Below are 55,999 nucleotides of genomic sequence, written 5' to 3' on the forward strand. Positions count from 1 at the left end.
CAACGCCCTCAACCAGCCGGTGACGGTCGCAGCCTCGATGCTCGACCAGCCCGCCCACCACGACCAGTTGCCCTACTTCTTCACCGACCAGTACGACCTGGGGATGGAGTACGTCGGCTACGTCGATCCCGGCGGCTATGACCAGGTGGTATTCCGCGGTGACGTGGCCAGCCGGGAGTTCATCGCCTTCTGGGTCCGGGACGGGCACGTGCTGGCGGGGATGAACGTCAACATCTGGGACGTCGTCGACGACATCAAGGGACTCATCCGCTCGCAGGCCCGCATCCCGGCCGATCGGCTGGCCGACCCCGGCACGCCGCTGGCCGAGCTGGCCGGCGTTGCGGCCGATGCCACGGGCTGACCGTGGACCGGCCGGCCAGGGCGTGACCCGTCCTAGGGGGCGACCAGCAGCGCCTGCGGCGCGGCGACCTTGATCCGGGTCTGTAGCCAGGTCAGCTGCCGGGAGGTTTCGCCCATGCAGGTCTGGGCGATCTCGATCAGCTCCTGGTCCCGGGTGCCCTGGGCGGCCTGCAGCACCACCGTCCAGCAACTGTGCACCAGGGTGGCGAGCAGGTACAGGTCCTGCAGGTCGCGCAGCAGGCCCACCGGGCCCGCCCGGACTTCCGCGACGCCGGCGGCGTGCAACCGCTCCGGTTCCTCGACGTCCTCGCCGCGGCGCTGCTCGCCGTACCGGGCGACGACCGGAGCGAGCTGTTTCTCGTGCTCCAGGCTCATCCGCGCCAGTGACTCGCAGGTGTGATAGACGTCGACCTCTGCCTGGTGGCCGTGCCCCACGGTGACGAAGGAGTCCGTCAGCGTCTGCTCGGCGTGGTGCAGCAGGCCGAGGTAGGTGGCCAGCTGTGGCATCACTTCCTCCCTGCGACGGTGCTGGTGGGGGCCGGCGAGTCGGTTCCCAAGGACGGGTCGTTGGGGTAGCCCGGGGTCGGCGTCACGATCCGGGTGACGGTCGGCTGGCCACCCGCGGTGGCTGGCGCCGGGCGCCCTTGCGGTGGCGCGGACGCGGCGGTGCTGGGCGCCGGGGCCGGGCCCGTGGCATCGCCGATCTTGGTGACCCGGCAGGCGGCCGTCTTGAACAGCGGCTGCTTGGAGACCGGGTCCCAGACGGTCATCGTCAGCTCGTTGGCATCCCGAGCGGGGCCACCGTCCGGGCCGGCGGCGTCGAGATCCCAGTAGCCGTAGTGGAACGGGGCGAAGACGGCGCCGGGACGGACCCGCCCGATCCGGGCCCGCACCTCGATCCGTCCGCGGGGTGACTCGACGGCGACCTGGTCGCCCTCGGTGATGCCCAGCGCGGCGGCGTCGGTCTCCGACAGCTCCACCCACGCGTCCGGAGCGGCCTGCTGCAGCGCCGCCGACCGGGCGGTCTTGGTGCGGGTGTGGAAGTGGTAGACGGTGCGGCCGGTGGAGTACAGCAGCGGGTACTCGGCGCTCACCGGCTCGTGCGCCGGCTGGTACGGCGCGCCTTTGAGGAACGCCCGCCCGGCAGGCCGCATCGCCAGGTGCTCCTGCCGGGTGACCGTGCCGCCGGTGAGCAGGTCGTGGCCGTAGTTCTCACACTGGTCGGTGTCGGAGGGAAAGACCGGGTCGGTGTAGAGCCGGTCGGTGCCGTCCGGGGCCTGGTCGTTGCACGGCCAGGCGATCCCGGTCGGGCCGCGCAGCTTGTCATAGCTCAGCCCGGTGTAGTCGACCGGACGGCCGCGGCTGCACTCCTGCCAGGCGGCGAACGCCTCCTCCGGCGTGCGCCAGCGCACCAGCGGCGCCCCGTCGGAGTCGGTGAAACCCATCCGCTCGGCGTAGAGCAGGAAGATGTCGAGGTCGCTCTTGGCTTCGCCCGGCGGGTCGACGGCCTTGTCCGACAGGTGCACGGTGCGGCTGACGTTGGTGAACGTGCCGGTCTTCTCGCCCCATCCCGCGGCCGGCAGCACCACGTCGGCCAGCCGCGCGGTCTCGGTGAGGAACAGGTCCTGCACCACCACGAAGCACTGCTGGCCGCCGAGGATGCGGCGGATCCGCGCGCTGTCGGGCATCGACACCGCCGGGTTGGTCGCCGAGATCCACAGGAAGGAGATGCTGCCCTGCTCGGCGTAGCGCATCATCTGCATCGCATGGGTGGGCGGCGCCCAGTGCGGGATGACCAGCGGGTCGACGTTCCACAGCCGGGCCAGCTCGCTGACGTGTTTGTCGTTGTCCCAGTTGCGGAAACCCGGCAGGTCACCGTCCGCTCCGCATTCCCGGTTGTTCTGCGCGGTGGGCTGGCCGTTCATCTGCAGGATGCCGGCGCCCGGCCGGCCGAGCATGCCGCGCAGCAGGTGCAGGTTGTTGACCGCCACCGAGGCGGCGGTGGCCTGGTGGGACTGGTAGAAGCCCTGCAGCACCGTGCTGAGCACCCGCTCCGAGGTGCCGAAGATCGCCGCCGCGCGGCGCAGGTCGGCCGGGTCGATGCCGCAGATCTGCCCGACCTGCTCGGGGGTGTAGGGCTCCACGGTGGCGGCGAGGTCGTCGAAGCCGACGGTGCGCTCGGACACCCAGGCCGCATCGTGCCAGCCGTTGGCGATCAGTTCCCGGGTCAGCCCGTTCATCAGCGCCTGGTTGGTGCCCGGTCGCGGCGCCAGGTGCACCCCGCCGCTGGCCGCGGCGGCCTCGGCGACCTGGGTGCGGCGCGGGTCGACGCACACGATCGCCGGCGGCTGGCCGCCGGCCAGCCGGTCCAGGATCCGCGCCCAGAGCACGGTCTGGGTCTCGGGCATGTTGTGCCCGAACAGGAAGATCGCGTCGCAGGAGTCGATGTCGGTGTAGCTGCCCGGTTGCCCGTCGCAGCCGAAGGATTCCTTCATCGACGCCGCGGCGGTGGCGGTGCACAGCCGGGTGTTGCCGTCCATGTGCGGGGTGCCGATGCCGGCCTTGCCGATCACCGCCAGGGTGTAGTACTCCTCGGCGAACAGCTGTCCGCTGGTGTAGAAGCCGTGCGACAGTGGGCCCTTCTCGCGCAACAGCCGCTGCGAGACCTCGACCACCCGTCCCATCGCGCTCTCCCACGAGGCGGGGACGAGCTGGCCGCCGTCGCGCACCAGCGGACGGGTCAGCCGGTCGGCGGACGAGGCGAACGGAGTGCTGCCATAGAGGCCCTTGGGCCCCAGCCGGCCGTGGTTGATGACGTCGGTGGCGCGGCCCCGGATGCCCACCATCCGGCCGTCCTTGACGGCGATCTCGCAGCCGCAGCCGTTGCTGCACAGCAGGCAGGCCGAGACCACCCACCGGTCGACCTCGGCTTCGGGAATCCCGTCGGTGAGATGGCTGTCCACCCGGGCCGGCCATACCGTGCCCCGGTCGTGCGGTGTGCGTTGTCCCCAGATATCAGCGATGCGGTCCATGGCGGTGTCCGCCTCCAGCATGCAATGCCCGGCCGGATGCATCGGCTTCGGCAGCACGGCCGCTCCGCAGGGCAGCTTAGCCGGTGGTCCGATCGGGAGCTCAGCCGCTGGACAGAGCGATCCGCTTCGCCACCCGCAGGCCGGGTTCGCGGGACTCCGAGCGGGTCTTGGCCAGCTCCACCACGGCCAGCCGGCCGGCCGCGGAAAAGGTCATCAGCTCGTTGCCGAAGTACGGCCCGGCCTCCCGGGTCCAGCTCACCCGGGTGCGCGGCACCTTGGTCAGCACGCCCAGCAGGGTGCGGGTGGTGCGCTCGGCCAGCTTGCTCCAGGCCAACCGGAACGCCACCTTCATCGCGGTGGGAACGTAGTTGTGCAGCGGCGAGCAGGTCAGCTGGTAGACGGCTGAGTCCACCGGCTCGCCGAAGTCGACCCGGGCCACGTAGGCGTGGTGGACGTCGCCGGACAGCACGCACACCGTCGCCGGTGCCCGGCTGCCGCGCTTGCCCCGGGCGACCTCGCCGATCAGGTCGGTGAGGTCTTCGAAGGAGCGGTGGAAGGCGGCCCAGTGCTCGAGGTCGGCGGCCCGGCGCAGCGACTCCGACCAGCGCGCCAGCCGGGCGCCGCGCGCCCCGTCGGCCAGCGCCTCGTTCCAGGACTCGATGTCGTGCAGCGCCCGGGCCAGCAGCCAGGGCAGCGAGGTGCCGATCAGCAGATGGTCGTAGTCGCCGTCGGCCTGCTCGCTGATCCAGGCCAGCTCGCCGGTGCCGAGCATGCTGCGCTCGCCGTCGAGGATCCGCCCGCACCGGGAGTCGATCATCAGCAGCCGGATCGGACCGAAGTCGCGCCGGTAGGACCACCGGGTGCCCTTCGCGCCGTCGGCCTCGGCGTCGGCGTGCTCGGCGAACGCGCGCAGCAGCTGCTCGACGTCGCCGGAGTGGCCGCGGACCTGCTGGTAGAGCTCGTCGGCGGCCAGGTCCGCGGGGCCCAGGTTGCCCAGGTGCTGGTAGACCCAGTACGAGGCCAGCCCGCCGATCACCCGCTCGGCCCACCAGTCGGTGGCCTGCATGTCCTCCCGCCAGGCGCGCGAGGTGTTCCAGTCGTCGCAGATGTCGTGGTCGTCGAAGATCATCGAGCTGGGCAGCACCGACATCAGCCACCGCACGTCCGGATCGTTCCAGGACTCGGCGTAGAGCCAGGTGTACTCCTCGTAGTCGGCCACCTGCTCGCGCGAACCGGTGGTGATGTCGCGCCGTTGCCGGATCCGCTGCTGGGTCGCCTCGGTGGTCTCGTCGGCGTAGACCTGGTCACCGAGCATCAGCAGCGCGTCCGGCCAGTTCGCCTCGTCCTGCCCGGCCAGTTCACGGGCCAGCACCATCAGGGCGTCCGGCTCGAAGTTCTGGTCGTCGGTCACCGCCGAGGAGCGGGCGTAGCGGCAGGAGCCGAACGCGACCCGGACCGGCCCGCCGTCGCCGAGGGTGCGGATGCGCGGCTGCGGTCGCGGGTCGTCGGGCAGCGGCCAGACCGGCTGGCCGTCCAGCCGGACGTCGTAGCGGGTGCTCTGCCCGGCCGGCAGTCCGCTCAGCACCAGCAGGGCGTAGTGGTGGCCGGCCATGCACCAGGTCCGCTCCCGGTGGCCGAGGATCTCCACCTCGCAGGCCCGGTCGGTCTCGACCCAGACGGTGGCGTCGTCCCGGCCGACGTGGCGCAGCGCCGGGCCAAGCAGCAGCCGGGGAGCGCCGGACGGCTGGCTCGTGTCGTTCATGCTGGCCCCCTGCCGCGGTCCGGCCGGCGGTGCAGGCCTGCCAGCCATGCTACCGACGCGGGAAGGACGCGTTCCGAGGTGCGTCCCGCACGGCAGGCGCTACAGGATCGCTGGCCGGGGGCGGCTGGGCTCGGCGAGGGCGATCTCGTACTGCTGGGCGGTCTCCTCCTCATGCAGCTGATCTATCGCGTCTTCGAGGGCGTCGGGGCTGATCTCGCGGAGCCTGTCGACCTGCTTGGCCACTTCTCTGCGGGACTTGGGCCGTTGCGATGTGATGGTGGTGGTCGATTTCTCGAGCGGTTTGACCCCTTGCTCGATTGCGGTTCTCAGCGACCGCCACGCGTACCAAGCCAGTAAAGCCGTTCCGAGAAAGCCCAACCAGAGCACGATCGTGTTGGTCTTGATGCCGGCGAACGTACCCAGATCCAACTGGTGTCCGACCTGGAACAGGACGAGCACCTGGCCGCCGGTGCCGGCCAGGGTCAGCAGCGCTCCGGCCAGCAGGCCGGGGACGGTAACCTGCCCTTCCTTGTTCTTGAGCGCGCCGAGGACCAGTGGTCCGGCGGTGACGAAGGCAAGGGCGAGTGCCGCGGATACGCCGACCAGGGTGGTGAGATCCGCATCGTCCTTGCCGAGCAACTTCTTGAGGACGTCGGTGGAACCGAAGAGGCCGGCGAACGCGGTGGAGATGAGGGTCGCCGTGGTTGCCCAGCTCTTGGACAGGTCGTAGTCCTTGCCGAGGCCCTGAAGACTCTTCCCCGCAAGGCCTTTCCGGCCTGCCCAGACGAGCACGCCGACGCAGATCACGAGGGCACCCACGAGCGCGAAGAAGAACGACCTGCTCATGATCGACCACCTGGGTGACGGTTGTGCGTCGACCGTGGCCTGGATCGTGATGGCATTGCCGGTGCCGGGTGTGACCTTGACGTCGACGGCACTGCCCGCGTGCAGGCCGCATCCGGTGACCGTGACAGCTGTGTCGTGCTGGATCGCGGCGGGGATCAGCTCCTGGGTGGGGCTGATGCGGCAACCCGCTGGGTTCTCGATCGCCAGTTGGATCGTGACCGGTGCGTCCGTGAGGTTCGTGGTGGTCAGCGTTCCGGTGCCCTTGCCAGGGTCGGCAACGGTGAGCGTGATCGGCGAGGTCTGCACGGTGATGGCTGCCGGTTGTGCGGCCGCTGGTAAGGCACCGAGCCACAGCAGGGTGACTACGACGGCTCCGGCCCGAAACATGCGCACCATGGAAATCTCCCCCGAGTCGTTTCCCAGCAGGTCGAGAATGCCCTGCCGGACGGCATCTTGTCTCGGATGTCGGAAGATTCCTCGACGCACGCCGGAGAACCGAAACGGCCCGCAACCCGGGTGGGTTGCGGGCCGTTCCCGCCTGGAGGGTGGCGGTAAGGGGCTGTCAGATGATCGGCGAGAAGGCCTCGGTGCCCGGCACCAGCGCGACACCGGACATGCCGTGGCTGTTGGCGTAGGCCAGTTCCTTGGCCAGGTCGCCGACGCCGTTGGAGCCGGCCAGCGGGGCCAGCGCCACCGTGGACAGCACGCCGAGGGCATGGCCGGAGGCGTCCATGAAGCCCGAGCCTGAGTCACCCGGGATGCCGGGGGTCACGGTGTAGACGGTGTGCGTCCAGCCGCCGGCGTCGTCACCGAGGCTGACGCCGCGCTTGGGCGAGAGCAGTTCGATGCCGCCGCGCAGCAGCGAGTTGCCGTAGCTGTAGACCGAGGCGCCCAGCGTGGTGCCCTGGGTGGTCGGCGCCAGCGGGCCGCCCCAGAACGGCACCGACGGGTTCACGCTGCCGACGTAGGCCGAATCCACCTTCACCAGGGCCAGGTCGTTGTAGGCGCAGGTGTCGGCATTGGTCTCGCCGGCCTGCTGCATGGCCAGCCACGAGGAGTAGGCCAGCGTGCCGGTGCCGACCTGGGTGCCCTCGCTGACCAGGTTGGCACCGGTGTTGAAGGTGACCGGGGTGCCGAGCGGCAGCGACTGGGTGGTGCAGCCGTTGGTGTCGGTGGCGGCACCGGTGCCCGCGCAGTGCGCGGCGTAGCCGACGTAGGTGGAGACCCCGTCGGAGTAGACGAAGTTGGCGGTGCACTGGGCGCCGTTGGTGAACATCTGGGTGCCCGGGTGGATCGTCGCGGTCGCGGCCGGCGCCCACTGCGGCGTCGCGGCGGTGGCCTTGGCCGACGGCAGTGCGGTGACGGCGACGATTGCGGCTGCGCCGGCTGCTAGGGCCAGGACTCGTCGAAACCTCGGCGTGCTCACTGGGTGACCTCCTCGAAAAGGGGAACGGGGGAAGCAAAGTACTGAAAGCATAGGAAAAGCGGCCTTTGGCCAGGGTCAAGAAACCCGGCCTGTGCTAGAAGGAACGAGGCAGTCCGGACGAAGTTACGGCCGGACCGGCGGCGCGCCGGACGTTCCCGGACGACCGGAGGAGAAGACAGCGCTTTCAGTCCAGCGCGGTACGCACCGAGTAAAGCTCGGGGAAGAAGGTCCGGTCCAGGGCCTTGCGGAGGAAGGTGGCTCCGCTGGAGCCGCCGGTCCCGGTCTTGCCGCCGATCATCCGCTCGACCGTCTTCAGGTGCCGGAACCGCCAGAACTGGAAGGCGTCCTCGAGGTCGACCAGCGCCTCGCAACCCTCGTACAGGTCCCAGTTCTCGGCCGGCGCGTCGTAGATCACCTTGAAGATGTCGACCAGTTCCGGAGTGAAGGTGTGCGCCTCGGTGACGTCGCGCCCGGTGACCGAGGCGGGCAGCGGGTAGCCGTGCCGGGACAGGTAGCCCAGGAACTCGTCGTAGAGCGTGGGGGAGTTGAGCAGGTCGGTCAGCAGCGCGTGCGCGGCGGCGTCCCGGGAGAACATCTGCAGCATCCGGGCGTTCTTGTTGCCGAGGATGAACTCCACGGCCCGGTACTGGAAGGACTGGAAGCCCGAGGAGCTGGCGAGCGAGTCCCGGAAGCTGAGGTACTCGCTCGGGGTCAGGGTCGCCAGGATGGTCCACTGGTCGGTGAGGGTGTGCAGGATGCCCTTGACCCGGGCCAGCCGCTTGAGGGCCAGTCCGATGTCGTCGGTGCGCAGCCCCTCGCGGGCGCCCAGCAGTTCGTGCAGCAGCAGCTTGAGCCACAGCTCGCTGGTCTGGTGCTGGATGATGAACAGCAACTCGTCGTGCGCCACCGGCCGCGACAGCGGATGCTGGGCGCCCAGCAGCTCGCCGAGGTGCAGGTAGTCGCCGTAGGACATCTCCTCGCGGAAGTCCAACCGGATGCCGGCCTCGATCCCGTCCGGGGACGCCCCGGGCGGCCGGGCGCCCTCGGGATCGGCAACCGCCGAGGCGTCGTTCGTCATGCGGGCGCACCACCTTCGTCCATCGGCTGTCGGGTCAGCTTACTGCCGGCCCGGCGCCGGGCGGCGCGGCATCAGGCGGGATCAGCCGTTGGCCGCCCAGGACAGCTCGGTGCCCCGGTGCGCGCGCTGGGCCAGGACCGAGATCGAGTCGTCGACGATGGTGGCCAGGTCATGGACGATGGGCAGGTTGCGGGCGTCGTAGGTGATCCGTTCGGCGACCAGGACCGGCCGGCCGGCAGGCTTGCCGACGGCCGTGGCGATCGCCGCGGGCAGCGCCCGGGCGCGCAGGCTCTCGGTGGCCCGTACGATCGCCAGCCGGCCGTGCTGCTCCAGCGAGCGGTACAGCGAGGCCGCCTCGAAGTCGACATCCAGCAGTGCCTCGCACCAGGGCGCCGGCACCCAGGACACCTGGTGCACCGCGGGCCGGCGGCCGATCCGGCGCAGCCGCTCCAGGCGCAGCGCCGGCTCTCCCCGGAGCCGGTCCAGCGCGGCGGCGACGCCGGCCGGCAGCGCCCGTAGCCGGCAGCCCAGCACCACGGTGGCCAGCTCCACCCCCTGCTGCCGCAGGTCCTCGGCCAGGCTGTTCAGCGAGCGTAGGTCCAGCGTGGGCACCGGGGTGACATAGGTGCCGCGGCCGGGCAGCTGGGCGATCAGGCCGTCGGTCTCCAGCAGGCCCAACGCCTGCCGGAGGGTCATCAGGGTGACGCCGTACTCCCGGCTCAGCAGTGCCTGGGAGGGCAGCGGCGTCCCGGGCTGGAACTCGCCGCGGCCGATCCGGGCGGCCAGGTCCTGCCCGATCTGCCGGTACTTCGCGATTCCCGCCCTCGCCACCGGGCACCTCCTCCGCCTCGTCGGAACAGCTCCGCCGCGAGAGGATCACCTTAGTCGGCGCTCGGCCGGTGCGGCACACTCTCGACGCGGGCGACAACACTTCTAGAAGAGTTTCGGCTAGCTGGTAGGGTGGGTGCCGGCGGCGGCCCCCGACCGCCCGCCCCGGACGTTACGAGACTGCGAAGGACTCCGACCAGCGATGACCTCCTCGCCCGCCCCGTACCCCGGCTCGCCGATCGCGGCCGAGACGACCGGCACGCTGCTGACCACCGGCCCCTCGGCGATGACCGATCCGGGTGCCCTCGGCCGGTTCGGCGACTTCGGCGGCCGCTACGTCCCGGAGGCATTGGTGCCGGCCTGCGAGGAGCTGGAAGCGGCCTACCGCGAGGCCCGCGCGGACCCGAGCTTCCAGCGCACGCTGGCCCAGACGCTGGAGGTCTATGCCGGCCGGCCGACCCCGGTGACCCCGGCGCGGCGGCTGTCCGAGCAGCTGGGCATCACCCTGCTGCTCAAGCGGGAGGACCTCGCCCACACCGGCTCGCACAAGATCAACAACGTGATCGGCCAGGCGCTGCTGGCCCAGCGGATGGGCAAGCAGCGGCTGCTGGCCGAGACCGGCGCCGGCCAGCACGGGGTGGCCACCGCGACCGCCGGCGCGCTGCTCGGCCTGGACGTCACGGTCTACATGGGCGAGGTCGACACCCAGCGCCAGCAGCTGAACGTGTTCCGGATGGAGCTGCTGGGGGCGCGGGTCGTGCCGGTCACCAGCGGCAGCCGCACCCTCAAGGACGCCTGCAGCGAGGCGCTGCGGCAGTGGGTGTCGCAGGTGGACGAGGCCCACTACTGCCTCGGGTCGGTGATGGGCCCGCATCCCTATCCGTGGATGGTCCGGGAGTTCCAGAGCGTCATCGGCACCGAGGCGCGCGGCCAGTGCGCGGGCCTGCTGCGGCGCGGGGTGCCCGACGTGGTGGTGGCCTGCGTCGGCGGCGGGTCGAACGCCGCCGGGACGTTCGCCGGCTTCGTCGACACCTCGGCCCGGATGGTCGGGGTGGAGGCGGCCGGCGGCGCGGCGATGACCGACGGCTCGCCCGGCATCCTGCACGGCTTCTACTCCCAGGTGCTGCAGGACTCCGACGGCCAGGTCACCGAGGCGCACTCCATCTCGGCCGGCCTGGACTACCCCGGAGTCGGGCCCGAGCACGCCAGCCTGGGCAGCTCCGGCCGGGTGGAGTACACCACCGCGACCGACGAGCAGGTGCTCGACGCGGTGGTCACGCTGGCCCGGACGGAGGGCATCCTGGCTGCGCTGGAGTCCGCACACGCGCTCGCCTGGATCCTGCAGGCCGCCCGCTCGGGCGAGCTGGCCGCCGGTTCCACGGTGCTGATGACCCTGTCCGGACGCGGCGACAAGGACGCCGGCCAGCTGATGAGCCTGCTGGCATGACCGGCCCGAGCATGACCGGCCCGAGCACGGCCGATCCGGCCCTGACCGGCCCGAGCATGGCCGATCCGGCCCTGACCGGCCCGAGCATGGCCGATCCGGCTCTGACCGAGCCCGGCCGGCGGGCGCCCGGCCCGGTGGAGCAGGCGCTGCGGCAGCGCCGGGCGTCCGGCGGCAAGTCGCTGGTGCCGTTCGTGACTGCCGGCATCACCGCGGACTGGACGTCCTACGTCCGGGCCTGCGCCGAGCACGGTGCCGACGCGATCGAGATCGGGTTGCCGTTCTCCGACCCGATGCTGGACGGCCCGGTCATCCAGGCCGCCTCCGGGCAGGCGCTGGCGCGCGGGGCGCGGACCGCCGGGCTGCTGGACGAGCTGGCGGCGCTGGACGCCGGGGTGCCGTTGATCGTCATGACCTACAGCAACATCGTGCGCCGCTCCGGCGACGAGGCGTTCTGCCAGCGACTCGCAGCGGCCGGCGTCCGCGGGCTGATCGTGCCCGACACCCCGGTCGACGAGGTGGAGCCGCTGCTGGTCGCCAGCCGGGCTGCCGGGCTCGAGCTGATCCTGCTGGTCGCCCCGTCGACCAGGCCGCACCGGGTCAGCCGGATCGCCGAGCTGAGCAGCGGATTCGTCTACGCGGTCAGCAACATGGGCGTCACCGGCCTGCGCGACGAGGTCTCGGCCACCGTGCAGCGCACGGTGGCCGGCATCCGCAACCACACCAGCCTGCCGGTGCTGGTCGGCTTCGGGATCTCCTCACCCGCCCAGGCGGTCGAGACCAGCCACCAGGCCGACGGCGTGGTGGTGGCCTCGGCGCTGATGCGCGACGTGCTGGCCGGTGCCTCGGCGGCCGAGCTGGGCGCCACCGTGGCCTCCTTCCGGTCCGCGCTGGACGCCGTCGACTGGGCTGCGGCGGTCACGCCGGGCTGAGCACCAGCACCCGGCCGGCCACCCGGCCGTCGGAGATCAGCCGGCCGATGATCTGCTCCTGGTGCCGGGCGGTCTGCCAGCGCGGATCGCTGCCGTGCCGGCGCTCGATCAGCTCGTCCACCCGGTCGGCGGCCGCCTGCCAGTCCGGCCCGGGGGCGGCGAAGTCGGCCAGCTCGGCCTGCTCGAGCACCCCGAGCCGGGCTGCCGACAGCAGGCCGGCGAGCTCGGCGTCGGTGCGGAAGGAATTGCCCTCCGGCTGCTCGGGAAGCCGCCGCACGGTGCGCAGGTAGGCCACCAACCCGATCCGGCCGCCGGGCCGGACCACCCGCCGCAACTCGGCCAGCAGGCCGGCCTGGTCGGGCGCGGTGCACAGCACCCCCAGGCTCCAGACCGCGTCGAACATCCCGTCGGCAAAAGGCAATCGCTCACCGGCAGCGGCCACCACCGGGCGGCCGAACAGCCGGGCCGAGGCCCGGCAGGCGGACAGCATCGGCTCGGCGAGCACCGGCCGCATGCCGAACTCCCGGGCGGCCAGTTCCGCCGGGCCGCCCACGCCGGCACCGCAGTCGAGCAGCCGCGTTCCCGGACCCAGCCCCAACCGGCCGGCCAGCCAGCGCAGCGCGGCCGGGCTGCCGCTGCCCCGGCAGCCCGCCGGTACCGCATGCTCGGGTCCCAGTTCAGCCACCGCGTCGGCGGTCCAGGCGGCCATCGTGTCGAACTCGTCGGCCATCGCCTCGTCATCGGTCACAGCTCAGACCGTATCCGGCGTCCCACCTCGGCCTTGATCTCGGCGGCGTAGTCCTCGCCCCGGTCCGAGGCCAGGCCCGACAGGTTCACCCCGACCACCCCGTCGAGAGCCAGCAGCTGGCGAGCCTCGGCGACCGCGGCCTCGATGCCGGCCGCGACCGGGTCGGGTGCCGCCAGCACCCGGGCCACCGGCTCGGGATCCAGCTCCAGTCCGGGAAAGTTCTGCAGCACCCGGGCCGAACGCTGGTCGGTGTACACCGCGACGCCGGCGATCAGCGGCAGGCTGACCCCGAGGTCCCGGCCGGCCCGGACGAAGGCCGCCAGCCGCGCCGCGCTGCCGACGTGGTTGAGGAACGCCAGCCGGGCGCCGGCCCGCTGCTTGGCCAGCAGCCGGGCCGGCCGCAGCGGGCGGGGCGGGGCGTCGGGTGCCTCGGCCACCGCCGCGGTCACCCCCAGCGAGGCGGCCAGCCCCGCCAGTCGGGTGCCGTCCAGGTCGAACACCTGGGTCACGCCGGGACGCACCCCCTCGGCCCGGCCGTCCCCGGTGACGCACAGCACCCCGTCGGCGCCGGCGATCCGCAGCCCGACCAGCTCCTGCTCCAGGATCAACCGGTTGCGGTCCCGGCAGGTCAGGGTCAGCCAGCCGGTGCCGCCGGCCTGCCGGATCAGCGCCGCCATCAGGGTGGGCGGGAAGTCCGGGCGGTTCTGGTGCTCGCCGACCAGCAGCGCGTCGCAGGAGCCGGCCAGGATGCCGGTGATCCGGGCCACCGCGGCGGCGTCGTAGGGCGGCAGGGTGAGGTCGGTGACCACCACCGGGCCATGGCGGGCCGCGTCCAGCAGGGCGCTGGCCGCCGGCGGCTGAGCAGGTAGCTGGCCAGCCGCGGGTTCGGTCCACTCGGGCACCGCCGGCCGTTCGGTGAACGGGCACCGGTGCGCTGCCATCTCGCACGACAGGTCGGCGCGTACCCCGCCGCACGGGCCGAACACCATGTGCTTGGGGCAGGCCGGCTCCCGGGTCAGCGGCATCGGCGGCCCGAGAACCTGGCGCTGGCGAACCGGTCGCACCCGCCGGGGTCATTCGCGAGGGAATCGCGCCCTGCCCGAACCGTCCGGGACGCACGGGCAATTCCCTGCCCGGAATTCGGCGTCCACGATTCGATCGGCACGCCTGTGATCATGGCACGCCTCGCGGACGCACTGTCTGCAGACAGCAATCGTGAAGGTGCCGGGGCCGGCCGCGGTCGCCAATCATGGGCTGAAGGCAGCCGGCCCGGTGGCGAACCGCCCCGACGCGGGACTTCGGCTGCGACGACTACCGATCCAACCAGTCCGAGGAGGATGCCCATGTCCGGACGGCGCGAAGCAGACCGTGCGGTGGTGCTCGGCGGCAGCGTGGCCGGGCTGCTGGCGGCCCGGGTGCTCGCCGAGACGTTCGCCGAGGTGCTCGTCCTGGACCGCAACACCCTGCTCGGTGGCCCGGCCGCCCGGCATGCCCAGCTGCTGCTGGGGCGGGGCCAGCAGATCGTGGCGGAGCTGTTTCCGGGGCTGGCCGAGGACGCGGTCGCGGCGGGCAGCCCGATCGCGGACCTCGCGGCGGTGCGGCACTACGTCGGCGGCCAGCGGGTGCAGCCGGTCGCCACCGGGGCGTTCTGCGTGGCGTGGGACCGGTCGGCCCTGGACAGCCAGCTGGCGGCTCGGGTGCAGGCGCTGCCGAACGTGCGGTTGCGCGAGCACACCGACGTCCTCGGCCTGGAGGTCACCGCGGACGCCGGCCGGGTGCGCGGCGTGCGGGTACGGTCCCGGCGGCCCGGCAGCGGCGTCGAGGTGCTCGAGGCGGACCTGGTGGTCGATGCCGGCGGCCGCGGCTCGAACACGCCCGACTGGCTGGCCGATCTCGGCTACGGCCGGCCGGCGGAGGAGCGGATTCCGGTCGGCCGCACCTTCACCAGCCGGCACTACCGGCTGCGCGACGAGGCGGTGCTCGACGGCGACCTGGGCATCGAGGTGGCCGCGGATGCCGGACAGCCGGTCGGTGCACTGCTGCTCCACCTCGGCCACGGCCGATGCGTGCTGACCCTGACCGGGCCCGCGGGTGGCCCGGTGCCGTCCACGCCGGCGAGTGCGCTGGCCTGGACGCGCGCGCTGCCGGTCCCCGACGTCTACTCCGCACTGGCCGGCGCCCGGCCGCTCGACGACGTGGTGACCGAGGAGTTCGCGGGCAGCCTGCGGCGGCGCTACGAGCAGCTGGACCGGCTGCCGGAACGGTTGCTGGTGGTGGGCGACGCGGTGGGCAGCATCAACCCGGTTTACCGACAGGGCATGACGGTGGCCGCGCAGCAGGCCCTGCTGCTGCGCGAGCACCTGCAGTACGGCCTGCCACAACCGCTGGTCTTCGCCAAGGACGTCTCCGTCGCCCTCGATGTCCCCTGGAACATGGCCGCCGGGGCCGACCTGGAGCTCGCCGGGATGGCCGGTGCCTGCAGCGAGGACGTCGAGGTGAGTGCGGCGTTCCTGGCCAGGGTGCGGGCGGGCGCGACCCGGGATCCGGTGCTGGCCAAGGCACTGCTCCGGGTGACCGGCCTGCTCGACTCGCCGGAGACGCTGATGACACCCGACATCGTGGCGCGCGCGATGGGTCCGGCGCCGCGGCGGTCCTGACCCCTGTCGGAAGGGCTACTCGTCACCGTCCCCGGTCCAGCAGCCGAGCACGTCCGAGGCGATCTCGTAGGCCAGGTCGGTGCGCCGCTGCTGTTGCGGGCCGAAGACCGCCGGCAGGCCGGTGGTGTCCACCCGCAGCGTCATGTTGTCCTTGAGCACGACGGCGATTCCGGTCTTGGTCGCGTAGGCCTGCTCGCCCAGTCCGAGAAGCGGTTCGGTGCTGCCCAGCTGGCCGCGCAGCCCTTCGAAGTACTCGCGCGCGGCGGGCTTGTCTGCCGATTCCTTGACCGACAGCACCATCCGCCCCATCGGGAGGGTGTAGCTGCAGGTGTAGAGCTTGTCGCGCCAGCTGGACTGCACCGGGGCAGGTGCGTCCAGCTGCAGCACCGTCCGGACCTGGTCGCGGATGTCCTGCGAGCACACCATGGCGGCTGCCTCCGACGGCACATTCGCGGCCGGCGCCATCGTCATGCCGGCCATCGACTGGCCGGGCGCCATCGTCATGCCGGCCATCGATTCCCCGGCTGCCATGGACATGCCGGCCATGGCGGTGCTGTCCGGGGCCGGGCTGCCGGAGTTCCCACCGGAGGCGCAGCCGGTGAGCAGCACCGCCAGCACACCCAGGCCGGTGGCCAGTTGCCTTGTGTTCATCAGCATTTCCTTATCCGTCGGCGGCGCTAGCCGCGCTTGCTGGACACCAGGGTGGCGAAGGCGACAATGTTGTCCTGGTAGTTGTGCGTGCTGAAGTCGAACCTGCCGCCGCAGGTGATCAACCGCAGCTGGGCGTTGTCGGTGTTGCCGTACACCTCGAGGGTGGGGAAGTGGTCCTTGGGATAGGACACCACCCGGTCCACCCGGAACACCGCCGTGCTCCGGTCGGCCCGGGTGACGGTCACCGTGCTCCCCGGGCGCAGCGCGCCGAGCCGGAAGAAGATCCCGGGACCGTACTCGGCCGAGTCGACATGGCCCAGGATCACCGACGGACCCAGCTGGCCGGGAGTGGGGGAGTACTTGTACCAGCCGGCCCGTGAATCGCGGGCCAGCGGCGGAACCTGCACCGTCCGGTCGGGATTGAGGCCGAGCTGGAGCAACTCCGAGCGCACCTTGATCGCCGGGATCTCCAGCGTCACCGGTACCGACCTGGCCAGCAGCTGCCGTCCCGGCGTCGCTGGGGCGGGTCGCGTGGTGCTGCTCGATCCGGTCGGGAACGGCGTTTGCGGTGCGGCAGAATACGGAACGGCGGCTGCCGCCGGTGGTTGCGGTGGCTGCCGCTGGGCGCGCAGGCCGACGACCAGCAGCAGCACCCCGACCGCGACCAGCACGCCCGCCGCGGCGGCTGTCAGCCGGCCACGGCGAGCGTGCGGTGCGATACCAGGCATGGATCCGCTCAGTCCTGTTCGGTCAGCTCTCCGACGCGGTTCGGCGACGCATCGCCAGCGCGCCGGCACCGATGCCGGCCACGAGCAGGGCTCCCCCGAAACCGAGCACTGCCTGGTCTTCGATCCCCGCGGTGCTGCCACCGCCGGTGTCAGCCGCACCACCGGGCATCGACGACATCTGCGAGGCCACCAGGGTTCCGCACAGTGCCGGAGAGGTGGCGGCCAGCGGCAGCGAAGGGACCAGGTCGCTCTTCTCGCCCTGGGCCTGCTTGCTGAGGGTGGCCGGGTCCAGGCCGTGCACGACCACCACCGCGGTTCCGGCGGCGAGCGCGTCCATCGTCTTGGAATCCAGGGAGATGGTGCGCGAGTAGTTGAACGAGGCACCAGACGGCGCGACGGTCAGGGTGGTGCCGGCGGCGGGGCTGGTGTCGCCCGAGGTGGACAGCGTCGTCCCGATGCCGCCGTAGTTGGCCGCACCCTCGGTGGTGCTGATCACGCCGTCGTTGTTGGCATCGGCCGCGGTGGTCGGGCAGTCGCCCTTGGCGCCGATGTGGATGTGCTGCACGTGCGGGTAGGGGTTGCCGCCGAACTTGTCTGCCAGGCCCGAGACGTTCTCGGTGATGGTCGCCTGCGATCCGTTCAACGAGATCATCAGGGTGCCCGAGGCCGACGAGTGGTTCAGCGCCTTCAGCTGGGCCTGATAGGACGTGCTACCGGCGGCCGATGCCGCCCCCGGCATCGCCAGGGCAGCAGCGCCCAGGGCGAGCGCCGGCGCGCACAGGAGCAGGGACTTCTTCATACGATTCCTCCGGGACGTCAGCCGGACGGGATGCCGGCAGCGAGTGAGACGTGTCAGTGGTTCGCCGCGCTCACCGAAATGGATTGGCCAGCCTGCAGATACCCGGCAAGAGCTGCGGCAGTGGCCACTGCCTCCGCGATGGCGGCAAGGCTCTTCTTGAAGAACCACACCGGCTCATACATTGCCGGAAAGGGTCCGAACGCGGGCAGCTGGTAGTAGCGGTAGACGAGCAGGGCGGTCAATCCGCCGCCCGCCATCAGAAGGGCCATGGCATAGGCGGTCCGGTTACCGTGCCGCAGTACCAGCAACAGCGCCGCCAGGACGGCGAGTACTGCTTCGATCCGGAACAGGTTGCCTTGGCCGATGCCGCCCGGCGCGGCCAACTGGTAGTTCGCTGCCAGCTGCAGATGAAGCACCGCATCGACCAGCAGTCCTGCTGCGGTCATCCCGCGCAGTGTGATGTCGGCGAGCCGCCGGCCACCCCCCAGTGGAGATGCCGGGCTCATGTGACGACCAGCACACCATGCATGTTCGAGTGGTAGGTGCAGTGGAACGGGTAAGTTCCCGGCTTCGTCGGTGCCTGGAACCGGGTGCTGGCACCCGCGGTCGCCTTGTCGTCGAAGGCGCCACCGGAGTCGGCCGTGACGGTATGCGCCTCCTCGTCCTGGTTCACCACCGTGATCATGGCGCCGGGACTTACCGATTCTGGAACCGTATAGGCGAACTTGCTGATCGTGATGACCGCCGGCTGAGCGGCCGGCTGCGAAGAGTCGGCAGTCGAGGAGGCCGTAGCCCCTGGGCTCGTGCCGCCGCCCGATGAAGCGGAGACAGTCGAAGATGCCGGAGTAGGCGACTGCGAGGAGGACGAACCGCACGCGGCCAGCGCCGTCACGCTGACGGCGCCAACCACCCCGAGGCAGACTCGGCGCGGCCACGCTCTCGCGATTCGTTGCGTTCTGATGCTGGTCTGGTCCGAGTGGTCGGATCTGGTCACCGGGGCTCCTGCTCGTCGCGACGACGCGGCGCGTCGGATGCTGCCCAGGGATTCGGTTACCAGGCCCATCCGGATGTCCGGACGGGCCGGCTTGGATCATCGAGTGTCTGCAGGAGCGGCACAACTACTGGCAGCTGACGTCGTACCCCAAGGTCGCCCTCGCGTTGCCGAACACCCCGATCTACCCGGGGTTGTACGTGCCGATCGCGATGGTGGGGCGCCAGTTCTTCCGCGGGCTCACACCCACAGGTCGGCGTTCGGCGGCCAGTGCGGCTCGGCTGCTCCGTCCGAGCCGGTGCCGAGCTGCAGCAACGGCACCGGAGCCAGCTGCCGCACCGCCGCGGGCCGGTCCAGCAGCACCTCTTGCGCGGCGTCACCCAGCGACCGGAGCTCGGCGGGCAGCTCGTCGAGGGTCATCAGCTGGTACCGGAGCCGGAGCCGGGCTGCCCCGAGCCGTCCTGCTCGGAGTCCACCGACAGCGGCGTGTCGCTGTCCAGCGCGTCGAAGCTCTCACCGGCACCGGCGACCACCGGCGCCTCGGTGGCCGGCTTGCCGTCGGTGGGCGGCTGGTCGGACAGGTCGTGCTCGGTCATCGAAGGTCCTCTCGGAGGGGATGCGTCACAGCAGGTTGCCCAGGCCGCCGAACGTGCCCAGCAACTCCTGCGGGTTCAGCCCGAACTTGGCCAGCAGGTCGGCATGCTGCTCGGGATCGACCTGGTCCGGCAGCTCCTGCTCGGCCTGGTCGGCCTGCGGGTGGTTCTGCTGGCGCAGCAGCGAGATGATCTGGTCCTTGTCGATGTTCACGGCTGCGAACTCCTCAGCGGATGTGCCGGCGGTCGGCGTGCGCGGTGCGCACAGCACGGCAGGCCTATAGGCAATGGTGGCCCCGAGCCCGGAACGGGCGGGCAGCTGGATGTTCAGCCAGCCGGAGCGCTGTCGGCAACCGGCAATGCTGACGCTAAGCGTTGCACCCCGGTGAGCGCAACCATGCCGGTTGCCCCCGCCGCCTGGACGGCTGGCCGGGCGGGCCGGTAGCTAGGAGCGCGCGCCGGACAGCGACGGGTGCCGTTTGCCGGGCTCGCGGTAGATCCGGTTCCTCAGCAGCTGGGTGGCCCTGCGCCGGCCGGCCCCGAACAGGCCGGCCCGGGCCAGCGCGGCCTTGGCGGCGTTGGACCCCGGCGCCCCGTGCACGCCACCGCCCGGATGGGCGGACGAGCCGCTGAGGAACAGCCGGTCGACGGGGGTGCCGGCGCCGCCGAGGCCGGGCACCGGACGGAACACCAGCTGCTGGTGCAGCTGGGCGGTGCCGCCGTTGACGGCACCGTGCACCAGCGAGGGGTTCTCCCGCTCCAGCTGTCCGGGCGAGGCGACCCGGCGGCCGATCACCAGCTCCCGGAAGCCGGGCGCATGCCGCTCGATGCACGCCTCGATCCGTTCCACGTGCTCGGCGATCACGTCCTCGCCGAGCGGCACCCCGGACGGCAGGTGGGTGTAGGCCCAGGCCGACTCGGTGCCGGCCGGGGACCGGCTGGGGTCGGAGGTGGTCATCTGGCCGAACAGCAGGAACGGCGCCTGCGGCACCTGCCGGGTGGCCAGGTCCGCCGCGTACCGGGTCAGCCCGTCGAGGTCGACGCCCAGGTGCACGGTGCCGGCACCGCGCGCGCCGGGGGCCGTCCACGGCACCTTGGCCCGGACCGCCCAGTCGACCTTGATGGTGGGGGTGTCCCACTGGAAGTTGTCGAGATCGCGGACGAACCGAGCCGGCAGGTGCTGCTCGCCGACCAGTTCCCGGTACAGGGCCGGGGCGGTCACGTCGGCGAGCACCCCGCGCCGGGCGGCGATCCGCTCGCCGGAAGCCAGCCGGACGCCCACCGCGGTGCCGGACCGCACCTCGACCGACTCCACCGGGGAGCTGAACCGGATGCTGCCGCCCCGGGCAGCCAGCCGGTCGGCCAGCGACCGGGTCAGCATGCCGGCGCCGCCCACCGGCACCGGAAAGCCGTAGCTCTGCCCCAGCATGGCCAGCAGCCAGCCGTAGATCCCGCTGCCGGCCCCCTCCGGGGAGAGGTCGGCGTGCAGCGCGTTGCCGGCCAGCAGCATCGGCGCCCCCGCGCCGGTGAAGCGCTCCTCGCCGAGCCGGCGGACCGGCAGCAGGCCCAGCCGCGCCATCCGCAGGGCGCCCGCGGTGCCGAGCCGGGCCAGCAGCCGGGTGGCCGGGCCCAGCGCCGGCAGCGGCGTGAACAGGGCGTCGATGAGCGGCTGCCGGATCTCCTCCCACTCGGCCGCGAGCTGCCGCCAGGCGGCACCGTCGCCGGCAGCGAACTCCTCCACCGAGGCCGCCGTCACCTCCAGGTCGCGGGACAGCACCGCGCACCGGTCGTCGGGAAAGACATGCGCCAGCACGCTGGGCGCGTGCGTCCAGTGCAGGCCGTAGCAGTCCAGCTCCAGCCCACGCAGCACCGGAGAGGCAGCCGACAGCGGGTAGAACGCGCTGTACAGGTCCGACAGGTAACCGGGACTGGTCACCTCCGCGGAGCGGACCGCGCCCCCGAGGTGCTCGGTCGCCTCGCACACCACGACGTCCCAGCCGGCGTCGGCGAGCAGGTTGGCCGCCACCAGCCCGTTGTGGCCGGCGCCGATCACCACCGCGTCCGGCGCGCCGTCGGCACGCACCGTCGCCGAGGGGGAGTACTGGCTGTGGGGCTGCATAAATTCGACCGTACCGCGACGGGCTCCCCGGCAGCTGCCGTGGTTAACTGGCGGTATCCGCTGAGCAGCAGCGGCCATCGTGCCGAACTGGCCAGACGCCGTCTGCAGGCCGAGTCCTTGCCGTGCTCCCGCTCCTGCCGACGAGCAGGGAGACCACCGTGAAAGCTCTTACCTGGCAAGGAAATCTCAAGGTCGAAGTCGTCGACGTGCCGGATCCGCAGATCCTGGAACCGACCGACGCGATCATCCGGGTCACCTCGACCGCCATCTGCGGCTCGGACCTGCACCTGTACGGCGTGCTGGGCCCGTACCTCGAGCCCGGCGATATCCTCGGCCACGAGGCGATGGGCATCGTCGAGGAGGTCGGCTCCGACATCACCCACCTGCAGCCCGGTGACCGGGTGGTGGTGCCGTTCAACATCTCCTGCGGGTTCTGCTGGATGTGCTCGCGGCAACTGTTCTCCCAGTGCGAGACGACCCAGGTCCGCTCCGAGGGCAAGGGCGCGGCGCTGTTCGGCTACACCTCGCTGTACGGCTCGGTGCCCGGCGGGCAGGCCGAGTACCTGCGCGTGCCGCAGGCGCAGTTCGGCCCGATCAAGGTCCCGCAGGGCACCCCGGACGAGCAGTTCCTGTTCCTGTCCGACATCCTGCCCACCGCCTGGCAGGCGGTGGCCTATGCCGACGTGCAGCCGGGCAGCACCGTCGCGGTGCTGGGGCTCGGCCCGGTCGGCCAGTTCTCGGTCCGGATCGCAAAGCACCTGGGTGCCGAGCGGGTGATCGGGGTGGACACCGTGCCCGAGCGGTTGGCGCTGGCCGCCCGCTACGGCGCCGAGCCGCTGGACTTCGAGACGGTCGACGACGTGGCGAGCAGCCTGATCGAGCTGGTCGACGGGCGCGGCCCGGACGCGGTGATCGACGCGGTGGGCATGGAGGCGCACGGCAACCGGCCGGTCGCGCTGGCGCAGAAGATGACCGGGCTGCTGCCCGACCCGATCGCGCAGCGGGTCACCGACAAGTTCGCCGTCGACCGGCTGGACGCGCTGCACGCGGCGGTGAAGGGGGTCCGGCGCGGCGGCACCGTGTCGGTCAGCGGCGTCTACGGCGGCGAGGTCGACCCGATGCCGATGATGGAGATGTTCGACCGGCAGGTGCAGCTGCGGATGGGGCAGGCCAACGTGCGCCGCTGGAGCGACCAGGTTCTGGAACTGGCGATGGACCCGGACGACCCGCTGGGGGTGCTGGACCTGGTGACCCACCGGCTGCCGCTGGCCGAGGCGCCGGCCGGCTACGAGATGTTCCGCAACAAGGAGGACGGCTGCATCAAGGTCGTGCTGCAGCCGTGACCGAGGAGTCGCCGCGGCCGGAGGTGGTGGTCGTCACCGGCGCCTCCAGCGGCATCGGGCTGTCGGCCGCCCGGGCCTTCGCCGGCCGCGGTGCCCACCTGGTGCTCGCCTCGCGCAGCGCCGAGCGGCTGGCCGTGGTGGCCGCGCAGTGCCTGGCCGAGGGTGCGGCGGGCGCCTCGGTGGCGGTGACCGACGTGGCCGACGAGCAGGCGGTCGGCCGGTTGATCTCCGGTGCCGTGGAGCAGCACGGCCGGCTCGACGTGGTGGTGCACGCGGCCACCGTGATGGCCTACGGCAACCTGGAGGAGCTGCCTACCGAGATCTTCACCGCGGTGGTCGACACCGCGGTGAAGGGCACCTTCTTCCTCGCCCGCGCGGCGCTGGCCGCGTTCCGCGCCCAGCACCGCGGTCACCTGGTGGTGGTCAACTCGCTGCTCGGCTCGATCGCCGCGCCGCAGATGGGTGCCTACGTGGTGGCCAAGTGGGGCCAGGCCGGCATGCTGCGGGTGTTGCAGCTCGAAACCCGGGACGAGCCGGCCATCCTGGTCAGCTCGGTGTCGCCCGGCGGCGTCAACACCCCGATCTACTCGCAGGCGGCCAATGTCACCGGCCGTTCGGCGCGGCCGCCGGCGCCGGTGGACTCTCCGGAGAAGGTGGCCCGGGCGATCGTGAGCTGCGTGGACCGGCGCCGGGCCCGGGTGTCGGTGGGACCGGCCAATCCGCTCATCGTGGCCGGCTTCCGGTTGCTGCCCCGGGTCTACGATGCGCTGGTCACGCCGCTGCTGCACCTGGCCTCGCTCACCCGGCAGCCGGGTACCCAACCCTCGACCGGCAACGTGCTCGCCCCGCAGCCGGCCGCCGAGGCCGAGCACGGGCGGTGGCCAGGCCCGCTCGGCCTGCCGCGGCGCGGACACACCACGTCGGGCTAATCCGGCGTATCCGCTCAGTTAGCTGCGTATGGTGACGATGGTTCGCTAACAGCACATCGAGCGGGCCCGGCAGCGCGCCTGCGCTGGCCTCGTTGCGGAAGAGAAGGCATCCGATGGCAGCGGTCTCCGCCCGGCTCTCCGAGCTTGCCGATGACGCCCTGGCGTTGCTGGGGGCGGCGGCCGTGGCGGTGCGGGTGTTCGACCGGGACGGCGACCTGGAGCCGGTGGCGCTGGCCGGCCGCAATGCCGCGGCCCTGGTGGCCGGTCCCGACGAGCCGGTGGCGCCGGCCCGCGGCCGCTGGCGTCGCCGGGAGCACGCCGGCGCCGGTGAGGTGGAGAGCCATCCGATCCTCAGCGGCACCGGCCGGCGGCTGGGCTGGCTGACCTTCGAGCGCGGGGCGTCCGCCGAGCCGTCGTCCCGGCTGGCCGAGACCGCCCTGCGGCTGGTGCTGGCCCAGGCGGCGGCCGTCCTGGAACACCACGAGCTGGCCGCCCGGGTGAGCGCGCAGGACGACCTGTTGCTCGACCGGCTGGACCAGTTGCGCACCTCCGAGCAGGCGTTGCGGGTGGCCTTCGAGGAGTCGGTGGTGGGAATGGCGATGCTCAGCCTGGACGCCGCCGACCCCGGCCGCTGCCTGCGCGCCAACGACGCGCTCTGCCGTCTCACCGGCCGTCCCCGCGAGGAGCTGGTGACCGGTGAGTTCGAACGCTTCACCCATCCGGACGACCGGGGCCCGACCGCCTCGGCGATGCGCCGGGCGATGGCCGGCCGGCGCACCCCGTTCCGCACCGAGAAGCGGTTGCTGCGTGCCGACGGCAGCTCCTGCTGGGTCCGGGTCACCACCACCCCGCTGTTCGACGACGACGACCGGCCGCTGTACGCCCTGGCGCAGGTGGAGGACCTGAGCCAGCGGGCCGAGCGCGAGGTGGAGTTCGCGGCCCGGTTGGACCCGCTGACCGGCACCCTGAACTCGGCCGCCCTGGAGCAGGGCCTGGTCGAGACGGTGCAACGCGCGCACCGGATCGGCACCGGCTGCGCCGTGCTGGTGGCCGAGCTCGCCGGGTGGCAGGAGCTGGCCGGCGGCGACCAGCAGCTGGCCGACCGGCTGCAGGTGGCGCTGGCCCGGCGGTTGCAGACCACCCTGCGCGGCAGCGACGTGATCAGCCGGGTCGGCGACAACCAGTTCGTCATCATCGCCGAGGAGGTCGGGCCCGAGCAGGCCGAGGCGGTGGCCGGCCGGCTGGAGCAGGCGCTGGCCGTGCCGGAGAGCATCGACGGCCGGCAGTTCCCGATGGCGGTCAACCTGGGGCTGTCGGTGCTGTCCGACGGCCCCGGTGACGACGCCGGCCAGAGCGTGACGCTGCTGGCGCAGGCCAGGACCGCGCTGGAGCAGTCCCGGGCCGGCGGCGGGTCGCACGTGCTGTACCTCAGCGACGGGGCCCGGCCCGCGGTCGCCACCTCCCGCACCCTCTACGCCCATCCGGACTGGCTCGGCCGGCCGAACCGGTAGCGCAGCATTTGCCAGATCAGTCCCGGCACCGGTGTTCAGCCGGGCCCGCGGTGGCCGATAGAACATCGGACACCGCACAGTGAGGACGAAGTTCCATGCCGGGAGAATCCGCCCGCTCGCTGCGTGCCGCCACGCTCGGGGTGGCCGCCCTGGGCCTGCTGTTGCTGTCGGTGCCTGCCTCGTTGCTGGCCGGCTCCGGGTCGGTGTTCCCGACCCTGCGCCCGGTTGCCCAGGACCTTCCGGTGGTCGCCTTCGACGCCACCGGCCGGCTGCTGGCCAGCCCCGCCCGGCTGCGGCCCGGGGCCAGTGCCGACCTGGTGGTCTCCGGCTTCGGCGCCGGCGAACCGGTCCGGCTGCGCCGCTCGGCCGATGGCGGCACCGTCTGGACCGGCCGTGCGGATCGGCACGGCCTGGTCCGGTACCGGTTCACCGTCCCGGCGTCGTCGTCGGGGTCGCAGTCGCTGACGGTGCTGGGCAGCATCGGCCACGGCGGCCTGCCGCCACACCGCGCGGTGTTCGCCTACCTGGTCAGTGCCGGCCGGACGGCCCGCTGACCTCGCGCTCGGGGGTGACCGGCCGGGCTACCGGCCGGGCTGATCGATCGGGCTAGTCGGCCGGACTCTCGGTGAAGCAGCAGGTGCCGGTGGCGCCACTGGACATGTTCACGGTGGCGTCCGGGTCCTGGCTGCCGCGCACGTACATCCCGCCGTACCCGCGCGCTGCCAGGAAGGCGCCCCAGGTCAGCGTCCAGGGTTGCGGCGCGCCGTCGGTGGGGAAGTGCTCGGCGACCGGGTGGATGCGCTGCTGCAGCACGTACGGCTGCCCCATCGCCTCGGCTAGCCGGGCCCGCCACTCCGCGGGCTCGGTCAGCCAGCCGGCGACGATGCCCAGCCCGCCGTGCATCAGGGTGGGCTTGAGGATCAACTCCCGCTGCTGGGCCAGCGCGTGCTCGCCCAGCTCCACCCGGGTGCCGGCCACCGTCACCGGCCCGGGACGCACCATCCGGGTCCACGGCAGGATCCGGTCCAGGGCGGCCAGCATGGCGGGCGGGTACAGCGGCCGGCTGGCCTCGTCCGACAGCAGCGCCAGCGCCCCCTTGCTGCCGTAGAGGTCGGCGTCCATCGGGGAGAAGATCGCCACCTCGCCGCGCTCGGCGGCCCGCAGCACCGGTTCGATCAGCGCCGGCCCGTCGGCCGCCAGCAGGTCCTCCAGCAGGAACAGCCGGTACACCACGTCGATCGCCCGGTCGCCGAGCCACACCCGGCCGCGGTCGTAGCGCAACTGCCCGACGTGGCAGGGCAGCGCCTCGATGCCGAACCGGTCATAGGCGGGGACGTTCTTGCGCAACCGCGGCTCCAGGGTGCGGAAGCTCTCCGGCCAGTCGGTCAGCGCCACCACCGGGCGGCTCCCGGCCGGCACCGCGCACTCGGTGAACAGGGTGTGCACCATCTCGGCCATCGGGTCGACGTAGCCCAGCCGGTGCTGCCGGACGAAGTCGCCGACGAACGGCTGCAGCAGCATCTGCTCGTTCAGCACGGCGCTGTCCAGGCCGCCGAGCGCGGCACCCCAGTTGATCTCCAGCAGCCGGAAGCCGGCGGCGTCCCGGTAGAAGTCGGCGCGTCCCATCCGGGACGGGACGCTGGCCCGGCCGCGCAGCAGGATGTCGATCTGGGTCTCGGTGGCTCCGATCGCGCGTGCGAAGGCGGCCATGTCGCCGCCGAACAGCCGGTCGGGCAGGCCGGTCAGGGCCAGGTGCAGCTGTTCGAGGTCGTCGGCCAGCCGGCTGACCGTCGCCCGGTCGAGGAAGACCGGCCGGCTCAGCGAGCGGCCCAGGAAGCCGGTGTCGACGGTGCTGGGCCGCACGCCGTCCAGGATGGCGCCGGCGGACACCCCGCTGGCCGCGAACCCGGCCAGGTAGCGCTCGGTCAGGGTGCAGCCGTCCGGTGCTGCGTCGCTGCCGGCTGCCGCGGCAGCCGGCGCCGGCGTTCCGGCAGGTCCGCCGCGCTGGCCGATCACGTCTCACCCGCTACCGGTGCCAGGTTGGGGACGGTGCCGGCCTGGGCCGCCGGTTGGGTGGTCAGGGCTGGCTGGGCCGGCGGGATCGGCTGGCCGGCCGGCGCCTCCGGGCTGGGGCCTGCCGTGCTCGGCCCGGTCGTGCCTGGCCCGGTCGTGCTCGGGCCGGTCCGGGCTTCCGGCTGGCGCATGCCCGGCAACGCCAGTCCCAGGCCGAGCGCGCTGGCCGCCGCGCACCACAGCCAGACCTGGGAACCGACCGCGTGGTAGACCGCCACCCCGGCCACCGGGCCGATCGCCGCGCCCAGGTTGAACATGGTCTGCATCCCGGCGATGTAGCGGCCGCGCAGCGCCTCGGGCGCGATCCGGCCGGGGTAGGAGAACATCGTGGGCCCGGCGGTGATCTCGGCGACGGTCCAGACCATGGTGCCGGCGAGGAAGACCCACACCCCCCACGGCAGGGCGTACATCAGCTGGCCGAGCGCCAGCAGCCCGAAGCCGACGCTGACGATGAACCGTATCCGCAGCCGCTGGGTGACCTTGGTCAGCAGCAACTCGCAGGAGATCACCATCAGCCCGTTCAACGAGACCGCCGCGCTGTACCAGAACATCGCCAGGCCGGCGTCCTTCATGGCCAGCGGCAGCGTGCTGACGTACTGGATGTAGACGGCGCAGTTGACCAGGGTGGCCAGCAGGAACAGGCAGTAGCGCCGATCGGCCAGCACCGCCCGGTAGCCCTCGGCCCGCCGGGTGGCCCGGTCGGGCCGCGCGCCCCGGGCCGGCCGGCCCGGCAGCGTCAGCAGTGCGATCACGGCGTAGAGCAACGCGGTCGCCGCGTCGCACCAGAACAGCAGCTGGTAGGAGACCGAGATCAGCAGCGTGCCCAGCAGCGGCGCGGCGGTGGTGCCGACGTTGATCGCCAGCCGGTAGATGGCGAAGATCATCACCTGCCGGTGCGGGGGAGTCAGCTCCGACAGCATCGCCGCGGCCGCCGGCCGGAAGAACCGCCCGACCAGTCCGGCCAGGGTGATGACGGTCAGCAGCACCGCGAAGTTGCTGACGTAGAGCACCACGATCAGGAGCCCGGCGAAGCCGGCCATCGAGGCGAAGGCAGCCGCCCGCGGCCCGAGCCGGTCGGAGAACGCGCCGCCGATCAGCACGCCGGCGAAGCAGCCGGCACCGTAGCCGCCCAGCGCGGTGCCGGCCTGCACCGCGCTGAAACCGCGCTCGGTCAGGAACAGCACCAGGAAGGTCTGCAGGAACCCGCCCAGCTGGTTGAGCAGGACGCCGGCCAGCAGCGCCCGGACCGGCACCGAGGACTCGCGCAGGGTGATCCAGACGCCGGCGTCGTCCTTGCCGGCCGTCTTCAGGCCCGTCATCGATCCCACCCGGGCTCGCGGCGATGCCGTCCGGGCTCGCGGCGATGCCGTCCGGCCGGCGGCGGGCCGGACGGTGACGGCTGATCAGACATCGGCAGCAGCCTTCCTGCACTGGAGAAGCGTCCGGGTCGGGGAATGCGGCGGGCCCGCCGCTCGATCGGGGAGCGGAACGCCGCCGCGGACCGGTCCGCGGTTGCTACTGTTCGGCGCACCCGCAGCCGGAGAAGGAGGCAGCGATGGCGGTGACCGCCGAGCAGATCCGCCGGGTCGCGATGAGCCTGCCGCGTACCACCGAGGGCCTGGTGCGCGATCACCTGAAGTTCCGGGTCGGTCGTATCGTCTACGTCTCCCTGTCTCCCGACGAGGCCACCATGGGTTTCGGGTACCCGCGGGAGCAACGGGCCGCCTTGATCGCGTCCGAGCCGGCGAAGTTCATGATGCCTCGTAAGTCCGATCAGAGATATCAGTGGGTGGTGGCCCGCACCGCCGAGATCGATCCGGTGGAGATGGCCGAACTGGTGCTCGACGCCTGGTGCCTGGTGGTCTCGAGGAGAGCAGCCGCTGATTTCCTGGCCACCCTGCCTGCCGATTGGCCTTCGGCCGTTCAGCTGTAACCGCGGTGCCAGCAGTCACCGGTGCTGCTGTAGAACATTGCGAAGTTCGCCTGCTTCTACGTGCAGAAACCCCCGCGCGGGAATGACGGTATATCTCTCGGCGGCGTTCCGTCGAGGGATTGACAACGCTTCTCGGGCGGTCCTAGCATCCCGCGTTACCGACGAGCCGATTGTCGGTTACGGGGCGCCCGGTCCAGGATCGGTATTCGTCCGAGAAACGAGGCCGATGTGCAGAGTGCCGCATCACGATCGAGGCCGTAACACAGTCCTACGCAGTCAACCAGTTGACTGCGCAAGCAATTTCTGAAATCCATCATCGAAATACGTGGTGCGGCGGAGGCGGCGCGCGAGTTCGCGCGGCGAGCGCCTCTTCCGGCCGCTGATTTCGCAGTATTCGGCTCTCCGCCGCTCAAGACTCCGAGAGGAAGATGTCCATGTCCAAAGCCGGCACCCGCTGTTTGAGGTTATCCGCTGCCATGGTCGCCGCCGGCGCCCTCACCCTGGCCGCCCCCGCCGCCGCCTCCACCGTGGTGGGCGCCGAGCACGGCAACGTCGTCATCCCGGCGTCCTGGGGCCACAAGGCGCCGGTCATCGACGTCACCATGACCAACGACGGCTTCGCCCTGCCGGACTCGGTGCACGCCGGCTTCATCACCTTCCGGGTGGGCAGCCCCGACGCCACCTACCACGCGCTGCAGGGCGTGGCGGTGACTCCGGGCCACACCATCGACGAGGTGGTCGCCGACTTCCAGATGGGGCTGTCCGACAGCCGCGCGGAGAACGCCGAGGGGCACCGCAACCTGCTGCGCGACGCCGTGCTGATCGGCGGCGTGGTGACCAGCGACTTCGCTCCGATGTCGTTCACGATCCCGCTGGAGGCGGGCACCTACTACTTCTTCGACCAGAACGAGATCGGTGAGCCGGGCTCGGCACCGCCGCGGATGCACACCCTCAGCGTGCACGGGAACATGAAGTGGGAGGGAATGCCCGAATTCAGCGCGGCCATCGGCATGGGCGGCCACGACGGGATGGCGATGTTCGAAGCGCCGTCCAGCCTGGACGCCGACGGCACGGTGCTGGTCTACAACAACGCCGACCAGATCCACGAGGCGGTCTGGCGGCCGGTGGTGCCGGGCACCACGCAGTCCTACATCGACGACTACTACCGCGCCATCAACCAGAACCTGCCGCGGCTGCCGTCACCGTACGCCGGCCCGACCCGGGGCCTGCAGGCGATGTCCCCGGGACGGTTCGCGGTATTGCAGATGGACATCCCGGCCGGTGAGTACGCGCTGGTCTGCGCGGTTCCCGACGTCGTCACCGGCATCGCCCACACCCGCAACAGCGGCATGTACAAGGTCATGACGCTCACCTGACACCGGCCGGCACCCCGGGTCGGCAGAGAGCCGGGGTAGCAGGCCCGCTCCCTACGGGCGCCGCAGCATCCCGCTGCGGCGCCCGTATGCGTGGCGGGGCCAATTTGCCGGGATTTATTTCCAAAATGTATGTGCGAAATTCGCTGAGCAGTCACTCGGCGTAGAAATACAATGGCAGTACCGGGCTACCGAGAGTCACCGGCCGGCGCGCCGGTTCGGTGGCCGCGCCGGTCGGAAAGCCGTCCGCCGGATTTGCAGACTGTGCAACTATCAAGTCCTATTGACGGGCCTCGTGATCGGTGTATTGTCGCCTTACCGCGGTGAGGCCGCCAGATCAGGGCCCCCCGAGAATCACTCCTTGTATATGAATTCGCGCTGTGCGGCCATGTATTTATGGCCGCCCATTGCCAATCGCGGGCGAAGGGTGGGTTACGGCGTTGGATCACGAACAGGTCGAGCTGCTGGCCATCGGTGCCGGGCCGGCCAACCTGGCCCTGGCGGTGGCTATCGAGGAGATGGCTCCGGCCGACTTCGCGGACAAGACGGTCATTCTCGAGCAGCACGACAACATCGTGTGGCAGCGCGGCATGCTGCTGCCGTGGACGCAGAGCCAGGTGTCGTTCCTCAAGGACCTGGTGACCATGCGTAATCCGTGCAGCCGGTTCTCCTTCGTCAACTTCCTGCACTCCACCGGCACCCTGCACGACTTCATCAACATGGCCAGTTTCCTGCCGTTCCGGCTGGAGATCTCGAACTACCTGGAGTGGGTGGCCCAGTCGCTGTCCCGGGTGGAAGTCCGCTACGGCCGGCGCTGCGAGCGCATCGAGGCGATCCGGTCCGACGACGACGTCATCACCGGCTGGCTGGTGTGGCTGTCCGACGGCTCGGCGATCGCCGCCCGCACCCTGGTGATCGGTGCCGGCCGGGATCCGCACATCCCGGAGGCGTTCGGCGACCTGCCGCGCGAACGGGTCATCCACAGCACCGAGTACTCCGCGCGGATCGGGCAGCTCGATCCCGCCGCCCCGCACCGGATCGCGGTGGTCGGCGCCGCGCAGAGTGCCGCCGAGATGCTGTGGGAGACCCACCAGCGGATGCCGGCAGCCGAGTGCTCCATGATCATGCGGGCGATCGGGCTGGAGTACTACCAGACCAGCAAGTTCACCAACGAGCGGTACTTCCCGTCGTTCACCGACTCCTTCTACTCGGCCCGTCCGGAGAACCGGCAGCGGGTGCTGCAGGAGATGCGGCGTACCAACTACGCCGGTGTCACCCCGGAACTGCTGAACACCATCTACCGCCAGATGTACTTGGAACGGCTCACCGGCACCCAGCGGCTGCGGATGGTCTCGGCCGTCGACGTCGCCAGCGCCCGGATCGAGGGCGACGACGTCGTGCTCGACCTGGTCGACCGGATCGGTGGCCTGAACGACGAGCTGCGCTGCGACGTGGTGCTACTCGGCACCGGCTTCGAACGCTCCCTGCCGGCCCTGGTGCGCAATGTGGCCGCCCTGGTCGGGGTCGAGCGGTTCGTGGTGAGCCGGGCCTACCGGGCGGTGATGCCGCCGGGCGTGACCGCGAACTGCTACTTCCAGGGCACCAACGAGGAAAGCCACGGCATCGCCGACTCGCTGATCAGCATCCTGGCCATCCGGGCCGGTGAGATCGTCAACGACCTGCTGGCCAGCCGGCCCGCGGAGCAGTCGCTGGCCGCGGCCGCCGCGGCCGCCGGCTGAGCGCCCGGCGCCTCGTCCACTCCGCACTGTAAGCACCGGGAGCGTCCATGGAGATCCGAAGCCTCGACCGCCACAACATGTGCGCCGAGTACGGGGTGCTGACCCAGCGGCTGCTGCCGTGGTCGCAGCTCAGCCCGCCGTTCGAGGGCGCCTGGGCGGTCCTGGAGCCGGGCGCGGCCACCACCCCGCACGCCCACCACGAGTGCGAGCTCTTCATCGCCGTGTCGGGGACCGCGACCATCTCCTCCGACGGCCGCACCAGCCCGTTCGTGGCCGGCGACACCGCCTACCTGCCGCCCGGCGAGACCCACCAGATCGTCAACGTCGGAGACCAGGACTTCCGCATGTACAGCGTGTGGTGGGACGCGCAGATGACCGAACGATTCTTCTCCGCCTCCTCTCGATAGTGCCGTTGCGAGGACCTGCCATGAAGCTCCTGGCGATCGAAGCCCAGCAGTTCGCCTCCTACTACCTGCCGCGCTACCAGCAGGTGGAGGAGTACGGCGGCAACCTGCACCTGCTGCACGGCGTCGGCGATCCCGACTTCTGGCCCAGCCCCCGGTACCGGGTGGCGGGCTCGGCGAAGATCGACGACATCATCGCCGCGGCGGCCGACTGGCATGCCGAGCAGCGCTTCGACGGCGTGCTCACCTTCTCCGAATCCTCGGTGATGACCGTCGCGCTGGTCGCCGAGGCGCTCCGGCTGCCGGGGATAGGTCTGGACGCCGCCCGCAACAGCCGCAACAAGCTGCTGATGCGCCAGGCACACGAGCGCGGCGGGGTGCCGCACCCGCGGTTCCGGTTCACTGCCGACCTGTCCAGCGCGCTCGACGCGGCAACCGAGTTCGGCTACCCGGTGGTGCTCAAGCCGACGATGGGAACGGCCAGCAACTTCGTGTTCCGGGTCGACAACCCGCAGGAGCTGGCGATGCGTTTCCGCGACGCCAGCGAGGGGATCGAGCGGATGCTGGCCTACGTGCTGGAGCCCGAGGGAGTGGACCTGGGCCCGCACGGCCTGCTGGTCGAGTCCTTCCTCGACGGCCACGAGCACCTGTTCGAGGCGGTGGTCTGGGACGACGAGGTCTTCATCGGCTCGGCGGTGGACCGGGCCACCGTCGAGGGCAAGAACTTCGACGACGACGTCCACGTGGCACCGACCTCGCTGACCGGTGAACAGCTGGAGGAGATCCGGCAGATCGTCGCCGACGCGGCGGTGGCCCAGGGCCTGCACCGCAGCGTCCTGCACGCCGAGATCCGGTTCCACCAGGGCAAACCCCACCTGGTCGAGATCGCGGCCCGGCCCGGCGGCGGCGGGCTGGACATGGTGGCGCGGGTGACGGCGGGCTACTGCCCGGTCCGGGGCAGCATGGACGTCGCCCGCGGCGTCCGGCCGCAGGTCTCGCACTACCAGCCGACCGGCGTGTACATGATGGGCACCTGCCTGATCTGCGAGCCCGGTGAGCTCGAGTACGTCTCGGTCCCTGCCGAGGTGAGCGAGTCCGACAAGACCCTGCTGGCCAGGATCACCGCTCGGCCCGGCGCGCTGATCCGGCGGCCACCGGACGGCAACAACATCCTGGGGTTCCTGGTGGTCACCGGTGCCAGCGCGGCCGAGGTCAAGCAGACCCTGGAGGACTACGCCGCCAAGATCGAGGTGAAACTGGTCGGCCGGCCGGCCACCATCACCGACACCCCGTGGAGCGAGGCGCGCCGGCTGGCGCTGTGACACCCGGCTCCGCCCATCTGGATTCCTCGCCGCGATAGGTGAAAACACTGCCGCCGCCCGGCGATCCTCACCGAGCGGCGGCAGTGCTCGCGCTCACCGGCCGGCGGGCCGCCCAGTCAGCGCGGTCAGGGCAACCGAGTCGTAGCCGTGGCCGCTGCTCAGTGCTCCGAGCAGGCAGCGCAGGGCCATCGCGGGGTCCAGGTTGGTCAACTGCAGGGACTGCTCGGCCCGTTCCAGCTCGCCAGCGGCCAGCTGGGCCGGCAGGCCGGCGCCGGCGAAGGTGCCGTCCAGCAGCGGCCGGACGTAGCTGGAGAAGGCCCGGAACGACTCGTCGGTGAAGTTGGTCTCGTAACGGTCCGGGCGGTGCCAGGACAGGAACAGCCGCACCAGCTCGGGATCCTCGCTGGCGAGGAACTCGTTTGCCCACAGGGCATGGTTGCGGCTGCTGGAGAACTTCAGGCCTTCCAGCAGGAACAACTCGTTCACGGTGGCGCCGCGCATCTTCGGCTCCGGGATGCCGGCCGCCGCGAACACGGCGGGGTAGAGCACGGCGAAGTAGAAGGCATTGTCGATGCCGTTGAAGTGCCACAGGCCGCTGAACTGCTGCTGCCAGACGGCCACCCAGTCGGCGAGCGAGTCAGCCGACGGGTCGAGCGCGGAAGCCGGCCCGTACAGGTAGCTCAGGCCGAGCTCGGCGGGGAAGTCGATCCGCAGGCCGGACAGCGCGCCGGTGCCTTCGATGCCCCAGTCGGTGGGATAGGCGACCGGATAGTCCGGCAGCGGCACCGTCAGGTACTGGCCGATCACCGACCGCACCCGGGCGGGCAGTTCCGCCTTGGTCCACTCGGCGATCAGTTGCTCGCGATGGTTCTCCAGGCGCAGCACCGGAACGGTGGCCACCATCGGCTGGGGGTCTCCGCCGCACCGGGCGCAGCTGGGCTGGATCAGGGTGCTGGCGGAGGTGAATCCGCCGCACGGCTCACAGGAAAGGCCGTTCGCGCCGCTGCCGCAGTGCGGGCACTTGCCGACCACGTAGGCGTGGTGCAGGGTCCGGCCACAGTCCGCGCACTGGTGCAGCACCATCTCGCGCATCTCCAGGCTGCCGGTGTCCAGCATCTGGTTGAGCATCAGGTTGATCGCCCGCTCGAAGGCCGGTTGCTCGGGATCGAGGAAGGTGTCGTAGCCGATCCGGGCCAGGTCGAAGGCGACCTGGATCTGGCTGCGGTAGTCGGCGACCATCTCGTGCACGTCGACGCCGCGGTTGTCCGCCTTGGCCATCACGAAATTCGGGTGCACATCGACGCCGGCCAGGGTGAATACCCGTTCGCCGCGGCCGCGGGCGGCCCGCGAGGCGATGTCGGCGGCGATGAAGGGCCCGGACAGGTGCCCGACATGCAGCGGACCATTGAGGGTCGGCTGCGGAATCACGATGACGGTCGCGCCGCCGGCAGCTTGGGTCATCGGACCAGGCCCGGTTCCGGCGCACGACGAGCGGGAGCAGGCCCCGACGTTCGAACGGAAGCTTCGCAAGGCATATCTGTCATCCAATCTGACGCGCGCCGACGGTGCGGCGTCCTGGGCAGGGGCTGCGCCAGCTCGTACGAGGCCAGGCTCACGACAAGCACCGGAGGAGGTGCCCGGCTGGTCTGGAGCCCGAGCACCAGCGATCCTTCGACGAACACTGGCCGCGTCGTCGACTGCACACCGAACCATGTGGTTGCACGGTGAGCGTAAACGGTTCGGCCGCTTCCTGTCACGGGAACGATCGCCTTTGCAGAAATGCCAGAATCGTTGTTGCGGCAAATGAAGCAGTCAACCGGTAATGCTCGCGACGGATCGTCCGGCAATTATCACAGCAGGTCACCAATCGCTTCCCCGTAGCGCGGCCAAGACGCCGGATCTCCCGTGTTTCAAAGCGATTCAGTCACTTACGGTAGGGCATTGCGGGTAATGGGAGATTCCGAGTAGCCTTCTGCCACATCCCCACCGGTGAGCACTGAGTCTCCGAAGTGACCGGTATGGCGTGTCGGCTCGGCCTCCCGACATCCTGCCGTGCAATTCGGACGTACTCGCGTCTTTTACAGCGTCGTGACTGCGGCTTGTGCACTTTCGCAACCCCCGGTCCGACGCCGCCGGTCGAGCATTTGGAGGCCTTCGAGTGAGCACAGATTCCCTCTCCCGGGACGCCGCCGCCATTCCGCTGTGGAACGGCGCGTACGAGCCGGCCCGGTTGAACGGGCACGCCAACCTCTGGGGCGACCCGCCGGTGCCCTACGCCGAGACCGCTGCGGCGCTGTTCCGGCAGAACGCGGCGTCGGTGCTGCTCGACCTGCCTTGCGGAGACGGGCGAAACCTGCCACCACTGGCCGGTGGCGCTCCGATCCTGCTGGCCGGCGACACCTCGACCAACGCCATGGCGATCGCCCGCACCGTGACCGTCAAGGCCGGCGTCGCCGACCGGGTGGTCTTCGTCGAGGTGGACGCGTTCGCCACCGGCTTCCTGGACTCCTCCATCGACGGCATCTTCTGCTGGGACCTGCTCGGGCACCTGACCAATCCAGAGGATGCGCTGCGCGAGCTGTACCGGGTCCTCTCACCGGGCGGCAGCCTGATCGCCAACATGTGGACGATGAACGACTGCCAGGTATCGGACCCCAACATCCGCGAGGTCGGCCCGAAGGAGTACATCGACCACTTCGACTTCTACTGCCGGTTCTTCGACGCCGACGACCTGACCGCGCTGCTCGACTCGGTGGGACTGCGCGCCGAGTCGGTCGAGGTGGCCAGCTGGTGGGAGCCGCCGCACGCCGGCTACCGGGACTACGTCCACCAGCACGAGAGCCTGATCTTCCGCATCACCAAGCCAGCCGGCTGACCGGGGATGGACCCGGTACCGGGAAACGGGAATCGATAGCGACAGGAAGGGGTGTGGTCGGTGTCGGCGCCCGTTCAGGAGCTGTCGCAGCCAGCTGATCGACCGTACCGCCCGGAGGCGGGCCCGGACGTCGGGGTCGGTTATGCCCCGGCGCACCACGGTGAACTGCTGCAGGGAATGTTTCGCGACCCGGCCGGCCAGCCGCGCCGGGCACTGGTCACCCTGCCGCAACCCGGACGCGGTACCCGGGCGGCGTTCCATCCCAGCTACAGCCACGGCGGCGTGCTCGGGCCACCGGAGATGACCAAGGTCAGGCGGGCCGCGATGCTCACGCTGCGGGCCTTCGCCAACCATCCGGCGGCGGCCAAGGGCGGCCGGGTCGAGATCAGCAGCAACATCCCGCGCGGGGTGGGCATGGGCTCGTCCACCAGTGACGTCACCGCCACCATCCGGGCGGTGGCCGACTTCCACGGCGTGCAACTGGCCGAGGACGAGGTCGCCCGGCTCGCGGTGCTGGCCGAGTGCGCCTCGGACTCGATCATGATCGACGACCGGGTGGTGCTGTTCGCCCATCGCGACGGCGTGGTGCTGGAGACCTTCGGCCACCGGCTGCCGCCGATGTTCGTGCTCAGCTGCGACACCGAGCCCGCGGCCCGGGTGGACACCCTCCGGCTGCGACCGGCCGACTACGACGAGTCCGAGGTGGCCAACTTCGGGGTGCTGCGAGCGGCGTTGCGGCGCGCGGTGGCGCTCGCCGACACCGCACTGCTCGGCCGGGTGGCGACCGCCAGTGCCCGGATCAACCAGCGTTACCTGCCCAAGCCGCACCTGGAGCTGCTGGTGCGGCTGTGCCTGGACTACGGCGGTTGCGGCATCCAGGTGGCGCACAGCGGCACCGTCGCTGGGCTGCTCTTCGATGCGCTCGTCCCGGATGCCGAGGGCCGGCTGCGCCGGTGTGCCGCGGAGCTGCACGCGGCCGCGGCCGAGCTCGGCATCGCGGTCACCGGGCTGTTCGGGGTGTCGGCGGCGTTCGGCGACGGGTCGGCAGCCGACCTGCAGCAGGTGGAGGTGCTGGCCTGATGACCATCCAGACGGCGTACGCCGAGGCTACCGAGACCTACCAGATCCCCCGGCTGATCAGGCTGGCCCCCAATCTCTACGGCGCCTGCTTCACGCTGATGAAGATGATCCCGGCCCGCTACATCCTGCGGCGCGCGGAGGCCCAGGGCCTGCTCGGCCCGGACACGGTGATCGTCGAGACCACCTCGGGCACCTTCGGCCTGGCGCTGGCCATGCAGGGCGTGCACATGGACCGCCGGGTAGTGCTGGTCAGCGACCCGGTGATCGACGAGCGGCTCTACCGGCGGCTGGTGGACCTGGGCGCGGTGGTGGACCGGGTGCCGGCGGCCGCCGGCGCGGTACCCGGCGGCTACCAGGCCGCCCGGCTCCAGCGGCTCGCCGAGGTCCGTGCCGAGCACGAATCCACCTTCTGGCCCGAGCAGTACTCCAATCCGGACAACCCGCGGTCCTACGCCACGGTGGCCGAGCTGTTCCTGGAATGCCTGGGCCAGGTCGATTGCGTGGTGGGCCCGGTCGGCTCGGGCGGTTCGATGTGCGGCACGGTCACCAGCCTGCGCACGGTGCTGCCGGAATGCCGGGCGATCGCGGTGGACACTCACGCCAGCGTGCTGTTCGGCCACCAGGACGGCCACCGCGAGCTGCGCGGGCTGGGGATGAGCCTGATGCCGGCCAACCTGGACCACAGCGTCTTCGACCAGGTGCACTGGTGCTCGGCCTCGGCCGCCTACGCCGCGACCCGGCAGCTGCACCGGCAGCACGCGCTGTTCATGGGCCCGTCCGGCGGTGCCGCCTACCTGGTCGCCCGGTGGTGGGCGGCGGCCAATCCGGCCGCGCTGACCGTGGTGATGCTGCCCGACGAGGGCTACCGCTACCAGGACACCGTCTATGACGACAGCTGGTTGCGCAGCGCCGGCCACCTCGACGCACCGGCGCCCGTCGAGCCGGTGGTGGTGGCCGACCCGACCCGGCCGTCCGGGTCGTGGACCGCCTACGACTGGAACCGGCGCAGCTTCGCCGAGGTGATGGCCGGGGCGGCGCTCGGTGCCGGATGAGCCGCGCCGGCCGGTGCCGGGGGAGTCGATGACCGGCACCGGACGGCTGGTGGCCGAGGTCTCGGCCCGGACCCGGCAGGTGGTGTACGGCGAGCAGACACCGGCCGAGCTGGCGGCCGAGCTTGCCCTGATGACCCGCGTCGACCGGGCACACCTGGCGATGCTGAGCGCGACCGGCCTGATCGACCCGGCCGCGGCGCGGAGCCTGCTGGGCTGCATCGCGGAACTGTCCGCGCAGGGCTTCGGGCCGCTGTTCGGCCGGCCCGCCCCGCGGGGGCTGTACCTGATGTACGAGGGATACCTGATCGAGCGGCTCGGCCCGGACATCGGCGGCGTGCTGCACACCGGCCGTTCCCGCAACGACCTCAAGGCCTGCATCACCGCGATGCGGCTGCGCGACTGGCTGCTCGACTTCGGCGAGCAGGCCGGCAGGCTGACGGCGGTGCTGCTGGGCCGGGCTCGGGCGTACCGCTCGGTGGTGATGCCGGTCTACACCCACTACCAGGCCGCGATGCCCATCAGCTACGGCTACTACCTGCTCGGGCTCGCCCTGGCGGTGCAGCGCGATCTGGACGCGCTCGCCTCGGCGTCGGCCGAGCTGGCCAACTGCCCGCTCGGCGCGGGTGCGGTGGCCGGCACCGACCTCGCGATCGACCCGGCGCGCACCGCCCGGCTGCTGGGCTTCCGCACCGGCGCTCCGCATGCCCTGGACGCGGTGGCCAGCCGCGACGTCGCGCTCCGGTTGCTCGGGGCGGTCAGCGGCCTGGCCATCACCCTGAGCCGGCTGGCCAGTGACCTGCAGCTGTGGAGCACCGCCGAGTTCGGCTTCGTGGCGTTCCCGGACCGGTTGGTCGGCGGCAGCTCGGCGATGCCGCAGAAGCGCAACGCCTTTCTGCTCGAACACCTCAAGGCCAAAGCCGGGTTGGCGATCGGGGCCTGGACCGCGGCGGCCGGCACCATGTCGGGCACTCCGTTCAGCAACTCCATCGAGGTCGGCACCGAGGCGATGACCGGCATCTGGCAGGGCCTGACCGCCGGCGAGCAGGCGGTGCTGCTCGGCCAGGTGCTCATCGGCGGCGCCCGGCCGGTTCCGGACCGGATGGCCGAGCGGGCCGAGGGCGGTTTCACCGCCGCCACCTCCATCGCGAACCGCCTGGTGCAGCAGGGCATGCCGTTCCGCACCGCGCACCGGCTGGTCGGCGACGCGGTGCGCCGGGCGGTGCAGGCCGGCTCGACGAAACTGGCCGAGTTCGGCCCGCCCGGCTGGCTGGACGGCATCGGCCTGACCGACCTGGACCTCGGCGAGCTGGTCACCGCGCAGCGCTACGGCGGCGGCCCCGGTGACTTCGACGTGCCGTTCGGGCAGGCCTGCGCCAGCTGGCAGCGTCATCGCCGCTGGCTGGCGGGCTGGCGGGAGGAGCTGCGCGAGTCGGCCGGCGAGCTCGACCGGGCGGTCCGGGATGTGCTGGACGATGCCGACGGTCCGTATCCGGACGGCACCGGGTGACCGGCTGGCTGGTGCTGGTGGAGAGCAACACCACCGGCACCGGACGGCTGTTCTGCGCGGCGGCCGGGGAACTGGGCCTGCGGCCGGTGCTGCTGGCCCGGGATCCGGCCCGCTATCCCTATCTGGCCGCGGACTCCGTCGAGCACCGGGTCTGCGACACCGGCAGCGCCGAGGCGGTGCTGGACGCCTGCGGGCAGCTGGACGGTCCGGTGCTGGGGGTGACCAGCAGTTCGGAGTACTGGGTGGCGACGGCCAGCGAGGTGGCCCGGACGCTGGGCCTGCCACATCCGGATCCGGCGGCTGTGCGGGCCTGTCGCGACAAGGCGAACCAGCGCCGCCTGCTGCGGGCCGCCGGCATCGGCTGCCCGGACTTCGCCGCCGCCATCAGCCCCGCCGAGGCGGTGGCGGCCGCCGTCCGGATCGGCTTTCCGGTGGTGGTCAAGCCGACCGCCGGCTCCGGGTCGGTGGGGGTGCGCCGGTGCGCCGACGCCGAGCAGGTCCGCACCGCCGCCGCTGCCGTGCTCGACGCCGAGCCCGGCACGCTCGGCCTGCCGCCGCAGTCGGCGGTGCTGGTCGAGCAGTACCTCGACGGCCCGGAGTTCTCGGTGGAAACCCTGGACGATGAGGTGGTCGGGGTGACCGGCAAGTACCTGGGTCCGGAACCGTACTTCGTCGAGACCGGCCACGACTTCCCGGCCCGGCTCGCCGACGACGACCGGCGCCGGCTGGGCGAGGCGGCGGTCTCGGCGCTGCGTGCCCTGGGCCTGGGCTGGGGCCCGGCGCACACCGAACTGCGCTGGACCCGCCGGGGGATCCGGGTCGTCGAGGTCAATCCGCGGCTGGCCGGCGGAATGATCCCGCGGGTGGTGCAGGCCGCCATCGGAGTGGACCTGATCCGGCATTGCGTTGCCCGGGCGGCCGGTCTGCAGTTGCCGGTGACGCCGAGCCGGTCCGGCGGGGCGGCGATTCGGTTCCTGCTGCCCGCGGCGGCCGGGCGATTGAGCGAGGTGCACGGGCTGGTGGAGGCAGCCCGGCAACCGGGGGTGTGCGAGGTGGTGCTGACCGCCGAACCGGGGCAGGACATCGAGATCCGGCACAGCTTCTCCGACAGGTTTGGCTACCTCATCAGCGTGGGCGAGGATGGCGGGGCCGCCGGCGACAGGGCCGAGCGTGCGCTGGCGTTGATCGAGGCCCGGATCGTCCCCGCCTCGCTTGTCGGAAGAGGTGTCAGCCACCCGTGACAGAGCACACCCACCACACCCATCGGCTGGACTGGGAGGACGTCACCCTGCGGGAATGGGACTGCACCGTCCTGTGGTCCGATCCCGCCGATCCCGAGGCCGGCATCGTGCTGGACCGGTCGGCCTTCTACCCCGGCGGCGGCGGCCAGCCGCCCGACCACGGCGTGCTGCTGTGGGGCAGCGTGCAGACCCGGATCGTCGGCACCCGCAAGGGTGACGACCTGTACCTGCTGCCGGCTCCCGGCGACCCGGTGCCGCCGGCCGGCACGGCAGTACACGGCGCGCTGGACGACGTCCGGCGCAGCACCCTGATGCGCACCCACTCCGGGCTGCACGTGCTGTGCGGAACGGTGTTCCGGGACTTCGGCGCACTGGTGACCGGCGGCAACATGGAGCCTGGCGAGGCCCGGATGGACTTCAACCTGCCCGAGATCCCCGCCGACTTCAAGCAGCGGCTGGAGGATGCGGTCAACGCCGAGATCGTCGCCGACCGGCCCATCGAGGTGCGACTGCTGCCCCGCGAGGAGGCACTGGCCATTCCCGACATCATCCGTACCCAGGCGGTGTTCCCGCCGGAGACGGCGCAGTTGCGGATCGTCGACATCGTCGGCCTGGACGCCCAGGCAGACGGTGGCACGCATGTCGCCTCCACTCGCCAGATCGGGCACCTGCAGATCACCAAGGTGGAGAACAAGGGCCGGCAGAACCGCCGGGTACGCATCCGGTTGAGCAGTTGAACTAGGCCGGAACCGATCGGTCAGGAGGAGGTAGCCGTGCCCGCAGAGATGTCGGTGGCCGTCGTCGGCCTGGGCTCGCGCGGGCTCGGGGTGCTGGAGCGGCTGATCTGCCTGGCCGACCCGGCTCGTCCGCTGCGGGTGGAGGTGATCGACCCGGTGGGAACCGGAGCCGGCGTGCACGCCCTGGGCCAGCCGGACTACCTGCTGCTCAACACCACCTGCGGTCAGGTGTCGATGTTCCCCGACGCCTGCTCGGTCGGCGAGCAGCTGCGCGGCACCGGTCCGTCGCTGTACGAGTGGGCCACCGAGCGCGGCCTGCGGATCGCCGCGGACGGCTTCACGGTCGGCGGCACCGGCCGGCCGGTCAGGCCGACGGACTTCCTGCCACGCCGGGTGCTGGGGGAGTATCTGCAGTGGTTCCTGGGGTATCTGCTGGCCCGGCTGCCCGAGCACGTGTCGGTACGGCTGCACCGGGCGTGCGCGACTGATCTCGGTTCCGACGGCGGGGACGGGCTGGTCGTCACGCTGTCCGATGGCCTGCGGCTGCCGGTGCGGTACGCCTTCCTGACCACCGGCTACACCGGCAACCGGCCACCCGAGGGTGACTGGCCGGGCGCCGAGCGGGTGATCGCGGTGCCGTATCCGTTGCCGGACCGGCTGGCGGAGGTCCGAGCCGGCCAGGTGGTCGCGATCGGTGGTTTCGGGTTGTCGGCGATGGATGTGATGTCCAGCCTGACGGTGGGACGCGGCGGCGAGTTCGTGCCGGACGGCGACCGGTTGCGCTACCTCGCCAGCGGGCGGGAACCGGAGCTGCTGTTCTACTCCCGTTCTGGCCTCCCGTGCCGGGCGCGTCCGAAGGTGGTGGAGTTCGGGCCCGCCTACCAGCCGCTGGTGTTCACCCGGGCCGCCGTCGACGAGCTGCGCCGGCAGCGGCAGGGACCGCTGGACTTCCGACGCGACGTCTGGCCGCTGATCCTGACCGAGGTGCGGATCGCCTACCGGCGGACCCAGGCCCGGTGTGCCGGCCCCGCGGCCGAGGTGGCGCTGGCCGAGGAGCTCGCGGCGGTGACCGCCGCGGCGGGAATCGGTGGGATCGTCGCGGTGCTCGACGCCCTGGACGCCCGGCTGGGTCGCTTCGACCCGGCCGCGGCGCTGGACGGCTCGGCGGGAATGTCGTTGCACAGCAGCGATTCCTACCAGCGCTGGCTGGCGGCGGTGATCAGCGCGGACCTGGCCGAGGCGGTGCACGGCTTTGCCCGCAGCCCGGTCAAGGGCGCGCTGGACGTGCTGCGCGCCCTGCGCGAGCAGTTCCGCTACGTCGTCGACTTCGGCGGGCTGACGCCGGAGTCCGGCGAGGATTTCGCGGCCCGGATCGTGCCGGCCCTGAACCGCGCGGTGGTCGGACCGCAGTACGAGCGGCACCTGGAACTGCTGGCGCTGCTGGAGGCGGGCATCGCCTCGGCCCCGTTCGGGCCGGCGGCCTCGGCGGACTGGCAGCCGGAGTCCGGGCGGTGGCGGCTGGCGTCGTCCCGGCTGCGCGAGCCGTGCAGCCGGGAGGCGGACTGGCTGGTGGCGGCCCGGGTGGACTCGCCAGCGGTGGACGCCTCGACCAGCCCGTTGCTCAATGCCCTGCATGCCAAAGGCTGGATCCGCCGGCATCGGCCGGGCAGCCGGCAGCTGGTGGGGATCGACATCGACGCCGACCAGCACCCGCTCGACGTCGCGGGCCGGCCGGACCGGCGGCTGTGGGTGCTGGGCCCGCTGTGCGAGGGGGCCACCTTCTACAACCACCTGGTGCCGTCCCCGGGTGCCTTCTCCCGGCCGGTGTCGGACGCGCACCGGTGCGTCAGCGCGCTGTTCGCCGCCGAGTGGGCGGCAGCGGCGCGGCAACCGGCGCTGACCGGCAGGTCCAGCGGTGAGGTGGCGGCCGGCGCGGTAACGTGACGGCAACGGCCCGCCGGTGCCAGCAGCGTGCTACCGGTGCGGCGTCGAAGGAGTCCTGCCATGACCGATCCCCACGACCCATCGCTGCCCCGGGCGAGTTCCGACCTCGGCGGGCCGCCCGGCACCGGTCCGCGGGTGACGCCGCCGCCGGCTCCCGGGCTGGCCGGTGCCGGAGTGCCGGCCGAACGCGAGCCGCTGGCGACACCGGCCGGCGCGGCTGCGGCCAGCGGCGGCCCGGTCACCGGCAGCTCGGTCGGCACGCCGGCCCCGGGCTTCGACGATCGGGGCCACGTCCGGTCCACCAAGGCCAGCGGTGTCTGGATCGGGCTGATCGCCACGGCGCTGTTCGTGATCCTGCTGATCATCTTCGTCGCCCAGAACTCCCGGCGGGTCAGCATCCACTTCTTCGGCTGGAACGGGCAGTTCTCGCTGGCGCTGACCATCCTGCTGGCGGCGGTGCTGGGCATGCTGCTGGTGGCCATTCCCGGCAGCCTGCGGATCGCGCAGCTGCGCCGGGCGCTGCGCAAGAACGTCCCCGGCGGCCTGCGCTGATGGCCGACTGGTACTCCGAGTTGCTGGAGCGCTTCGGCCCGGCGGCCCACCCCGAGCGGCCGGTGGCCAAGGAGCGTCCGGCCGGTGCCAGCGACGAGCTGGTGGCAGCGCTCGGCAAGCTCTCCGAGGCGTTGGAGGTGGTGGAGGAGGCCCGCGGGCTGCTCTACACCTTCCACCGCCGCTCCGGCACGGCCGACCGGATCCTGCAGGACGCGGTGCAGGCGTTCCACGACGCGGGCGAGCCCGAGACCGCCCGGCAGGTGGCCGACCTGCTGGTGGGCCGCGACGTGATCCCGGGGTTCTGGACGTTCCAGATCGTCGAGGGGTATGACACCCAGTACTGGCAGCCGTTCCAGGCCGTGGAGGCCGCGGTTCGCGAGCGGCTCGGCGACGGGACGGCGCACATCTACGAGGCGGAGATGAAGCACGGCGAGCAGCAGCCCGGCCAGGGCTGAGGGTCTCCGGCAGACTCAGTCCACGACGATCGGTGCGCTGTCGGCCACCGCGGCCGGTGCGTCGGCTAGCCCGAACCGCGAGCGCAGCCGGGCGTAGAAGTCCGACGGGCCGAGCCGCACCAGGTGGGCCGGCCGGTGCGCGGGCAGCACGCTGACCCAGTCGCCGGGCTCGAGCACGCCGCGCAGCTGGCCGTCGATGCTGACCGCGATCTGGCCGGACCGGTCCAGCACCCGGACGGTGATCGGCTCGTCGGCGGCCACCACCAGGCTGCGGTTGAACACCATGTGGGCGGCCACCGGGGTGAAGATCAGGGCCCGGACCCGCGGCGAGACGATCGGGCCGCCGGCGGCGAAGTTGTAGGCGGTGGAGCCGGTGGGGCTGGCCACGATCAGCGCGTCGGCGGAGTAGCTGGCGAACAGGGTGTCCTCGACGAAGACGCCGAGGCTGGCCTGCCGGTCGCGGGCCAGCTTCTCGAAGACGATGTCGTTGACCGCGGTGACGTCGAGGTCCACCCCGTTCGGGCAGTCGGTGTCGCGCTGCGGGGGCGGGGGCAGCAGCGGGCCGCGGCCGTAGCAGAGCATCGACTGCAGGCCGGGCGGGATGTCCAGCGGGCGGGAGGCCCGCAGGGTGAGCATCAGCCGCTCGTCGAGCTGGGCGCGGCCGGCGACGAAGGCGGCCAGCGCGGACTCCACGTCGTCCGGCTCGACCTCGGTGAGGAAGCCCACCCGGCCGACGTTGACGCCGAGCACCGGCACGCCGTCCTGGGCGGCGACCCGGGCCCCGCGCAGGAAGGTGCCGTCGCCGCCGACGGTGACGATCAGGTCCGGGTGCCCGCTGGCGGCCACCTCGGCGGCGGAGTTGCGGCGGGTGGGAAGGGGGAGGCCGGGCCGGTCGGGTTGGTCCTGCCAGACGTCGACCTCGGTGACCGCGACCCCGTGGGCGGCGGCCCAGGTCCGTACCCGGTCGGCGGCGGCCACGGCGGCCGGCCGGCCGTGGTGGATCACCAGGCCGATGCGGGTGCACGCCGGAGCGGGGGTGCGCTGCACACCGACCACCGTAGTGGCCTGCCTCGTCCGGTTGGGTTCGCAGTCGGCGTGCCCGTGCCCGGGAGGGCGGAACTGCAAGAATGGGTGCCGCGTTGGCCTGCAGGAGGCCAACGAACGCGACCGCTCCGGCGGCGCCGGGACGAGCGGAGCGCGAGTGGCGGGCGAACCGGGGGCAAGCACCAGCCAGCACGAGCCTGCCGCTGCCAGGCAGCCGTACCGCCCGCACCCACCGCGCTGGCTGCGGCCGGTCCGCAACGGGGTGCGCCGGCTGCCCGGGGGCGCCACGGTCTGGCGGGTGCTGATCGGCACCGTCGGCACCATCATCGTGGTGATCGGGCTGCTGCTGATCCCCCTGCCCGGGCCCGGCTGGGCGCTGGTATTCGTGGGCGTGGCGGTGTGGGCGACCGAGTTCGAGTGGGCGTACCGGCTGCTGCAGTTCGGCCGCCGGGTGCTGGCGTCCTGGACGGACTGGGTCAAGCGCCAGTCGCTGATGGTCCGGCTGTTGCTGGGGCTGGTGGGGCTGCTGGTGTTGGCCGGGCTGGCGTACCTGGGCTGGCGGACGTTCTTCTGAGCCTGCTGGCTTGGAGGAGTGGCGGGGCCGTTCGGGCGATGGCTCGAGGCCATGTAAGCTAGCCGACGTTCAGCCGCAGGACGCTGCGGGCGATTAGCTCAGCGGGAGAGCACTGCCTTCACACGGCAGGGGTCACTGGTTCGATCCCAGTATCGCCCACCAGAACACCGTCAGTTGAAAGTTCTGAGGGCTTGAGGATGCTCGCGCCGGATGACGCGGTCGGACACATGCTGCTAGCCAGCTGGGACTACGTCGAGGGAGTCATCGCTCGCCACGGTTTCCTCGACGACTATGTGGTGGGTGATTGGACTGAACGCTTCTACCATCAGGCGCCGGACAAGTGGCGGCTGGAACTGAGTACGGACCTGACCTATATCTCGGACGGCCGAGAGGCAGTGGTGATGGCCGAGGGCCGGGTGTTACACCGTGGCCGGCCTCGTATACCGGTCGGCTTTGTGACCGAGAGCCTGCTCTATCCGGGGCGGGCGCCACTCTGGACCTGGCCAGGCGATGAAGGCTGGTCACTGGTGCTTGCCGACAGCCGCCGTACCGATACCGGCACGACCAGCCCAATTGCCGACCGCGGCGAACCGGCTGGGGAACTCCACGTCGTCCTGCTGAGCGGTCATCTCGACTACTTGAGTCTGGGCGACGAGGTCTCGCGCATCACCGACCTTCGTGAGAGGCCGTCTCATCCTTCTGCCTTCGATGTGGGAAACAGGCAGTAGCGTCGTTAACTTGTTCTGCCACCCCGGACAGATCTGCGGATACTCATCTGAGAGGGAATGCCCGGTGACTGAGTAAGCCGATTGGAGTATGGAGTTGGCCAACACCTCCGGCATGGGATGGTGACCGTGCGCACCCCCCTCGCTCCGCCCGGCTACCGCCTCGACAGTGTGCGGGATAAGAGCTGGGACGAACGGCGCCGCACGAAAGCGGTGGCCGTCACCTTCCGCACCTCAACCGGTGATCCGCTCTTCGTGATCTACCGCCTCGAACCGGAGTGGGTGCTTGAGGACGCCGCCGAGATGAGCAGCATCCACTGCCTCAATCTCCTACAGTTCTACCCCTGGTCTCAGCCAGAATCTCCTCAACCGGCCAGGCTGCAAGCCGACCTGTCGCAGGAAGCTGTAGTACCTAATGCGCTGCGGATCGACGGTCAGCCTGTGAATAGCTACCGCTTCGTCGTCCATGACGTGGTTGTAGACATGGTCTTCCTTCCCGGCATCTCCATCGGCATCGCTCGGCCGGCCAACGCAGCCCTGCCCGATCTCCAGACCGGCCCCTACGAATCCCTGCGCCCCGAACTGCCGGCCACCGACAGCGGCGAGTACCGCGGCTACCTGGAGGAACGGCCCGGTGGCAACTTCCGAAGCTACTGGCCAGGTGGCTGAGGCCCTGTCCTCCGAAGACCGGCCTTCACGCATCGAGGTCCGCGACGAGTAGGGTCGCGGGGTTGACCGCCTGAAGGTGTGGCGTACGAGTCGGGGCATCGCTGCCCGCCGAACCGGCCGGTGTCTCAGCCGACCGAGGCCCGACACCTGTGTTGCGATAGCCCCCATTGGCAATGGATCATCACGCCTCGGCCGAGGGGACCGGGAGAAAGATCTAGCGTGGGCACCGAACGCCATCGCTAGAACATTTCAATCGTATGGTTTACCTGCATTCTCGCCCTCCGCGCAATTGGTCACTGGTACTAGTCCTAGTGCTAGGAGTGCCAGCGTCGACGCTCCGCACGCCTGTTCCTGGGCTTCGGAAGGTGCTCGCTAGCCGGCCGCCGGCTGATCTCCGCCCGAGAAGCCGTTCGCACCCCGGATTGGTGCTAATCCCATCGTCGTATTGAGCAGCGCCCATTCGGTAGGGGAGAACGGTAGGCATGAATCGGTTGTCCCGAACGCTGCTGACCGGCGTGGTCGTCACCGCGATCACCGTGTGCGTCATCGCCATCTCGCTGTCCGTCGCGGCCGCGGGCCGATCCGAACCGACGGGCACGGTGTCCTCCGGTGCGGTGACCAGCAATCGCAACGAGAGCGCCGCGGTCGCAGCGCGGCTCGCGGTCCAGCGCAAGCAGGCCGCCGAGCTGCGCTCGAAGATCGCGAAGGCGCGGGCCGCGCTCGCCGCCAAGCAGGCGCGGGCCGCGGCTGCCGCCCGCCGGGTGGCGGCGGCGCCGGCTCCTGTCGGCTCCAACCGCGCTCAGGCACCGGCGCGGCAGGCCAGCCTCGCCCACGCTGCCGGTGACGATCACGGCTCCCACGACGGCAGGGACGACGACCGGGACGACGACAGCCGGCACTCCGGATCCTCCGGCAGCGGTGACGATTCCAGCGGCCGCGACGACGACTCCAGCGGGCACGGCGGCGGAAGCGACGACAGCGGTTCCTCCGGATCCTCCGGCAGCGACGACGACCACAGCGGGCACGGCGGCGGGGGCGACGATGACTGAGCGCGCCCGCTCCCGGCCGAGCACGGTCGCAGCCGTGGTCGCGCCGGGCGCGGCCGCCCTGCTGTCCGCGGCAACTGCCTTTGCGCTGCACCACAATCCGGCCCCCAAGGCCCAGCCGGTGCAGGCAGCGGTGCCCGGCACCCGGACCGACGACGTTGCCGCGGCTCGGCTGCGCCAGCAGGCCAAGACCGCCGACGCCGAACTCACCCGGTTACGTGCGCAGCTGGCGAAGTTGAACTCCGAACTCGCGAAGGCGGACGCAGCGCCCGTCGCACCTCCGCGCGGAGAATCCGCCGCGCCGCCGGAGGATGTCGTACCCGCAGCGCTCGAGCAGGTCGCCCCGCCCGCATCCGCACCCGCGCCGCCGGTGGACGCCTCGACGGGGGCGTCGTGACCGCGCTGCTGGCCCGGCCGCTGGTCCGGCGGTTCGCCACCATGGGGACGACCGCCCGGGTGCGCGTCGAACGCCCCGGACCCGGCGCGGAGCGTGCCGTCGACGCGGTCGAGGAACTGTTCGGTGCGGTCGACGCGCAGTGCACCCGGTTCGACCCGGCGAGCCCGCTCATGCGGGCCAACGCCGCCGGCGGCTGGCACCAGGTGCCGCAATGGTGTTACGCCGCGCTCGAGGAGGCGGCGGCGGCCCACGTGCGCACCCGCCGGCTGTTCGATCCGCGGGTCCTGACCGAGCTCGTCGAGCTCGGCTACGACACCAGCCTGCCGTTCGCCACCGGTCCGGTCTCGCTGCCGTCGCGGCAGTCGCGGCCGGTGCGCACCGTCCGGGTGCTGCCGTGGCAGCCGCGCTTCGACGCTGCCGCCCAGGCCGTCGCGGTCGGCCCGGCTGCTGTCGACCTCGGCGGCATCGCGAAGGGGCTCGCGGTGCGCTGGGCGGTGGACCTGCTGCGCGACAGCGCCGACACGTTCTTCGTGGACGCCGGTGGCGACGGGTACTTCGCCGGCGCCGGCCCGACCGGTCGCGGCTGGTCGGTCGGGGTCGAGGACCCGCTCGGCGGCACCGACCCGGTCGCGGTGCTGGCAGTGCGGGACCAGGCGTGCGCGACGTCCTCGACCCGACTGCGGCAGTGGCGGGTCGGCGACCGCCCGGCTCATCACCTGATCGATCCCCGGACCGGCGGCCCGAGCGCCGGCGGGCTGGCATCGGTGACCGTGGTGGGGCCGGATCCCGCCGCGGCCGAGGTCTGGAGCAAGACGCTGTTCCTGCACGGGGCCGACCGGATCTCCTCGGTTGCTGCGACTGAGGGGATCACGGCGCTGTGGGTACGCGACGACGGCGCGCTCGGTATCACCGGTGACATCAAGCCGATGCTCGTCTGGAGCCGGTCGTGAACCGGGTGGTGTCCACGGTCGCGACGATCGCGGGCGGCGCGGTCGTCGGCGTGTTCGGCGGGCAGGTCGCGACCGCGGTGAGTGGCAACCGGATGGCCCCGTGGATCGTCGGCCGGGCGACCGGCCTGGCCGCCTACCTGCTGATGGTGCTGCTCGTCCTCGCCGGGCTGCTGCTCTCGCACCCGGGGCGCGCCGAGTTCGGCCGGCCGGGCACCCTGACCCGGATCCGGGTGCACGCCGCGCTCGCCGCGGCCGCGTTCGTCCTGACCGGACTGCACATTGCGGTGCTCGCCACCGACCACCATGCGGGCGTCGGCTGGGCCGGCGCGCTGCTGCCGATGGGGGCGCAGTACCGCCCGGTCCCGGTCACGCTGGGACTCGTCGGCATGTGGCTGGGCCTGGCGGCCGGGGTTACCGCCGCCCTCGCGCCGCACATCCGCCCGCGGGTGTGGTGGCCGGTGCACAAGGTGGCGATCGTCAGCATCGTCGCGGTCTGGGCACATGCCGTGCTGGCCGGCACCGACTCGGTGGCGCTGCTCACCTGGTACCTCGCCACCGCCGGGCTGGTGATCGCGATTGCCGCCAGCCGCTACCTCGCGGTGGCGCCGCAGCGCCGTCGCCCGGCCGTCCGGCAGGAAGCCTGATGTTCTCAGCCGTCACCCGCCTCGCCACCGGCGCCGGTCTGCTCTGCGGTCCGGTCCGGTTCGATCCCGTCGAGGCCGTGCCGGTCGAGCCGGTGTTCGCCGAGTCCCTGCACCAGCACACCGTTCGTCTCGGCCCGCGACCGACGGGATCGGCCGGCCTGATCGACGTTCTCGGCAGCCGCGGCGAGGGCGGCCGCGGCGGTGCCTGGTTCCCGGTCGCGACCAAGTGGCGATCGATGCTGGCGCAGCCGCCGGGCGGTGTCGTCGTCGGCAACGGAGCCGAGGGCGAGCCGGCCAGCGCGAAGGATGCCGCCGTTCTGCAGAGCCGCCCGCACCTGGTACTCGACGGCATCGAGATCGCCGCCGAGGCGGTCGGTGCGACAGAGAAAGTTATCTGGCTGCACCAGGGCGACGACCGCACCGAGCTCGCGGTCCGGGAGGCGATCGCCCAGCGTGGGCAGCATGGCTCGCGCAGCCCGATCCGCGTCGAGGTAGGTCCGGCCGGGTACCTGACCGGTGAGTCCAGCGCGGTGATCCGCGCGTTGTCCGGCGGGCCCGCCTTGCCGGCGTTCCGTTCCGTGCCGGCCACGGTCAGCGGTGTCGGAGGTCGCCCGACCCTGCTGCACAATGTCGAGACGCTCGCCAGGATCGCGCTCCTCGCGCGCTACGGACTCGTTGCCGACACCCGGTTGCTCACGATCACCGGGGACGGCGTCCGGACCGCGATCGAGATCGACCCGGCCGCGACGGTCACCGACGCCGTCGCCGCGGGTGGGGTCGACCCGAAGACCCTGCAGGCGGTGTTGCTCGGCGGGTACGGCGGGCAGTGGCTGTCCTGGTCGGACGCCGCGGACCTGCCGCTGTCGGCGCTCGGAAAGAGCCTCGGCGCCGGCATCCTCATCCCGCTCGCCCGGGACCGGTGCGGGCTGCGCCTGACCGCCGAGCTGGATCACTATCTCGCCGCCGCGAGTGCCCGGCAGTGCGGGCCGTGCATGTTCGGACTGCCTGCCCTGGCCGACCTGTTCCGGCAGGTGGCCGACGGCCGCGGCGGGCGGCGCCGGCTGCGGCGGGTACGCGAACTGCTCGACGAGGTCACCGGACGGGGCGCCTGCCATCTGCCCGAGGCAGCCGTGAACATCACCACGACGGCCCTTGCCTGCTTCGCCGCCGACCTGGACAGCCACGTCAACCGGGGCAGGTGCCGGCACGGATGACGGCGCGCATGACGCTCGACCCGACGGCCTGCCGCGGCGTGGGAATGTGCGCGTACGCGGCGCCGGAGCTGCTACGCCTGGACAGCTGGGGCTACCCGATCCTGCCGAGGACGCTCGAGGACGAGGAGACGACCGGCGCACGCCGCGCCGCACGGGCCTGCCCGCATCGCGCACTGTCCGTGCGGGAGGCAGCTACCGGCTGACCGTGCCAGCCGGTGCCGGCTCGCGGAACGCAGAGCAGGCACCGGCCGGACGGTCCGGTCAGGAGTCAGCGGCTACTTGCCGTCGCTGACCCCGATGTTGACGAAATCGTAGGTGGAGCCGAGTGCGAAGTTGTTCCGCACGTTGGTCAGCCGCGGGTTGCGGTAGTACAGCGACTTGTCGTACAGGAACGGCAGGTCGACGGCGTCGCTCATGACCTGGGCGTCGAGTTGCTTGAACAGGTCGTCGTGCCGGCCGGTGGACTTGGCGGCCTCGGCCAGCAGGGCGTCCACCTTCGGATCCTTGAGCTGGGTGTAGTTGCCGCCACCGGGAGGTGCGTAGCTGGCCACGATGGAGGTCCAGAAACCGCCACCGGTCGGGTAGTCAGAGCCCCACGCAGCCTGCGCCATCCCGATGCCCACGCTCTTGACCGTCTCCGGCTTTCCGATGTAGCCACCGTAGTAACCGGACTGGGCGTGTATCGCGGCCGACAGCTTGATGCCCACCCGGTTCAACGCCGACTGCGCCGCGGTGAACACCGCCGGGCCACGGCCGGTGTTGACGTAGGCCATCTTGGTGGCAAAGCCGTTGGGCTGACCGCACTGCTGCAGCTCGTCCTTGGCCTTGGCCAGGTCACCGGTGTTGTCCGGGCCGCTGGGGTACGGGTCGGCCTTCGGGTCATGTCCCGGAACGGTCGGTTGCGCCATGGTGTGCGCGATGTCGCCACCGTAGGTGCCACCACGAGCACGTTGCAGGTCCACCTTGTTGACGGCGTAGAAGATCGCGCGACGGCAGTGGATGTTGTCCAGCGGCTTGACCGAGGGGAAGATCGCGAAGTACCGGGTGTAGGAGGACACCGGGTCGTCGGCGTTCTTCTTCAGGTCCGGGTTGTTGATGATATTGGTCTGGAACGCGGTCTGGACGTTGCCGTCGGCCGTGGCGTCAGCCGTGCCGGCCTGCAGCTGCTTGTCGTTGTCGTCGGCGTTGGTGTTGACGTTCAGGGTGATCTTGTCGACCAGCGGGTGCCGGATCTTGTCGGTGGACTGGTCGTACTTGTCGTTGCGGACCCAGACCACCTTCTGCTCCGGGGTGTAGCTGGAGAACTTGAACGGGCCGTTGGACAGCGGGTGCAGGGTGTACTTCGATCCGGAGTTGGCACCGTTCTCGGTCAACGGAACCGGAGCCGAGGCCGGCAGTGTCATCAGGTAGTCGAAGTCCGGAGTCGAGGTCTGCAGCTTGAAGCTGATGGTGGTGTCGTCCGGAGTGCTGATGCTGTCCAGCCCCTTGCCCTTGTCCTTGTACGGGCCGGCGTACGGCGGGTTGCCACTGGCGTCGCATTTGGCCAGCAGGCACAGGTAGTACGAGGACGGGCCGTTGGTGAAGATGTCGGTGGCGAACACGCGTTCCAGGCCGTACTTGACCTGCTTGCTGGTGACGGTGGTGCCGTCCTCCCACTTGATGTTGGGCTTGAGGTGGTAGGTCCACTCGGTGAAGTCGGCATTGTGCTCGCCCAGTCCGGTGGCCAGGTCACCCTCGATCCCGATGTTGTTCGCGCCCGGTACCGAGGAATAGCCCACCAGGGTGCGGGTGAACAGCCGCTGCATGTTCCAGCACCAGCCGTAGTAGGTGTTTCCGGGATCCCAGGAGTCACAGTCTCCGGTGGCGACCAGGTTCAGGCTGCCGCCGGTCTTGTCGGACTTGTTGACCAAGCCGATGGTCGCCGCGTTGAACGCCGCCGCCACCGGTAGATTGCTCCCACTCGCATTGCCGGTACTCGTCGTCGGCGGTCGCTCGCCGCCCCCGCCGCTGCTCTGGCAGGCGGTCATCACCATGGTCGCGACGGCGGCCAGTCCGACCATCATCGCTAGTTTCCTGTTTTTCGGCATGGGTGTTCTCCATCTCCGTACACCAACGAGTGAAATGCCAGGTGGCCGGCTGCGAGCAGCGCGACGACCTTGCGCGCGTTGAAGTCACCCCGGGAGAGCGTCGTGCGCCTCGGGGCGCTTCTCCCAAGCCGATCTGACCAGGCCCGGGACGGTGTTTGTCCGGCTGACCCGCCGCCACTACGGCGTCGTGCATGTCGCCTTCTGATGCCTTGTTACCAGCGGCCGAGGCAGAGACCAGCGGCGATGCCGAATCGGTATGGATCAGATGCTCAACCGAACCGTTTCGGCAGCCGTCCTGTGACCACCGCTACCTGGCGGCGAAGGCGGCGTCCACGGCGTCGGCGAAGGCGGCCATGGTCGGGAACTCCAGGTCGTAGCTCCACTGCTCGGTGGGCTGCTTGGTCGCTCCCCAGCCGGGCCGGTCGTGGCGGCGGTTGATCCACACCGATCGCAGATTCTCCCGCTTGGCCACCGTGTGGTCGTGGAACAGGCTCTGCGCGACGTGCAGCAACTCGGTGCGTTCGATGCCCAGTTCCTCCAGCGTCCGGTACAGCGCGCGGAAGTGGTTGTCGGCCGGCTTGTAGCCGCCCACGTCCTCGGCGGTGATCACGGCGGCGAACTCGCCGCGCAGCTGCCGGTTGCTGCCGGCGAACCCGTCGCGGTGCACGTTGGACACGATGATCAGCCGGTAGTGCCGTGCCAGCCGGGCCAGGGCGTCGGCAGAGTCGGGAAACGCCGGCCAGTCCGGAACGGAGCCGGCCAGCCGCTGCGCCCACTCCTCGCTCACCGCAGCACCCAGGTCGGCACCGGCCCGGCGGAACGCGGTGGCGAGCACCTCGGGGTAGCGGGTGGTGGGTGCCTCCCGCTCGACGGCCGCCTCGTGGCCGCCGTAGCCGAGCAGCAGCTCCTCGTTGCCGACCTGCAGCCCCTGCTCGCGCGCCCACGGCCCCAATACCGCGGCCATGCCCGTCTCCCAGTCGATCAGGGTGCCGTAGCAGTCGAAGCTGAGCGCCTCGAACGCGGTCAGGTCCAGCTCGGTCATGTCAGCTCCTCGCCTCGGCGCGGGGTGGCTCGGCCACCGGTAGCAGACATGGTCTCAACCGGCAGCGGCCCCGCCGACGGCAGGTACCTGGAGACCCAGCGTGTGAGTGTCGTGAGAGCTGATCGGTAATGGGATGAGAATCCCATGAAAACAAGAGGATTCCCTCCCTGATCACGGTACCCGAGACGCTGGACAAGGCGCATCCGGAGGACGAGAGTGCGCGTCTGCAAGCACCACATTCAGTGGATCCGGCGGCCTCTCCGACACCTCGGAGCCGCCACGAAGGGGGAATTCATGGCATCCAGGCGGAAGCGGAACCGGCTCACGGTCCCGCTCGTCTCGCTGGCCACCGTCGCCGCGTTCCTGGTCGGGATGCAGGACGCACAGGCAGCCAGCCAGGTCTCGTTGTCCGGAACCGGAGCGCCCATCACCGGCGACGCCCCGGCGTCCGGAGCCGGAGACGTCACCCAGGCCGAGTTCGTCGGCGAGACCGACGACGAGGCCGACGTCGACGAGTTCCCGGGCATGATCAACGACCGGAGC

Annotated in this window: 56 protein-coding genes and 1 tRNA gene (1 of these 57 cut by a window edge); 33 read left to right on the forward strand and 24 right to left on the reverse strand. The window is 71.3% G+C overall.

Translation table 11 applies throughout. The features are described 5' to 3' along the window. A partial coding sequence (locus tag VLJ82_RS03625; protein ID WP_408661957.1) for an oxidoreductase C-terminal domain-containing protein occupies positions 1-361 on the forward strand: 361 nt, incomplete at its 5' end. Positions 362-393: 32 nt separating this feature from the next. On the opposite strand, the gene VLJ82_RS03630 is transcribed toward VLJ82_RS03625, so the two are convergent. The 7 genes from VLJ82_RS03630 to VLJ82_RS03660 all read right to left on the reverse strand — a co-directional run bounded on the left by VLJ82_RS03630 (position 394) and on the right by VLJ82_RS03660 (position 9,335). Next, a complete protein-coding gene (locus tag VLJ82_RS03630) occupies positions 394-867 on the reverse strand; it encodes a hypothetical protein (protein WP_408661958.1) in 474 nt (157 codons plus the stop codon). After that, entirely contained in the window at positions 867-3,392 is a 2,526-nt protein-coding gene (locus tag VLJ82_RS03635; protein ID WP_408661959.1) for a molybdopterin oxidoreductase family protein, read from the reverse strand. Before VLJ82_RS03635 ends, VLJ82_RS03630 begins: the two co-directional genes overlap by 1 nt. Before the next feature lie 100 nt (positions 3,393-3,492). Continuing rightward, the gene (locus tag VLJ82_RS03640; protein WP_408661960.1) at positions 3,493-5,154 is read right to left on the reverse strand and encodes an alkaline phosphatase D family protein; all 1,662 of its coding nucleotides are present in this window, start codon (positions 5,152-5,154) and stop codon (positions 3,493-3,495) included. Positions 5,155-5,253: 99 nt separating this feature from the next. After that, a complete protein-coding gene (locus VLJ82_RS03645) occupies positions 5,254-6,396 on the reverse strand; it encodes a hypothetical protein (RefSeq protein WP_408661961.1) in 1,143 nt (380 codons plus the stop codon). Between the two features lie 166 nt (positions 6,397-6,562). Next, positions 6,563-7,426 (reverse strand): hypothetical protein, encoded by an 864-nt coding sequence (locus tag VLJ82_RS03650; protein WP_408661962.1) that lies wholly within the window; start codon positions 7,424-7,426, stop codon positions 6,563-6,565. A 184-nt stretch (positions 7,427-7,610) separates the two neighbouring features. Then, on the reverse strand, positions 7,611-8,504 hold the full coding sequence (locus tag VLJ82_RS03655) for a tryptophan 2,3-dioxygenase (RefSeq protein ID WP_408661963.1): 894 nt from the start codon (positions 8,502-8,504) through the stop codon (positions 7,611-7,613). 81 nt (positions 8,505-8,585) lie between these two features. Continuing rightward, entirely contained in the window at positions 8,586-9,335 is a 750-nt protein-coding gene (locus VLJ82_RS03660; protein WP_408661964.1) for a GntR family transcriptional regulator, read from the reverse strand. Positions 9,336-9,618: 283 nt separating this feature from the next. On the opposite strand from VLJ82_RS03660, the gene trpB reads away from it, so the two are divergent. Next, positions 9,619-10,779, forward strand: coding sequence for a tryptophan synthase subunit beta (trpB, locus tag VLJ82_RS03665; RefSeq protein WP_408662013.1), 1,161 nt, complete (start codon positions 9,619-9,621; stop codon positions 10,777-10,779). Next, positions 10,776-11,708 carry a tryptophan synthase subunit alpha gene (gene trpA / locus VLJ82_RS03670; protein WP_408661965.1) on the forward strand — a complete coding sequence of 311 codons (933 nt, stop codon included), beginning with the start codon at positions 10,776-10,778 and terminating at the stop codon, positions 11,706-11,708. The genes trpB and trpA overlap by 4 nt, the downstream gene beginning before the upstream one ends. On the opposite strand, the gene VLJ82_RS03675 is transcribed toward trpA, so the two are convergent. Beyond that, on the reverse strand, positions 11,695-12,456 hold the full coding sequence (locus tag VLJ82_RS03675; protein WP_408661966.1) for a class I SAM-dependent methyltransferase: 762 nt from the start codon (positions 12,454-12,456) through the stop codon (positions 11,695-11,697). The genes trpA and VLJ82_RS03675 overlap by 14 nt on opposite strands. Next, complete coding sequence (locus VLJ82_RS03680; RefSeq protein WP_408661967.1) at positions 12,453-13,481, reverse strand: methylenetetrahydrofolate reductase; 1,029 nt, start codon at positions 13,479-13,481, stop codon at positions 12,453-12,455. Before VLJ82_RS03680 ends, VLJ82_RS03675 begins: the two co-directional genes overlap by 4 nt. A gap of 318 nt (positions 13,482-13,799) precedes the next feature. On the opposite strand from VLJ82_RS03680, the gene VLJ82_RS03685 reads away from it, so the two are divergent. Beyond that, on the forward strand, positions 13,800-15,113 hold the full coding sequence (locus tag VLJ82_RS03685) for an NAD(P)/FAD-dependent oxidoreductase (protein ID WP_408661968.1): 1,314 nt from the start codon (positions 13,800-13,802) through the stop codon (positions 15,111-15,113). Positions 15,114-15,128: 15 nt separating this feature from the next. Here the strand turns inward: VLJ82_RS03685 and VLJ82_RS03690 are convergent, their stop codons facing one another. The 9 genes from VLJ82_RS03690 to VLJ82_RS03730 all read right to left on the reverse strand — a co-directional run bounded on the left by VLJ82_RS03690 (position 15,129) and on the right by VLJ82_RS03730 (position 20,994). Next, positions 15,129-15,764 (reverse strand): hypothetical protein, encoded by a 636-nt coding sequence (locus VLJ82_RS03690; RefSeq protein WP_408661969.1) that lies wholly within the window; start codon positions 15,762-15,764, stop codon positions 15,129-15,131. Positions 15,765-15,790: 26 nt separating this feature from the next. Next, a complete protein-coding gene (locus tag VLJ82_RS03695; protein ID WP_408661970.1) occupies positions 15,791-16,492 on the reverse strand; it encodes a class F sortase in 702 nt (233 codons plus the stop codon). Positions 16,493-16,514: 22 nt separating this feature from the next. Further along, positions 16,515-17,291, reverse strand: a complete 777-nt coding sequence (locus tag VLJ82_RS03700; RefSeq protein WP_408661971.1) for a hypothetical protein — start codon at positions 17,289-17,291, stop codon at positions 16,515-16,517. A gap of 53 nt (positions 17,292-17,344) precedes the next feature. Continuing rightward, a complete protein-coding gene (locus tag VLJ82_RS03705; protein WP_408661972.1) occupies positions 17,345-17,737 on the reverse strand; it encodes a hypothetical protein in 393 nt (130 codons plus the stop codon). 56 nt (positions 17,738-17,793) lie between these two features. Next, positions 17,794-18,354, reverse strand: a complete 561-nt coding sequence (locus VLJ82_RS03710) for a cupredoxin domain-containing protein (RefSeq protein ID WP_408661973.1) — start codon at positions 18,352-18,354, stop codon at positions 17,794-17,796. A 168-nt stretch (positions 18,355-18,522) separates the two neighbouring features. Further along, positions 18,523-18,702: a hypothetical protein gene (locus tag VLJ82_RS03715; RefSeq protein WP_408661974.1), complete on the reverse strand. Its 180-nt coding sequence runs from the start codon at positions 18,700-18,702 to the stop codon at positions 18,523-18,525. After that, positions 18,702-18,878: a hypothetical protein gene (locus VLJ82_RS03720; RefSeq protein WP_408661975.1), complete on the reverse strand. Its 177-nt coding sequence runs from the start codon at positions 18,876-18,878 to the stop codon at positions 18,702-18,704. The genes VLJ82_RS03715 and VLJ82_RS03720 overlap by 1 nt, the downstream gene beginning before the upstream one ends. Positions 18,879-18,903: 25 nt before the next feature. After that, on the reverse strand, positions 18,904-19,089 hold the full coding sequence (locus VLJ82_RS03725; RefSeq protein WP_408661976.1) for a hypothetical protein: 186 nt from the start codon (positions 19,087-19,089) through the stop codon (positions 18,904-18,906). A gap of 231 nt (positions 19,090-19,320) precedes the next feature. Continuing rightward, positions 19,321-20,994 (reverse strand): phytoene desaturase family protein, encoded by a 1,674-nt coding sequence (locus VLJ82_RS03730; protein WP_408661977.1) that lies wholly within the window; start codon positions 20,992-20,994, stop codon positions 19,321-19,323. A gap of 158 nt (positions 20,995-21,152) precedes the next feature. Between VLJ82_RS03730 and VLJ82_RS03735 the strand changes: the two genes are divergently transcribed. The 4 genes from VLJ82_RS03735 (at position 21,153) to VLJ82_RS03750 (ending at position 25,331) form a co-directional block, all read left to right on the forward strand. Beyond that, on the forward strand, positions 21,153-22,337 hold the full coding sequence (locus VLJ82_RS03735) for a zinc-dependent alcohol dehydrogenase (protein ID WP_408661978.1): 1,185 nt from the start codon (positions 21,153-21,155) through the stop codon (positions 22,335-22,337). Continuing rightward, entirely contained in the window at positions 22,334-23,266 is a 933-nt protein-coding gene (locus VLJ82_RS03740; RefSeq protein WP_408661979.1) for an SDR family NAD(P)-dependent oxidoreductase, read from the forward strand. Before VLJ82_RS03735 ends, VLJ82_RS03740 begins: the two co-directional genes overlap by 4 nt. A gap of 113 nt (positions 23,267-23,379) precedes the next feature. Then, positions 23,380-24,777: a PAS domain S-box protein gene (locus VLJ82_RS03745; RefSeq protein WP_408661980.1), complete on the forward strand. Its 1,398-nt coding sequence runs from the start codon at positions 23,380-23,382 to the stop codon at positions 24,775-24,777. A gap of 95 nt (positions 24,778-24,872) precedes the next feature. Then, a complete protein-coding gene (locus VLJ82_RS03750) occupies positions 24,873-25,331 on the forward strand; it encodes a hypothetical protein (protein ID WP_408661981.1) in 459 nt (152 codons plus the stop codon). Positions 25,332-25,383: 52 nt separating this feature from the next. Here the strand turns inward: VLJ82_RS03750 and VLJ82_RS03755 are convergent, their stop codons facing one another. After that, complete coding sequence (locus tag VLJ82_RS03755) at positions 25,384-26,793, reverse strand: hypothetical protein (RefSeq protein ID WP_408661982.1); 1,410 nt, start codon at positions 26,791-26,793, stop codon at positions 25,384-25,386. Beyond that, positions 26,790-28,169 carry an MFS transporter gene (locus tag VLJ82_RS03760; protein WP_408661983.1) on the reverse strand — a complete coding sequence of 460 codons (1,380 nt, stop codon included), beginning with the start codon at positions 28,167-28,169 and terminating at the stop codon, positions 26,790-26,792. The genes VLJ82_RS03755 and VLJ82_RS03760 overlap by 4 nt, the downstream gene beginning before the upstream one ends. A gap of 236 nt (positions 28,170-28,405) precedes the next feature. Between VLJ82_RS03760 and VLJ82_RS03765 the strand changes: the two genes are divergently transcribed. The 5 genes from VLJ82_RS03765 (at position 28,406) to VLJ82_RS03785 (ending at position 33,621) form a co-directional block, all read left to right on the forward strand. Then, a complete protein-coding gene (locus VLJ82_RS03765) occupies positions 28,406-28,783 on the forward strand; it encodes an MmcQ/YjbR family DNA-binding protein (RefSeq protein WP_408661984.1) in 378 nt (125 codons plus the stop codon). A 476-nt stretch (positions 28,784-29,259) separates the two neighbouring features. Beyond that, a complete protein-coding gene (locus tag VLJ82_RS03770) occupies positions 29,260-30,159 on the forward strand; it encodes a hypothetical protein (protein WP_408661985.1) in 900 nt (299 codons plus the stop codon). 437 nt (positions 30,160-30,596) lie between these two features. After that, positions 30,597-31,895, forward strand: a complete 1,299-nt coding sequence (locus tag VLJ82_RS03775; protein ID WP_408661986.1) for a SidA/IucD/PvdA family monooxygenase — start codon at positions 30,597-30,599, stop codon at positions 31,893-31,895. Positions 31,896-31,942: 47 nt separating this feature from the next. Continuing rightward, positions 31,943-32,302: a cupin domain-containing protein gene (locus VLJ82_RS03780; protein ID WP_408661987.1), complete on the forward strand. Its 360-nt coding sequence runs from the start codon at positions 31,943-31,945 to the stop codon at positions 32,300-32,302. Positions 32,303-32,322: 20 nt separating this feature from the next. Continuing rightward, positions 32,323-33,621, forward strand: coding sequence for an ATP-grasp domain-containing protein (locus VLJ82_RS03785; protein ID WP_408661988.1), 1,299 nt, complete (start codon positions 32,323-32,325; stop codon positions 33,619-33,621). Between the two features lie 93 nt (positions 33,622-33,714). On the opposite strand, the gene VLJ82_RS03790 is transcribed toward VLJ82_RS03785, so the two are convergent. Then, positions 33,715-35,082 (reverse strand): class I tRNA ligase family protein, encoded by a 1,368-nt coding sequence (locus VLJ82_RS03790; RefSeq protein WP_408661989.1) that lies wholly within the window; start codon positions 35,080-35,082, stop codon positions 33,715-33,717. 697 nt (positions 35,083-35,779) lie between these two features. On the opposite strand from VLJ82_RS03790, the gene VLJ82_RS03795 reads away from it, so the two are divergent. From VLJ82_RS03795 to VLJ82_RS03835, 9 genes are read left to right on the forward strand one after another with little or no spacing between them, the layout of a single operon-like run. Then, positions 35,780-36,496: a class I SAM-dependent methyltransferase gene (locus tag VLJ82_RS03795; RefSeq protein WP_408661990.1), complete on the forward strand. Its 717-nt coding sequence runs from the start codon at positions 35,780-35,782 to the stop codon at positions 36,494-36,496. A gap of 60 nt (positions 36,497-36,556) precedes the next feature. Continuing rightward, positions 36,557-37,576, forward strand: coding sequence for a GHMP kinase (locus VLJ82_RS03800; protein ID WP_408661991.1), 1,020 nt, complete (start codon positions 36,557-36,559; stop codon positions 37,574-37,576). Next, positions 37,576-38,628, forward strand: a complete 1,053-nt coding sequence (locus VLJ82_RS03805; protein WP_408661992.1) for a cysteine synthase family protein — start codon at positions 37,576-37,578, stop codon at positions 38,626-38,628. The genes VLJ82_RS03800 and VLJ82_RS03805 overlap by 1 nt, the downstream gene beginning before the upstream one ends. After that, positions 38,618-40,135, forward strand: a complete 1,518-nt coding sequence (locus tag VLJ82_RS03810) for an argininosuccinate lyase (protein WP_408661993.1) — start codon at positions 38,618-38,620, stop codon at positions 40,133-40,135. The genes VLJ82_RS03805 and VLJ82_RS03810 overlap by 11 nt, the downstream gene beginning before the upstream one ends. After that, complete coding sequence (locus VLJ82_RS03815) at positions 40,132-41,376, forward strand: ATP-grasp domain-containing protein (RefSeq protein ID WP_408661994.1); 1,245 nt, start codon at positions 40,132-40,134, stop codon at positions 41,374-41,376. The genes VLJ82_RS03810 and VLJ82_RS03815 overlap by 4 nt, the downstream gene beginning before the upstream one ends. Beyond that, positions 41,373-42,113, forward strand: a complete 741-nt coding sequence (locus VLJ82_RS03820; RefSeq protein ID WP_408661995.1) for an alanyl-tRNA editing protein — start codon at positions 41,373-41,375, stop codon at positions 42,111-42,113. The genes VLJ82_RS03815 and VLJ82_RS03820 overlap by 4 nt, the downstream gene beginning before the upstream one ends. Before the next feature lie 36 nt (positions 42,114-42,149). Next, complete coding sequence (locus VLJ82_RS03825) at positions 42,150-44,057, forward strand: FAD/NAD(P)-binding protein (protein ID WP_408661996.1); 1,908 nt, start codon at positions 42,150-42,152, stop codon at positions 44,055-44,057. 60 nt (positions 44,058-44,117) lie between these two features. After that, positions 44,118-44,609, forward strand: a complete 492-nt coding sequence (locus VLJ82_RS03830; RefSeq protein WP_408661997.1) for a LapA family protein — start codon at positions 44,118-44,120, stop codon at positions 44,607-44,609. Beyond that, positions 44,609-45,064 (forward strand): hypothetical protein, encoded by a 456-nt coding sequence (locus tag VLJ82_RS03835; protein ID WP_408661998.1) that lies wholly within the window; start codon positions 44,609-44,611, stop codon positions 45,062-45,064. Before VLJ82_RS03830 ends, VLJ82_RS03835 begins: the two co-directional genes overlap by 1 nt. 15 nt (positions 45,065-45,079) lie before the next feature. Here VLJ82_RS03835 and VLJ82_RS03840 read toward each other — a convergent pair whose 3' ends face one another. Continuing rightward, positions 45,080-46,111 (reverse strand): NAD(+)/NADH kinase, encoded by a 1,032-nt coding sequence (locus VLJ82_RS03840; protein WP_408661999.1) that lies wholly within the window; start codon positions 46,109-46,111, stop codon positions 45,080-45,082. Between the two features lie 154 nt (positions 46,112-46,265). Between VLJ82_RS03840 and VLJ82_RS03845 the strand changes: the two genes are divergently transcribed. The 10 genes from VLJ82_RS03845 (at position 46,266) to VLJ82_RS03890 (ending at position 52,530) form a co-directional block, all read left to right on the forward strand. Next, the gene (locus VLJ82_RS03845; protein WP_408662000.1) at positions 46,266-46,682 is read left to right on the forward strand and encodes a TIGR02611 family protein; all 417 of its coding nucleotides are present in this window, start codon (positions 46,266-46,268) and stop codon (positions 46,680-46,682) included. 87 nt (positions 46,683-46,769) lie between these two features. Then, positions 46,770-46,844: transfer RNA gene (locus VLJ82_RS03850), tRNA-Val, on the forward strand. 35 nt (positions 46,845-46,879) lie between these two features. After that, the gene (locus VLJ82_RS03855) at positions 46,880-47,410 is read left to right on the forward strand and encodes a hypothetical protein (protein ID WP_408662001.1); all 531 of its coding nucleotides are present in this window, start codon (positions 46,880-46,882) and stop codon (positions 47,408-47,410) included. Positions 47,411-47,530: 120 nt separating this feature from the next. Further along, on the forward strand, positions 47,531-48,076 hold the full coding sequence (locus VLJ82_RS03860) for a hypothetical protein (RefSeq protein ID WP_408662002.1): 546 nt from the start codon (positions 47,531-47,533) through the stop codon (positions 48,074-48,076). A gap of 482 nt (positions 48,077-48,558) precedes the next feature. Beyond that, complete coding sequence (locus VLJ82_RS03865) at positions 48,559-49,125, forward strand: hypothetical protein (RefSeq protein ID WP_408662003.1); 567 nt, start codon at positions 48,559-48,561, stop codon at positions 49,123-49,125. After that, positions 49,118-49,519 (forward strand): hypothetical protein, encoded by a 402-nt coding sequence (locus VLJ82_RS03870; protein WP_408662004.1) that lies wholly within the window; start codon positions 49,118-49,120, stop codon positions 49,517-49,519. Before VLJ82_RS03865 ends, VLJ82_RS03870 begins: the two co-directional genes overlap by 8 nt. Continuing rightward, complete coding sequence (locus VLJ82_RS03875) at positions 49,516-50,469, forward strand: FAD:protein FMN transferase (RefSeq protein WP_408662005.1); 954 nt, start codon at positions 49,516-49,518, stop codon at positions 50,467-50,469. Before VLJ82_RS03870 ends, VLJ82_RS03875 begins: the two co-directional genes overlap by 4 nt. Then, positions 50,466-51,113, forward strand: coding sequence for a hypothetical protein (locus tag VLJ82_RS03880; protein ID WP_408662006.1), 648 nt, complete (start codon positions 50,466-50,468; stop codon positions 51,111-51,113). The genes VLJ82_RS03875 and VLJ82_RS03880 overlap by 4 nt, the downstream gene beginning before the upstream one ends. Then, a complete protein-coding gene (locus VLJ82_RS03885) occupies positions 51,113-52,327 on the forward strand; it encodes an NADH-ubiquinone oxidoreductase-F iron-sulfur binding region domain-containing protein (RefSeq protein WP_408662007.1) in 1,215 nt (404 codons plus the stop codon). Before VLJ82_RS03880 ends, VLJ82_RS03885 begins: the two co-directional genes overlap by 1 nt. After that, a complete protein-coding gene (locus VLJ82_RS03890) occupies positions 52,324-52,530 on the forward strand; it encodes a ferredoxin (protein ID WP_408662008.1) in 207 nt (68 codons plus the stop codon). Before VLJ82_RS03885 ends, VLJ82_RS03890 begins: the two co-directional genes overlap by 4 nt. Positions 52,531-52,602: 72 nt before the next feature. On the opposite strand, the gene VLJ82_RS03895 is transcribed toward VLJ82_RS03890, so the two are convergent. Both VLJ82_RS03895 and VLJ82_RS03900 read right to left on the reverse strand, forming a co-directional pair. Next, positions 52,603-54,390 carry an ABC transporter substrate-binding protein gene (locus tag VLJ82_RS03895; RefSeq protein WP_408662009.1) on the reverse strand — a complete coding sequence of 596 codons (1,788 nt, stop codon included), beginning with the start codon at positions 54,388-54,390 and terminating at the stop codon, positions 52,603-52,605. Positions 54,391-54,721: 331 nt separating this feature from the next. Continuing rightward, positions 54,722-55,447, reverse strand: coding sequence for an HAD-IA family hydrolase (locus VLJ82_RS03900; protein ID WP_408662014.1), 726 nt, complete (start codon positions 55,445-55,447; stop codon positions 54,722-54,724). 303 nt (positions 55,448-55,750) lie between these two features. Between VLJ82_RS03900 and VLJ82_RS03905 the strand changes: the two genes are divergently transcribed. Further along, a protein-coding gene (locus VLJ82_RS03905) for a hypothetical protein (RefSeq protein WP_408662010.1) crosses the window boundary here: on the forward strand, positions 55,751-55,999 show its beginning. It continues 1,833 nt past the right edge of the window; only the first 249 of its 2,082 coding nucleotides appear in the window; the start codon lies at positions 55,751-55,753; its stop codon lies beyond the right edge, outside the window.

Origin of the sequence: Jatrophihabitans sp., assembly GCF_035474675.1 — a bacterium.
Classification (GTDB): Bacteria; Actinomycetota; Actinomycetes; order Mycobacteriales; family Jatrophihabitantaceae; genus Jatrophihabitans_A.

What these genes read in the sequence shown, in the direction of transcription:
- VLJ82_RS03710 (WP_408661973.1), bottom strand. Translation starts at nt 18,354, where the DNA reads ATGGGCCTGGTAACCGAATCCCTGGGCAGCATCCGACGCGCCGCGTCG.
- VLJ82_RS03770 (WP_408661985.1), top strand. Translation starts at nt 29,260, where the DNA reads ATGGTCGCCGCCGGCGCCCTCACCCTGGCCGCCCCCGCCGCCGCCTCC.
- VLJ82_RS03765 (WP_408661984.1), top strand. Translation starts at nt 28,406, where the DNA reads ATGGCGGTGACCGCCGAGCAGATCCGCCGGGTCGCGATGAGCCTGCCG.
- VLJ82_RS03690 (WP_408661969.1), bottom strand. Translation starts at nt 15,764, where the DNA reads ATGAACACAAGGCAACTGGCCACCGGCCTGGGTGTGCTGGCGGTGCTG.
- VLJ82_RS03720 (WP_408661975.1), bottom strand. Translation starts at nt 18,878, where the DNA reads ATGACCGAGCACGACCTGTCCGACCAGCCGCCCACCGACGGCAAGCCG.
- VLJ82_RS03870 (WP_408662004.1), top strand. Translation starts at nt 49,118, where the DNA reads ATGACTGAGCGCGCCCGCTCCCGGCCGAGCACGGTCGCAGCCGTGGTC.
- VLJ82_RS03640 (WP_408661960.1), bottom strand. Translation starts at nt 5,154, where the DNA reads ATGAACGACACGAGCCAGCCGTCCGGCGCTCCCCGGCTGCTGCTTGGC.
- VLJ82_RS03780 (WP_408661987.1), top strand. Translation starts at nt 31,943, where the DNA reads ATGGAGATCCGAAGCCTCGACCGCCACAACATGTGCGCCGAGTACGGG.
- VLJ82_RS03685 (WP_408661968.1), top strand. Translation starts at nt 13,800, where the DNA reads ATGTCCGGACGGCGCGAAGCAGACCGTGCGGTGGTGCTCGGCGGCAGC.
- VLJ82_RS03745 (WP_408661980.1), top strand. Translation starts at nt 23,380, where the DNA reads ATGGCAGCGGTCTCCGCCCGGCTCTCCGAGCTTGCCGATGACGCCCTG.
- trpB (WP_408662013.1), top strand. Translation starts at nt 9,619, where the DNA reads ATGACCGATCCGGGTGCCCTCGGCCGGTTCGGCGACTTCGGCGGCCGC.
- VLJ82_RS03695 (WP_408661970.1), bottom strand. Translation starts at nt 16,492, where the DNA reads ATGCCTGGTATCGCACCGCACGCTCGCCGTGGCCGGCTGACAGCCGCC.
- VLJ82_RS03680 (WP_408661967.1), bottom strand. Translation starts at nt 13,481, where the DNA reads ATGCCGCTGACCCGGGAGCCGGCCTGCCCCAAGCACATGGTGTTCGGC.
- VLJ82_RS03750 (WP_408661981.1), top strand. Translation starts at nt 24,873, where the DNA reads ATGCCGGGAGAATCCGCCCGCTCGCTGCGTGCCGCCACGCTCGGGGTG.
- VLJ82_RS03890 (WP_408662008.1), top strand. Translation starts at nt 52,324, where the DNA reads ATGACGGCGCGCATGACGCTCGACCCGACGGCCTGCCGCGGCGTGGGA.
- VLJ82_RS03715 (WP_408661974.1), bottom strand. Translation starts at nt 18,702, where the DNA reads ATGACCCTCGACGAGCTGCCCGCCGAGCTCCGGTCGCTGGGTGACGCC.
- VLJ82_RS03645 (WP_408661961.1), bottom strand. Translation starts at nt 6,396, where the DNA reads ATGGTGCGCATGTTTCGGGCCGGAGCCGTCGTAGTCACCCTGCTGTGG.
- VLJ82_RS03830 (WP_408661997.1), top strand. Translation starts at nt 44,118, where the DNA reads ATGACCGATCCCCACGACCCATCGCTGCCCCGGGCGAGTTCCGACCTC.
- VLJ82_RS03790 (WP_408661989.1), bottom strand. Translation starts at nt 35,082, where the DNA reads ATGACCCAAGCTGCCGGCGGCGCGACCGTCATCGTGATTCCGCAGCCG.
- trpA (WP_408661965.1), top strand. Translation starts at nt 10,776, where the DNA reads ATGACCGGCCCGAGCATGACCGGCCCGAGCACGGCCGATCCGGCCCTG.
- VLJ82_RS03885 (WP_408662007.1), top strand. Translation starts at nt 51,113, where the DNA reads ATGTTCTCAGCCGTCACCCGCCTCGCCACCGGCGCCGGTCTGCTCTGC.
- VLJ82_RS03700 (WP_408661971.1), bottom strand. Translation starts at nt 17,291, where the DNA reads ATGAAGAAGTCCCTGCTCCTGTGCGCGCCGGCGCTCGCCCTGGGCGCT.
- VLJ82_RS03855 (WP_408662001.1), top strand. Translation starts at nt 46,880, where the DNA reads ATGCTCGCGCCGGATGACGCGGTCGGACACATGCTGCTAGCCAGCTGG.
- VLJ82_RS03760 (WP_408661983.1), bottom strand. Translation starts at nt 28,169, where the DNA reads ATGACGGGCCTGAAGACGGCCGGCAAGGACGACGCCGGCGTCTGGATC.
- VLJ82_RS03785 (WP_408661988.1), top strand. Translation starts at nt 32,323, where the DNA reads ATGAAGCTCCTGGCGATCGAAGCCCAGCAGTTCGCCTCCTACTACCTG.
- VLJ82_RS03835 (WP_408661998.1), top strand. Translation starts at nt 44,609, where the DNA reads ATGGCCGACTGGTACTCCGAGTTGCTGGAGCGCTTCGGCCCGGCGGCC.
- VLJ82_RS03655 (WP_408661963.1), bottom strand. Translation starts at nt 8,504, where the DNA reads ATGACGAACGACGCCTCGGCGGTTGCCGATCCCGAGGGCGCCCGGCCG.
- VLJ82_RS03635 (WP_408661959.1), bottom strand. Translation starts at nt 3,392, where the DNA reads ATGGACCGCATCGCTGATATCTGGGGACAACGCACACCGCACGACCGG.
- VLJ82_RS03630 (WP_408661958.1), bottom strand. Translation starts at nt 867, where the DNA reads ATGCCACAGCTGGCCACCTACCTCGGCCTGCTGCACCACGCCGAGCAG.
- VLJ82_RS03865 (WP_408662003.1), top strand. Translation starts at nt 48,559, where the DNA reads ATGAATCGGTTGTCCCGAACGCTGCTGACCGGCGTGGTCGTCACCGCG.
- VLJ82_RS03730 (WP_408661977.1), bottom strand. Translation starts at nt 20,994, where the DNA reads ATGCAGCCCCACAGCCAGTACTCCCCCTCGGCGACGGTGCGTGCCGAC.
- VLJ82_RS03895 (WP_408662009.1), bottom strand. Translation starts at nt 54,390, where the DNA reads ATGATGGTCGGACTGGCCGCCGTCGCGACCATGGTGATGACCGCCTGC.
- VLJ82_RS03705 (WP_408661972.1), bottom strand. Translation starts at nt 17,737, where the DNA reads ATGACCGCAGCAGGACTGCTGGTCGATGCGGTGCTTCATCTGCAGCTG.
- VLJ82_RS03805 (WP_408661992.1), top strand. Translation starts at nt 37,576, where the DNA reads ATGACCATCCAGACGGCGTACGCCGAGGCTACCGAGACCTACCAGATC.